This is a genomic window from Pseudoclavibacter sp. CFCC 11306, assembly GCF_008831235.1.
GTDB lineage: Bacteria > Actinomycetota > Actinomycetes > Actinomycetales > Microbacteriaceae > Pseudoclavibacter_A.
In genome coordinates this window covers 57,672-113,752 of the sequence record NZ_WBKF01000002.1, presented here as the reverse complement: position 1 = coordinate 113,752, position 56,081 = coordinate 57,672, and the positions used below count along the sequence as shown (strand labels likewise).

Below are 56,081 nucleotides of genomic sequence, written 5' to 3'. Positions count from 1 at the left end.
CTTGTCACCGCCGGGCACGAACACACGTGCCCAATCCTGCGAACGACTCTTCTGTGCCAGCTGGTCGATGGCCGTCTTGAACTGCGGCTTGGTCGACAGCAGCTGCTGCACCGAATCACTCTGAATGGCCGAGGTGCGCACGGGAATGTATCCGGTGCCTGCCGAGAAGAGCGCGGTGTTGTCCGGCTCCGTGATGAAGCTGAGGAACGTCGCCGCGGCGAGCTGGCGCTCGGGCGTGCTCTTCGCGGGGATGCCGATGCCGGTTCCGCCCGTCGGGCAGCCCCCGCCTTGGGGACCATCAGGCAGGAAGGCCGTGCCGACCTCGAAATTGGCGCTCTTGAGGATGCCGCCCAGCGAGCCCGTCGAGCTCAGGGTGCAGGGGAAGGCTCCCGCACCGAAGTCGGTGTCCTGCTCAGTCGCGATGGCCGCGAACTTCTGCTCGTGAATCAGCTTGCGCAGATACTCGCCAGCGGCCTCGGTCTCTGCGCTGGTGAGCTTGAGATCCCAGTCGTCAGAGTAGCGCCCGCCCTGACCCCACATCATGTTGCAGAACCACCAGGCGGCCCACGACGTCCCCTTGCCCAAGGCAAGCGCCTGGCCGCTCTTCGAGACGGCGTTGAGCTTCGGCGCCCACTCCTCGAATTCGTCCCAGGTGGCGGGCCCGCGATCGGGAAGGCCAGCCTGCTCCCAGGCGCTCTTGTTGTAGTAGAACAGGGGCGTCGAGCGCGCATACGGAAGCGCCCAAAGCTGGTCCTGGTACTTGTAGTCGCCCAAGAGCGTGGCGTTGTAGTCGTCGAGCTCGGTGCCCACCTGAGACAGCACACCGTCGAGCGGCAGCAGCTGGCCGTTGATGAAGTAGCGGAACCACCAGACGTCACTCGCGATCACCAGATCGGGAATGTTGTCGCCTGAGGATGCCGCCTGGAACTTCGCTGCGACCTCGTCGTAGTCTTTGCCGGCCGTCACCAGCTCCACCTGAATCTCGGGGTGCTTCTCGTTGAACTTGGCGATCAGCTGATTCTCGATGTCCTGAGACTTGCCCGGATGGTTGCTCCACCAGGTGATCTTGTCTGCAGGAGTGACTTTCGACCAGTCGGTCGTATCGGCCTGCGTGGTGCCTGCTGCCCCGACGGAGGGCCCGGAGCAGGCGGCCAGGCCGAGGCCTGCAGCACCGAGCAGACCGGCGGCGAGCACGCTGCGCCGACTCACCTGTCGGCTGGCGAAAGATGCGGGAATCGAGGGTTTCATTGGTAACTGCGCTCCTGTTCGAGAAGAGGTGTTGCGGGGGTCACATGGATGCCAGTGTTGGCGGGTCGATGAAGATCGGTAGTGAGAGGGTCAGCGGCGATGGCCGGCGTTCGACGCGCGTGGTCGTCTGTGGACATCGAGCGCCGCGGTCATCCTTTGACCGCGCCGGCAGTCAGCCCTGCGACCAGGCGCTTCTGCATGGCCAGGAAGACCGCCAGCACCGGCAGTGTGACGATCACCGTGGCGGCGAGGATCACACCCCAGTTGTTCGATCCGTCGACGTTCTGCAGCAGGGTGAGCCCGACCGGAAGGGTCATCATGTCGGGCTTGTCGATGATCAGCAGCGGCCAGAGGTACTCGTTCCACTCGGTGACGATCGACACCAGGGTCACTGCGACGATCGTCGGAGCAGACATCGGCACGACGAAGCCCCAGAGTCGACGCCAGTGGCCGGCACCGTCGACCTCAGCCGACTCGAGCACCGACTTGGGCAGCGTCATGAAGTGCTGCCTGAAGAGAAAGGTGCCAAACGCGCTGGCCAGGCCGGGCACGACGATGCCCTGGTAGGTGTTGACCCACCCCAACGAGGCCACCAAGGTGTAGTTCGGGATGATCGTGATCTGCTGCGGAACCATCAGTGCGGCGAGCACGATCACGAAGATCGTGCGCTTGAACGGAAACCGGATGAACACCAGTGCGTACGCGGTGGTCAGGCCCAAGAGCACCTTGAGACCCGATCCGAGAATCGTCACCAGCACGCTGTTCGCGAAGAGTCGCCCGATCGGCAGGGTGTCGGCGACCTCGGCGTAGTTGCCGAACTGCAGGCTGCTGGGCAGCCACTGCAGCGGAATCGTGAAGATCTCGTTCTGCTCTTTGAAGCTCGAGACCACCATCCAGATCAGCGGAAAGACCATGACGGCTGCGGCGACGATCATGACGAGGTACGAGCCAAGATCGAGATGGCCCAGAAGCCCGCCGCGCGGCCTGCCGCCACGCGATTCAGCGGCACGCGACTCGGAGGCACGCATCATGCTGGTCTGCACCGCTTCGGCGTCGAGAAGCTCGGCGCCCGAACGTGGCTCGGTGATCGTGGGAGTGCTCATCAGAAGTTCACCTTTCGCTCCATGACCACAAGCTGGATGATCGTGATCACGAGCAGAATGAAGAAGAGGACGGTTGCGACGGCAGAGGCGAATCCGGCCCGACCGTTCACGAATCCCTCTTGGTAGATCTGGTACATGAGGGTCGTGGTCGAGCCGACCGGCCCACCGCGTGTCATCGCCTGGATCAGATCGAACGACTGCAGCGAGCTGAGCAGCGTGGTGATGCTCAAGAAGAACGTCGTCGAGCCGAGCAGGGGGATCACCACACGCCGCGTCGTCTGCCTCCGAGTGGCGCCGTCGAGAGCGGCAGCTTCGAAGACCTCGTGCGGAATCGCCTGGAGTCCCGCGAGATAGATCAGAGCGACATAGCCGACGTTCTTCCAGATGTAGACGGTCATCAGCATGACCAGGGGCCATGGCGACGAGTTGTACCAGTCTGGCGACGGCATCCCGATGGCGCCCAGCACCGAGGCCAGCACCCCGTACCGGGGGTCGAAGATGAAGAGCCACAGCAGGCCGACGGCCACGCCGCTCAACACGTACGGAGCGAAGCTGACGGTTCGCACGATGGTGTGCCCGCGAAGTTTGCGGTTGAGAACGAGTGCAAGGCCGAGTCCCAGCACCATGCCGCCGACGACGGTCACGAGAGTGAAGACCGTCGTGTTCAGCATGATCTGTCCGGTCGAAGGTGCGGTGAACCAGTTGACGTAGTTCTGCAGCCCGACGAACTGCGCGACCTCCGATCCGACATTCCACTGCAGCAACGAGTAACTGAAGCTCTGCAGCAGGGGACGGTAGACGAAGAGTGCCAGCAGAGCCACGTTCGGCCCGGCCAGCAGCAGAAAGAACCCGATGTCCCTCCACTTGTACCGACGGCGCCCACGCGGGCTCACCGAGCGCTGAACACTGACCGGTCGATCAGACGACTTGCCGGCGACGCGCTCTGAGACAGAGGTCACACTCAATGAAGGCTCCTGGAGTTCGAGGCGCTCTCACCTCGTGCAGAGCGCCGACACCGAGTCAGCTTAGGAAGCCGGACTCGCGCCTCAGCCCACTTTCAGCAGTCGGTCAGACAGAGTTCACTCTCGTTCACCGAGCATTAACGAAGGTTCATCACCGGTTCATCGGCTGCTTGAATGCGGCCACTATCTTCGTGCTCAGCGTGCGCCTTCGTCTTGATGCGCACCCGTCCGCCGCGATTGGAGCCCGATGTCATCCGTGCTGTTCGACCATGTCAGCTGTGTCTACCCAGGTGCAGATGCCCCGTCGGTGAACGATCTGCAGCTGAGCATTCCCGATGGCGAGTTTCTCGTGCTCGTCGGCCCGTCAGGGTGCGGCAAGTCGACGACGCTGCGCATGCTCGCCGGGCTCGAACAGGTGACCGAGGGGCGCGTCTGCATCGACGGGCGCGACGTCACCGATGTCGATCCCAAAGACCGTGACATCGCGATGGTCTTTCAGAACTATGCGCTCTACCCGCACATGACGGTCGCCGAGAACATGGGCTTCGCGCTCAAGCTCGCGAAGGTCAACCGTGTCGACCGTGAGGCCAAGGTTCGCCGCGCGGCCGAGATGCTCGACCTGACCGAGATGCTCGAGCGCAAGCCCAAAGCGCTCTCTGGCGGGCAGCGTCAGCGTGTGGCCATGGGGCGTGCGATCGTCCGCGAGCCAAAAGTCTTTCTCATGGACGAGCCGCTCTCGAACCTCGACGCACGTCTGCGCGTGCAGACTCGGGCCGAGATCTCCGCGCTGACCCGCGAGCTGGGCGTCACCACGGTCTATGTCACGCACGATCAGACCGAGGCCATGACCATGGGCGATCGCGTCGCCGTGCTGCGCGACGGCACCCTGCAGCAGCTGAGCACCCCGGTGGCCCTCTATGACACTCCGGCGAACGCGTTCGTCGCCGGCTTCATCGGCTCGCCTTCGATGAGTCTCTTCGAGGCGCCGGTTCGCGACAGCCGCCCGACCCTGGTCGGCATCCGCCCTGAGGATGTCCGGCTCGTGCCGGCCGATCAGGCTCAGGCCCGCCTGCTGGTGCGTTCGGTCGAGGTGCTGGGTGCCGAGGCCTTTCTGTACGGCGACCTGCTGCGCAGCAGCGATTCCCCACTCAGCTGGGTGGCCGAGGCTCGACCCGCGACCAGCACAGCGCGACCCGGAGTGCTCGGTGCCGCCCATGCGGGATCTCCGCACTCCGCCGAACAGATTCGTCTGGTCGTGCGCGTTGACGGCCGCAGCCACCCGGCCGTCGACGACATCGTGCCGATCGGTTTCGATGAACGCCGACTGCATCTCTTCGAGCCGACGAGCGGCGAGCGGCTCACCCGATCAGCCGCGCCTGTGCTGCAGTCGGCCTGACAGAGTCTGGGTCAGACTCGACACGGTTGCACCAGAGGCCCAGAGACGAAGAGACGAAGAAACCCCCGAAACCGTTGAGGTTCCGGGGGTTTCTCTCATCTCGCTGAGATGAGCCTGTGTGCCCGAGGGGGGACTTGAACCCCCACGACCTTGCGATCACTAGCACCTGAAGCTAGCGCGTCTACCAATTCCGCCACTCGGGCATTGCGCACCTCGACTGGGCCGAACTGCGCGATTGCACTGGAACAGATTAGCATGAAAACGATGCTCCACGGCAACTCGACTCCTCGTCTCACAGCTGAACCGGGTACCATGGCTGCGACAGATCGGTGTGAGGAGACGAGTGGGACTACTCGATAATGTGGAACGCGGCTTGGAGCGTGCTGTCAACGGCGCCTTCGCCAAGACGTTTCGCTCCCGCCTGCAGCCGCTCGAGATCTTCTCTGCGCTGAAGGGAGAGCTCGACTCGAACACGCGCATCCTCTCGCGTGACACGATTCTGGTGCCGAACGCCCTGCGCGTGCGCATCAGCCAGGCCGACTTCGACCGTCTCAAGGCGCAGGGCTCTTCGCTGGCGAACCAGTTCGTCGCCGACCTGCACACCTACGCACATCAGCAGGGGTACCAGTTTCCCGGCCCGCTCACCGTTGCCATCGTGCCTGACGAGAGTCAGAGCGTCGGCATGCTCGACGTGACCAGCTCGACCACCGTCGGCGACGTCACCCTCGTACCGGTGCTCGAGGTGCAGGGGCAGTCCTACCCGTTGCGCCATGGGGTCACGACCATCGGGCGCAGCCATGAGTGCGACGTCACCGTCAACGACTCGGCGGTCTCGAAGCAGCACGCCAGTGTGACCTGGGACGGCACCACCGTCGTGCTGCGCGACCTCGGCTCGACCAACGGCACCAAGGTCGACGGCCAGCGCATCACGACCCTGGAGCTCGCCGGCCCCCTCGACTTCGTGGTCGGTTCGACGCCGATCTCGTACCGTCGTGCACCGAAGGCGGTGGGCTGATGAGCGGCGAGCTGCTCTACCTGCTGATCAGCGCCGTGTTCCTGGTGCTGCTCTGGCTTTTCGTCTTCTCGGTCATCTGGGCCGTGCGCTCCGATCTGTTCGGCCCGAAGGTCAAGCGGATGCGCGGTGCAGCCGCGAGCGCCGGCTCGGCTCCGGCGGCCTCCCCTGCCGCTGCCCCTCACGCACCTGCGGCCTCGGGACGCCGCGCGGCATCCGCCGCCTCGTCGACGGGCACGCCCGCCCACCTCGTGTTCACCGCAGGTCCGGTGCGCGGTCGCCAGCTCACGCTCAGCCAGGACGCCCTGACCTTCGGCCGCAGCGTCGACTCGAGCGTCGTGCTGCGTGACGACTACACCTCGACGCACCATGCCCGTCTGTCGAAACGCGGCGACACCTGGATGGTCGAAGACCTCGGCTCGACGAACGGCACGATGGTCGGCGGTCAGCGCATCTCGCGACCGACGCCGGTCGGCATCGGCGTGCCCATCACCATCGGCACCACCGTCATGGAGCTGCGAGGCTGATCTCATGACCGTGCTGAGAGCAACTGCGCTGAGCCACACCGGCAAGGTGCGGCGCAACAACCAGGATTCGGCCATCGCCGGTCAGTACCTGTTCGCCGTCGCCGACGGCATGGGCGGACACGCCGGAGGCGACATCGCCTCGGCGCTCACCGTACAGTCGCTGGTCGACCTCGACCGGCGCTTCGACACCGTCGACGAGGCCGCGCAGGCGATCGAGCTGGCGCTGCGGCGGGCGAACGCGACGCTCTCCGAGACTGTGGCCGACTACCCGGAGCTCACCGGCATGGGCACCACGTTCTCAGGCTTTCTCGCTGTCGGCGACTCCGCGGTCATCGCGCACATCGGCGACTCGCGCATCTATCGCTGGCGCGACGGCGAGCTCACCCAGCTGACCAAAGACCACACCTTCGTGCAGCGTCTGGTCGACGCCGGTCGCATCACTCCAGAAGAGGCGCTGGTGCACCCCCGACGGTCGGTCATCATGCGCGTGCTCGGCGACATCGAGGCCAACCCCGACATCGACGTCTTCACCGAGCAGATCAACCCCGGCGACCGACTGCTGATCTGCTCCGACGGTCTGAGCGGGCCGGTGGGCGACGAGGCGATCGCCAAGACTCTGGCACGAGGCGACAGCGCCGATATGACCTGCGCGCATCTGCTCGAGCTCGCGCTGCGCAATGGTGCGCCCGACAACTGCACCGTGGTGCTGGTCGAGCCCGATGCCGACCCCGACGCCACTCCGCACGGCACCCCAGGGCATCCGGTCATCGTGGGCGCGGCGGCACGCGAGGTGCGCTTCGACCACCTCGAACGCATCCGCACACAGAAGGCACAGAGCCTGCATGCCCTGCGTGAGGCGGCAAGCCATCTCAAGCCGCGACGACTCGAGCCCACTCAGTTCGAGTCGCAGGCCGACGAATACCTCGACGAGCTGATCGCCGAGACCAGACGCCGCACCGTCCTGCGCCGGGTCGTGGTCAGCGTGCTGAGCGTGCTGATCATCGGCGGCATCACCCTCGGCGCCTGGCTCGGCTGGCGCTGGACGCAGACGCAGTACTACATCGGCGAAGACGCCGGATACGCCGTCATCTACCAGGGTGTGAACCAGCAGGTCGGCCCGTTCAAGCTCAGTCACACCGTCGACGACTCGCGGCTGCCGCAGATTCCGATGTCCGACCTCGACGAGCTCACGCAGCAGCAGGTGCGCGAGACGGTGGCCTTCCCCTCGCTCGACGCGGCCGCCAGCCGCCTCGGCGAGCTGAACAGCGAGCACCGCCGGCGCGACAGCACCGAGCAGCCGCAGTCGACGCCGAGCCCGCAGCCAGACGACGGCACCGGACCGGTCTCGGTCGCCGAGCCCGACGAGACACCCCTGACCGCGCATCCTGACGGCACCTCTGACGCCCAGCGCGGCAGCGCGTCGCCGCGCGCCACGACGAACGGGGCCACCCAGTGAGCCGCCAGCACAATCTGCGTCTGGTCGACCGGAATCTGCGCGGCATCGAGCTGGTGCTGCTCGTTCTCGGCGCCATCGTCTCGGCGCTCGGTCTGGCGGCGGTGCAGCTCGGCGCACTCGGCGCACTCGACATTCCCCCGTTCGTCATCGGCGCCGTCTTCTGGGCCGCCGTGCTCGCCCTGCACATCGTGCTGCGCATGCGGGCGTCGAAGGCCGACCCGATCATCCTGCCCATCGCCGCGACGCTGAACTCGATCGGCATCGTCGCGATCTACCGCATCGACATCGCCCAGGGGTCGACCGGTTCGACTCCCGCGATGCGACAGGCGCTCTGGGCGACGGCAGCCGTCGTCATCGCCGCGGTCGTGCTGTACTTTCTGCGCAACCACCGCGTGCTGCAGCGATACACCTACGTGTTCATGCTGGCGAGCATCGTGCTGCTGGTGCTGCCCATGATTCCGGGCATCGGCACATCGCTGGGCACCAATGCCGAGCTCTGGGTCAAGCTGGGACCGGTCACCTTCCAGCCCAGCGAATACGCGAAGATCACGCTCGCGGTCTTCTTCGCCGGATACCTGGTCGCACGCGGCGAGAGCATCACCGCCGCCGGTCGCCGCTTCGCCGGCATGACCTTCCCGCGCCCCAAAGACTCCGGGCCGATCCTCGTCGTCTGGGCGATGGCGATGACCGTGCTGGTGGTGCAGAAAGACCTCGGCACCTCGCTGCTCTACTTCGGTCTCTTCTTGGTGATGCTCTACGTCGCCACCGGGCTGGCCAGCTGGGTGGTCATCGGGCTGCTCATGTTCGTCGCCGGCGGCCTCGCCGCCTACCGCTTCATCCCGCTCGTGCAGGGTCGCGTCCACGCCTGGCTCGACCCGCTCGACGACACGCTCTACAACCAGCAGTACGGCGGCAGCTACCAGCTCGTGCAGGGGCTCTTCGGTCAGGCGCACGGCGGCATGTTCGGCACCGGCTGGGGGCGTGGCTACCCGCAGCTGACCCCACTTGCCCGCTCCGACTACATCTTCACCAGCATCGGCGAAGAGGTCGGTCTGATCGGCATCTTCGCCATCCTCTGCCTGTTCCTGCTGCTCGTCGGCCGAGGGCTCCGCGTCGGCTTCACGGCGAGCGATGACTTCGGCCGCCTACTGGCCACCGGGTTGTCGTTCGTGCTCTGCCTGCAGGTGTTCATCGTCGTGGGCGGTGTGACGCGGGTGATCCCGCTCACCGGCCTGCCCACGCCGTTCCTCGCAGCCGGTGGCTCGAGCCTGCTGGCGAACTGGGTCATCATGGCGCTGCTGCTGCGCATCACCGACTCGATTCGATCGCAGGCCGACCGATTCGGGGCCCTGCGCAGCACGACGGACGCTGCCCCGGCATCCGCCGTCGGCTCGCCTGCCGAGAAGGAGGCTCACTCATGACCACGCGTCTGCGCCGGGTCGCGATCGTCGTCTTCCTGCTCTTCATCTCGCTCTTCGTGTCGACGAGCCTGATTCAGGGCATCTTCGGCGAGCAGCTCAACAGCGACCCGCGAAACTCGCGCGCCATTCTCGACGGCTTCAAAGTGCAGCGCGGCAGCATCGTGGTCGGCAACCAGGTGATCGCGCAGTCCGACCCGGTCGACAACCAATACCGGTTCACCCGCAGCTACCCCGGCGGCGAGATGTACTCGGCCGTCACGGGCTGGTACTCGCACAGCCTGGCTCCGACCGGCATCGAGGGCGCCGAGAACCTGACGCTCACCGGCACCAGTCGCGGCCAGACCATCGACCAGCTCGTCGACCGCGTCAACGGCACCGAGCCGCGGGGCTCCGACGTGGTGCTGACGATCGACCCGGCCGTGCAGAAGGCCGCCTGGGATGCCCTGGGCGATCGCAAGGGCGCAGCGGTCGCCATGGACCCCTCGACCGGACGCATCCTCGCGATGGTCTCGAAGCCCGGCTTCGACGCCGCCAAGCTCGCCGACAACGACACCGCTCAGGCCAACCAGGTCTTCGATCAGCTCAATGCGGCGGAGGACAAGCCTCTGGTGAACCGCGCGATCGGCGGTGACACGTATCCTCCCGGGTCGACGTTCAAGCTGATCATGTCAGCGGCCGCACTCGAGAACGGCTACACGCCCGAGAGCACCTTCCCCAACCCCGGTTCGCTCACTCTCACTGGCACCAGCACACAGATTTTCAACGTCACCAAGCGTGCCTGCGGCAACGGCGGCGCTGAGACCACGCTGAAGACCGCGCTGCAGTACTCGTGCAACATCCCGTTCGCCGAGCTCGGTGCACAGCTGGGCGAAGACAAAGTCGCCTCGACGGCCAAAGACTTCGGCTTCGGCGAGAATCAGCAGATTCCGCTCGACGTCACCGCGAGCCGCTACCCGACCGGCATGAGCACCGCACAGCTGCAGCTGGCCAGCTTCGGCCAGTACGACGTGCGCGTCACTCCACTGCAGGTCGCCTCGATCTCGGCCACGATCGGCAACAAGGGCGCCCGCATGCAGCCCGGGCTGATCGACGCCGTGCGCGGCCGCGATCTGTCGGTCACGCAGCAGTTCTCTCCGCAGAAGCTCAACCAGGCGATATCTGCAGAGAACGCACAGACTCTGACCTCGATGATGGTGAACAATGTCTCATCGGGCGAGATTTCAGGTGCAAGAATAGACGGGGTTGAGGTCGCCGGAAAGACGGGCACCGCCGAGACCACCAAAGAGAGCCAGTACAATCTCTGGTTCACCGGCTTCGCGCCGGCGAACGATCCCAAGGTCGCAGTCGCGGTCGTGGTCGAAGAGGGCGGCTCTTACGGTGACTCAGAGGGCTCGAACCGAGTGGCGGCTCCCATGGCGCAGAAGATCATGAAGGCGGTGTTAGACAGATGAGACCCACAGAAGGCCTCACGTACGGCGCACGATACAAGCTCACGAGCCGTATCGCGGTCGGCGGAATGGGCGAGGTCTGGAAGGCCTATGACGAGGTCATCGGTCGCGACGTCGCCATCAAGATCCTGAAAGACGAGTACATGGGCGATCCCGGGTTCCTGGAGCGCTTTCGCGCCGAGGCCCGGCATGCCGCACTCGTGAACCATGAGGGTATCGCCAGCGTCTACGACTACGGCGAAGAGAAGGGCAGCGCCTATCTGGTGATGGAGCTCGTGCCCGGCGAACCGCTGTCGAACGTGCTCGAGCACGAACGCGTGCTGCCGGTCGACCAGGTGCTCGACATCGTGGCCCAGACCGCACAGGCTCTCGCCGCCGCGCACAAGGTGGGCCTCGTGCACCGCGACGTGAAACCGGGCAACCTGCTCATCACGCCCGACCACCACGTCAAGATCACCGATTTCGGCATCGCGCGCATCGCCGACCAGGTGCCGCTGACCGCCACCGGGCAGGTCATGGGCACGGTGCAGTATCTCTCGCCCGAGCAGGCCAGCGGTCACCCCGCGTCACCGGCCACCGACATCTACTCACTGGGCATCGTGGCGTACGAGTGCCTGGCCGGTCGTCGACCCTTCACCGGCGAGAGCCAGGTGGCCATCGCGATGGCGCAGATCAACGAGACTCCCCCGCCGCTGCCCACCAGCGTGCCCGCGGCGGTGAACAAGCTCGTGATGAGCTGCATCGCCAAGAACCCGGCCGACCGCCCGCAGTCGGCCACGCATCTGGCGAAGGCCGCCGAGGCGTTGCGCGTCGGCGACATCCGCACCGCCGCCATGGAGGTGCCGCAGGTCACACCGACCGGTCAGCAGACCACGGCGCTCGACGAGACCGCGCTGATCGGCACCACGCAGGATGCCGCCCAGCCGGCCACCGCCATCATCGGCACTCAGAACGGGCAGCCACTGCTCGACGCCAGCGCGACCCAGGTCGACGATGCGAAAAAAAGCAAGCCGAAGAAGAAGCGCAACAAATGGACGTGGCCCCTGGTCGCGCTGATCGTGCTGCTCCTGCTCGTCGCCGGTGGCAGCGTCTGGGCGCTGCTGGCCAATCAGAGCGAGCCCGAGACGCCGTCACCGACCCCGACGGTGACCGAGACGCCCTCAGAGACACCCTCAGAGAAGCCGTCACCGACCCCGACGCGCACCCAGACGCCGACGCCCACGCCCACGCCCACCCAGAGCACGGTGAGCATCGCGGCTGACGAGTTCGTCGGGCAGGACATCGCCGCTGTGCGCGCCCAGCTGAACAGCAAGGGGCTCTCGGTCAATCAGGTCGAACAGCCAGTGAACTCACCTGCGCAAGACGGCAAAGTGCTCAGCCATGAGGCCGGTACCTTCCAGCCCGGTGTGAGTATCAGCGTGACGGTGGGCCAGTACACCGCCCCAACACCGACGCCGACCTCCACCCCAACGAACCCGCAGCCGACTCCGAGTTCCCAGTAAAAGCCCTGAGGCAGGTGCTTTCTCGACAACGTCTGAGGCCGACTACACGGGTTCCCGTGTAAGTTCCGCTAGACTGGCGGACGGAATCTACTGTCTACAGGTGGGTGTATGAGTGAACAGCCGTTGTTGAGCGGCCGATACAGAGTCGGCCGTCTCATCGGGCACGGTGGTATGGGTGACGTCTACCTTGGCACCGATACCCGCCTTGGTCGCACCGTGGCCATCAAACTGCTTCGACCTCAGCTGGCAGATGATCCGATCTTCCAGAAGCGCTTTCGCAACGAGACCACCGCTGCAGCTCGCATGATCAGCCCGTACATCGTGCGCACGTACGATGCCGGGCAGGACATGATCGCCACTGGACCGAATGCACGCCCTCAAGAGGTGCCGTTCCTCGTCATGGAATATGTCGAGGGCCAGACGCTCAAAGAGAAACTCGCGAAGGGCACGATCGACCGCGCCGAGGCGCTGAAGATCACCGACCAAGTGCTGCGTGCGCTCGAGTACTCGCACCGGGCCAACATCATCCACCGCGACATCAAGCCCGGCAACATCATGATCACCTCGAGCGGCGACGCAAAGGTGATGGACTTCGGCGTGGCGCGTGCGCTCAGCGAGAGCGAGGGCACCGTCGCCCAGACCGGTTCGGTCGTCGGCACTGCGCTCTACTTCGCCCCTGAGCAGGCGCGTGGCGACCGTGTCGACGGCCGTTCGGACCTCTACAGCGTCGGCGTCATCCTGTACGAGATGCTCGTCGGTCGTGTGCCGTTCAAGGGCGACAGCCCGGCCTCGATCGCCTATCAGCATGTGAACGCGACCGCGCCGACTCCGAGCAGCCTCAACGACGACCTCGGTGAGAACGATGACCGTGTCATTCTGTCGGCTCTCGCGAAAGACCCGACGCGCCGGTATCAGACGGCCGAAGACTTCCGAGCCGACGTCGACCGTTTGGCGCAGGGCGTGCCTACTCGCGGCCCGAGCTACGATGCGGCGAGCACTCTGATTCTCGAAGACTCCCCCATCGACGACGCGCTCGATCTCGACCCCGAAGACGACGACCCCTCGTCGCGCTTCATCGATCGCGAGCTGCGCAAAGGCGGCATCGGCACCATTTGGGCCATCGTGATCGGCGTGGGCGTCATCGGCGTCATCGCCGTTCTCTGGCTCGCCTTGCTGCAGCCGCGCATCGCCAGCCCCGAGGGCGCTCAGGTCGCTGTTCCGAACCTTGCCGGAGCCACCTACCAGACCGCCGAACAGCAGCTGAAAGACCGCGGGCTGAACCCGGTCAAGGTCGATCAGACCGACGACTCGGTCTCGCCCGGTCGCGTCATCGAGACCGATCCCCCGGCAGGAGCCCTGGCTCTGGCTGGCAGCGACGTCCAGGTGAAGGTCTCCAGCGGTGCCCCCATGGTCACCATCCCCGACGTCTCGAAGCTCACTCAGGACGAGGCCACCAAGAAGCTGACCGATGCAGGTCTGCAGGTCGGTCAGATCACCCAGGTGATCAACGGCGACGTCCCCGCCGGTCAGGTCATCGCCTCTGAGCCCACCGCGCAGAGCCAGGTGCGCTCAGGAACCTCAGTGCGGCTGCAGATCTCTTCCGGCCGTGTCGTCATCCCCGGCGATCTTGTCGGCAAGCCGATCAATGACGCGATCAGCCAGCTGCGCGATCTCGGGCTCTCCGCCCGGCCGCAGCCGGTGCGCCGCTGCCAGGCTTCGTCGTACACGGTGCAGTTCTCTGACCCGAAGCCGGGTACCGAGCTGGCGGCGAACGCCTCGACCGAGGTCATCCTGTACTACTACATGGCTGACAGCTCGAAGTGCGCACCACCACCGACGCCGTCGAGCGAGGCACCGGCGCCTGAGTCGTCGGCGCCGCCGGCTCCGTAGTCAGCTCGGCAAGCAGCACAGCCGAGTCAGAGCACAGCACACCCTGATATCCAGCTCACCCTGATATCAGAGCACGACTGGGGTCTGCTGGGGAGTCTCGCGGCAGCCCCCGCGGCTCACGCCTCGTTGATCAGCGGGCTGAGGTGGGACGCGCGTTCCGCGGCCCCCTTGACACCGGCCAGTTCGAGCCAGTTGCCGAACTGACGGTAGCCGTGCTCGGTCAGCACCGACTCCGGGTGGTACTGCACACCCCACAGAGGCAGCTCACGATGCTGGAGCGCCATAATCACCCCGTCATCAGTACGAGCCGTCACCTGCAGCTCGGACGGCACCGTGGCATCCACCACCGCCAGTGAGTGATATCGCGTGGCCTGAAACCGCTCGGGAACACCCGCAAAGAACGGCACGTCGTCGTGCACGACTGTCGAGAGCCGGCCGTGCATCAGCTGCTCGGCGTTCGACACCGTCGCTCCGTACACCTCGGCCAGGGCCTGATGCCCCAGGCAGACGCCCAGCATGGGCAGGCGATGTGCAGCTGCCCAGCGAATGGCATCGGGGCTGACTCCAGCGTCAGTCGGAGTCCCGGGTCCAGGCGAGACCAGCAGCCCTGCGACGTGGCCCAGAGCCTCGTCGAGATCGCTCGCCTGCAGCTCGTCGTTGCGCACGACCGTCGTCGTCGCACCCAGCTGCTGCAGGTAGCCGTTGATCGTGTAGACGAAGCTGTCGTAGTTGTCGACGACCAGAATGTCGCTCATCAGCCCACCGTCGCTTCGCCGGTGTCGACCAGGGTGTTCACCCAGGGAAAGACGACCCAGTTGAGCAGTGCGAGCACCGCGCCGACCAGAATCAGCGACTGCAGCAGTTTGACCGGCCAAGGCCCCGGCAGAATTCTCCAGATCAGTCCGTACATGGATCAGCCTTTCTGCAGATAGTCCAGTGACGCGGGTGCCCCCGCCGAGCGCGGCTGGAAGCTGTCGAGCACACCGTACGAGATGATCCGCTCGCCGTTCGTGAAGGGATACGGATTGCAGCTCGTGACCGTCAACAGCCGGTCAGTGGCCTGCACGGTGCTCTGCGGCACCGGATTCAGCACGTTCACGTCGACGTCCATGACGTACTCGGTGTTGCGATAGGTGTAGGTGTACCAGCCGTCTTTGGTCTCGACGACCATTTTGTCTCCGACCGTGAGGCTGTCGACGTAGCGCAGGCTCGAGCCCTGACCGCCACGATGTGCGGCGACCGCGAAGTTGCCGACCTGGCCGGGCATATTCGTATCGGGATACCAGCCGAAGCCGATGTGATCGAGCACGGGCTTCTTCTCGACTCCCCGAGCGATCGGTCGCTGCCATTGGTCGCCGAGTCTCTGAATGTAGAGCACTCCGAAGATGTCGTTGCCCTCTGGGTGGATGCTCGGGTCGCCCGGCGTTGCCGTGGCCTGCCCGCCCGTGCCTGGGGTTGCCTCCTGCTGCCAGCCCTGAGAGATGCCGGCTGCGGCTCTTTCCTGAGAGCGGTCGATGCTGGAGTCGTTGACCCACATCTTCCAGCCGATGAAGAGCAGCACGAGCACACCCGCGGTCAGCATCAGCTCGCCGATCACCGTCACGATGACCGACCCCACCGAGCGACGTACGCGGCGCGGCTGCTCGCTGCGGCGGCGCTCTCGGCGCGACATCGGTTCACTCACAAGTCTGCACTCCTTGGGCTACACTGTACTTCCGTGGCGAACAACAAGAAGAAGAACTCCGACCGGCAGGATGCGACCGAGACGGCCGACCGGTCGAAGAGCACGAAACCGAACCCACCGTGGTTCAAGTTCGTCATGTTCGGCCTGATGGCGATCGGCCTGCTCTGGATCATCGTTTTCTATATTAGCTTCAGCGCCCAGTGGCCGATCCCGGCCCTCGGCCAGGGCAACATCCTCGTCGGCTTCGGCATTCTGATGGTTGGCTTCTTGATGACCACACGCTGGCGCTGAACCTCGGCAGCAGTGCCGGTGAACGACCACATCACCGCCTAGCGCTGCCAGAGCATACCCGGAGCGATCGCGAACAGCACCACCATGACCACGCCGAGCACGACGAAGTAGACGATACGCAGGGTGCGGTCTTTGGGCTGACGCGTCTCGGCCAGGATGAGCCCGCTGAGCAGCCCCACGACGAGACCGCCGAGGTGCGCCTGCCAGCTGACCCCGCCGGCGAAGAACCCGTAGAAGAAGTTGATCGCGAGCAGCACGAGCAGCTGCGTCGTCTGACCGCCCAGTCGACGCTGAATCACCAGCAGCGCGCCCATCATCGCGAAGAGCGCCCCAGATGCGCCGATCACACCCGTCTGTGGCGAGAGCAGGTAGACGCCCAGTGCGCCGCCCACGAGGCCGAAGACGTAGAGCGTGATGAAGCGTCCGCGACCGAGCATCGGCTCGAGAATCGTGCCGAAGATCCAGAGCGTGTACATGTTCAGCAGCAGATGCAGCGGCAGCACACCGAACGTGGAGTGCACGAAGCCGTAGGTGATCGCGCGCCAGGGCTCGAAGGGGATCAGGCCGGAGACCCCGGACTCCGGGCCGGCGAGAAAGAACGCGCCGACATATGCACTGTGAAACTGCATCAGCGAGGTGAAGCCGGGCACGACGAGCTGCAGCAGATAGCCCAGCACGCACAGCGCGATGATCACATAGCTGACGACGGGTGCGCCAGGACGTTGGAACGCCCGACGCACCCGCTGAGTCAATGACGGCATGCGTCAGGCCTTGACGACGTCGACACCGGTGATGACCACGTCTTCGACCGGGCGGTCGCCGGGCTGGGTGGCGACGGCGGCGATCTCGTCGACCACCTTGCGTGAGTCGTCGTCAGCGACCTCGCCGAAGATGGTGTGGTGACCGTTCAGCCATGGGGTCGCGTCGACGGTGATGAAGAACTGTGAGCCGTTGGTGCCGTGGCCGCCGCGCTGGCCGGCGTTGGCCATCGCAAGCAGGTAGGGCTTCGTAAACTGCAGCTCCGGGTGAATCTCATCGTCGAAGGCGTAGCCCGGACCGCCGGTGCCGGTGCCGATCGGGTCGCCGCCTTGGATCATGAAGCCGGGGATCACTCGGTGGAAGATCACATCCTGGTACAGGGGAGTGGTCTTGGTCTCGCCGGTGCCCGGGTGCTTCCACTCTTTCTCGCCGGTGGCGAGACCGACGAAGTTCTCGACGGTCTTCGGTGCCTGGAAACCGAAGAGGTTGATGACGATGTCACCGTGGTTCGTGTGCAGAGTCGCAGTATGCGTGTGCTGAGTCATGCGTCGATTCTCGCACAACCGACGATGCTGGCAAGATGCGTTGAGTTTGTCACAGAAGCCTGACGGCCTCTGCCTGAGATGGCACAATGGGCACAGGAGGTCACACCATGGCAGACAAGGCAACTGAGAACGTCGAACAGCTCAAGACGCGCCTCGAGAAGGCGATCCGAGACTTCGAGCACTTCACGAACAACACCGTCAAACCGCTGGCGCAGAAGGGCGCCGAGGTCGCCGGCCAGACCACGCAGGCCGCGAAGGAGCGCTTCTACAGCGATGTGGTGCCCGCAGCGATCACTGCCGTCGGCACGGCGAAGGCCGTGCTCGAGGCGCTGAAAGAGGCTCCGGTCAACGCCGATGTGGCTGAGAGTGTGCGTCGAGGTGCTGCCGATCTCAAGCAGGGCGCCGAGCACACTGCGGCAGAGGTGAAAGAGGCTGCGGTCGAATCAGTGAAACAGACGAAGAAGGCGGCCAAGCGGGCGGCGAAGCAGGCTCAGCAGGCGACGCACGAGGTGACCGAGCAGGTCGCCGATGCGGCCGAGCCAAAGAAGTCGGGCGCCCGCTGGGTGCTGCCGACACTGGGCATCGCGGTCGTGGTCGGCCTCGGCGTGGCGGTCGTTCGTGCTGTCACGCTGGCCGACGAACACTGGATCGGCATCGACGACGAATTCGGCGACGATCTCTGATTCGCTCGTCAGCGCTGACCTGCACCGCTGACCGACAGCCGCGAAGTGTCCCAGAACAAGACACTTCGCGGCTGTTTCTCTGCCGTTCAGAGTTCGTTGTCTCGCTCTCGATACACTTGGGTCGACGGGGGACACCGTCGACCCAACACTGCGACAGCCACCGTGCGCGTGCTGTCGCGTCACGCAAGGGAGACAACCACACCATGAAGGCAGCACGCTATTACGACCGCAGCGACATTCGCATCGAAGACATCGAGCCACAGCAGCTGAAGCCCGGCACGGTACGCATCGATGTCGCGTGGTGCGGCATCTGCGGCACCGACCTGCACGAGTTCCTCGACGGCCCGATCTTCGTGCCGCCGGCAGGGCATCCGCACCCCATCTCGGGAGAATCGGCCCCGGTCACCCTCGGGCACGAGTTCTCGGGCGTCATCAGCGAGGTCGGCGAAGGCGTCGACGATCTCAAAGTCGGCGATCACGTCGTGGTCGAGCCGTACATCATCAGCGATGACGTCTACACCGGCCCCGAGAGCAAGGACTACCACCTCTCGAAAGACATGAACTTCATCGGTCTCGCCGGCCGCGGCGGCGGCCTTGCCGAGAACATCGTGGTGCGCCGCCGCTGGGTGCACAAGATCGATCAGAGTCTGCCTCTCGATCAGGCCGCACTCATCGAGCCCCTCTCGGTGGCCTATCACGCCGTCGAGCGCTCCGGCGTTCAGGCAGGTCAGACCGCCATCATCGGCGGCGCCGGCCCCATCGGTCAGCTGACCGCAGCCGTGCTGCACGCACTGGGTGTGAAGGTCGTCATCTCTGAACTGAGCCCGCTGCGCCGGCAGAAGGCCCTCGACGCCGGCGTCGCCGACTATGCCTTCAATCCCGCCGAGGTCGACGTGGTCGAAGAGACCCGCAAACTCACCGACGGCAAGGGTGCCGACGTCGCGTTCGAGTGCACCAGCGTTCAGGTCGTGCTCGACACCCTGCTCGACGCCGTGCGCCCGACCGGCGTGATCGTCATCGTGTCGATCTGGGGCAAGAAGGCCGAACTCGACATGCACAAGATCGTCATGAAAGAGCTCGACATCCGCGGCACCATCGGCTACGTGAACAGCCACCCGGCGACCATCAAGCTCGTCGAGAGCGGCAAGATCGACCTCAAGCCGTTCATCACCGGCAAGATCGCTCTCGAGCACCTGGTCGACGAGGGCTTCGACACACTGATCCATCGCAACGAGACGGCCGTGAAGATCCTGGTGTCGCCTTCTGGCGAGGGACTCGACGAGAATTAGGCGAGACAGCAGTCAGCGCGCCTGCACTGACCTCTTCGAGAGGCGAGCGTCATATGTCGAAAACGGCATATAACGCTCGCCTCTCAGTCGAGTACGCTGGAGCACGACCCCGCACGAGCACTGACGCTTCCCGAGTCGTGCCTCCGTGCATCGACTGACGAACAGAGGATTCGCGTGAGCGAGCAGCCCGCACCGTACGGCACACCCCCGGCCATTTCTGCCGACGCATCCACCGCATCCGGCCTGCCCGAGCCGGGCACAGCGCCGGCAACGCCGCTTGCACGCGTACGCATCCCGCATCTGCAGCAGATGAAGGATCGCGGCGAGCGCTGGGCGATGCTCACCGCGTACGACATGTACACCGCGCAGGTCTTCGAAGAGGCGGGCATTCCCGTGCTCCTCGTCGGCGACTCGGCCTCGAACAACGTGCTGGGCAATGAGAGCTCGCTGCCGGTCACCGTCGACGAGATGATCATGCTGACGCGTGGGGTCTCACGAGCTGCGAGGCGGGCGCTGATCGTCGTCGACCTGCCTTTCGGGTCATATCAGGCCTCGCCTGAGCAGGCGTTTCTGACTGCAGCACGCTTTCTCAAAGAGGCGGGCGCTCACGCGGTCAAGCTCGAAGGCGGGGTCGAGGTCGTGCCGCAGGTCGAGAAACTCGTGCACAGCGGCGTGCCCGTGATGGCGCACATCGGGTTCACGCCGCAATCTGAGCACCAGCTCGGCGGCTATCGCGTGCAGGGCAGGGGAGACGACGGAGCCCGTCTCATCGCCGACGCCCGAGCGCTCGAGGCAGCCGGTGCATTCGCCGTCGTGCTCGAGATGGTGCCCGCAGCCGTCGCCGCAGAGGTCACCGCTGCGCTGCGCATTCCGACCGTCGGCATCGGCGCCGGCGCGGGATGCGACGCTCAAGTGCTGGTCTGGCAGGACATGGCCGGGCTGCGCGCCGGCCGTATGCCGCGCTTCGTCAAGCAGTATGCAGACGTTCGCGGCGCGCTGGTGGATGCAGCGCGTGCGTATGCCGCCGATGTCGCCTCGGGCGCCTTTCCCGGGCCTGAGCATCAGTTCTGAACGGCTTGATCAGTCGAGCAGGACGACGAGCTTGCCGTGCGCCTGACCGGATTCCATCAGAGCATGCGCTTCTCGAATCTGGTCGAGAGAGAACACCCGGTCGATCGGCACGACCGTGCGGCCGGCCTCGACGTCATCGAGATACTGCTGCAGCACGTCCACTGGCAGATCACCCGCGTCGCCTGAGTAAGCCGTCAGACGCACACCGCGGGGAATGTAGTCGATGGGGTAGAAGTCTTTGACCGTCCATTGGTTCGAGAGCATCCCTGTGAAGCAGACGACCCCGTGCACACGGGTGGCGCGCAGGGTGTCCGGGAGTGTCGGCGTGCCGACCAGCTCGAGTGCCGCGTCGACGCCCTCGGGCAGCACCGAGCGCACCTGGGGTGCGACGGCTCCGTCGTCTATGAGCACGTGATCGACGCCGGCGGCTCTGAGCGCATCGGCTTTGGCCGGGCTGCGTGTGGTCGACAGCACCGTCAGCCCCTGGCGTTTGGCGAGAACGGCTGCCGCGAGCCCCACCGACGACGTGCCCCCGCGCACCAGCAGGCTCTGCGCGGCCTGCACGTCGAGGCCGATGGTGAGTGAGCCGTGTGCCGTCTGCAACATCTCCGGGATCGCGCCGAGCGTGGCCCAGTCGAGAGCCGAGTGAAAGGGGATGACCTGATGAACCGGCACGCAGGTGTACTGCGCGTAGCCGCCGTCGAAAGTGCGCCCCATGCCCCCCATGAGCGTCATGACCTGCTGCCCACGGGCGAAACGACCCGACGGGTCGTCGTCGATGACTCCGGTGGCCTCGATGCCGAGCACCCGGGGATAGGTCACGGCGGGGCCGGCGAACCCGAGGCGTGTATGCAGTTCTGAACGGTTGAGACCGAACGCCTTCACCGTGATGCGCACCCACCCAGGCGCCGGCACTGGGATGGGCAGGTCACGAATGTGCAGATTGGCCACCGGCCCCGGGGCATCGAGAACGACTGCGCGCATGGTGTTCATGTCTGCTCCCGAACTGAGCGTGAGGTGGGCCCGAGCTGGTCACGCAGCCACGTGAGCTCTGCTCTGCGGGCCGCGCGAGCGGTCACGAGGATGCCTTGGCGGTAGGGATCGGTAATCTCGGCTGCACGCAGGGGTCGGTCTGCGTCGAAGAAGAAGCCGACCGGCTGGTCGAGAAAGTCGAGGCGGCGCTGCAGCACGGCGCGACGCTCGAAATCGTCGGGCAGGAGCGACAGGAAGGCCAGCACGATGAAGAACCGTGCGCCGTCGGTGATGTCATGGCCCGAGGCGGCACGCAGCCGCTGCAGCAGCTGCTCATGCCCGCGCTCCGTCAGGTGCAGGGTTCGCCGCGTGGTCGCCCCACGCCCGGTCTCGAGAGTCTGGAGGAGCGCTCCCGACGCGATGAGACGGTTGATCGCCGGATAGATCGTTCCGTCACTGATGGCACGCGCATACCCGTGCAGGCGGTTCATCCGGCGCCTCAGCTCGTACCCGTGCAACGGGCCCTCGGCCAGAAAACCCAGAATCATCAACTCGATCACGTCTCCGACTGTAGCACCACGATTCGAGGCACAACGATCAGAGGTATAAGCTTGAGCTGCGCATCTGCCGAACGATCAGACTGCCGGGCCGAGCGCTGCACAGGGCTTGGGCGTCTGCCGGTTCGAGCTGCGTGAACACGGCGCTCAGCGAGCGGCAGGCCCAGGGAACGGCGGAAGGAATCCGGATGATCGAGTTCACGTCCGTGGCGAAGACGTACCCTGGCGGATCTGTCGCGGTCAGGAACTTCACACTGACCGTACCGTCGCATCGCACGGTGGCGCTGGTCGGCTCATCCGGGTCAGGCAAGACCACGCTGCTGCGCATGGTCAACCGCATGGTCGAGCCCTCGTCCGGCCGAGTGCTCATCGATGGTGAGGATGTACGCGCGCGCGACGCCGTGGCCCTGCGCCGGTCGATCGGCTATGTGCTGCAGGCCGGCGGCCTGCTGCCGCACCGCACTGTGCTCGACAACGTCGCCACGGTGCTGCGTCTCAACGGCACGAGGCGGGCACAGGCCCGCATCCGCGCCACCGAGCTGATGCAACGCGTCGGGCTCGATCCCGCCCTCTCAGAGCGATATCCCGCAGAGCTGAGCGGCGGTCAGCAGCAACGCGTCGGCGTGGCACGCGCCCTGGCGCCTGATCCGAACATCCTGTTGATGGACGAGCCGTTCGGCGCAGTCGACCCGATCGTTCGACGAGAGCTGCAGGATGAGCTGCTGAGGCTGCAGGCCGATCTCGGCAAGACCATCGTGTTCGTCACCCACGACGTCGACGAAGCATTCCGCCTCGGCGACGAGGTGGTCGTGCTGCACGATCACGGCGTGATCGCGCAGCAGGGAAGCCCGGCAGAGATTCTCGCCGCCCCCGCCAACGGTTTCGTCGCAGACTTCATCGGTGCCGATCGTGCCGAGCGCACGCTGCACGAGAAGATCGTCGAGGGCCGTTCGATCGTGCTCGACGGCCACGGCCGCCCGGTAGGAGTGATGGCGCCGTGACCTGGCTGACGCTCAACTGGCCGCAGGTCGTCGACCTGCTTCGCAGTCATGTGATGCTGAGCCTTCCGGCGATCGCACTCAGTGTGCTCATCGCCGTTCCGCTGGGTCGTCTCGCGTTCCGTCGACCTCGTATCGGCACTCCACTGCTGAGTGCCGCGACACTGCTCTATGCGATTCCGGCACTGCCCCTGCTGATCGTCATCCCGGCCATTCTCGGCATTCCTCTGCGGTCTGCGGCGACGATGACCATCGCATTGACCGTTTACGGAGTAGCTTTGCTGGTGCGCACCGCTGCCGACGCCTTCTCCACCGTCGAGCCCCACACCCGCGATGCCGCGATCGCGATCGGCCACTCGCCTCGTGCGGTGTTCTGGCAGGTGGATCTGCCACTCGCAGTGCCCGTGCTGATCTCGGGCGTACGTGTCGTGGCCGTCTCAACGATCGCGCTGGTCACCATAGGTGCTCTGATAGGCGTGCCCAGTCTCGGAACTCTGCTCACTGACGGATTCCAGCGCGGCATCACCGCTGAGGTCGTTACCAGCGTCGTGGCTACGGTGCTGCTGGCCCTGCTGGTCGATGTCCTGCTCTCTGTCCTCGGGCGGGCGCTGACACCTTGGCAGCGCAGTCTGCGACGACGTCGGAGGTCGGCATGAGTCTGCTGATCGATACGGTGGCATGGCTCACCGATCCTTCGAATTGGGCCGGCGCCGGCGGCATTCCCAGGCGAACCCTTGAGCACCTGGCCATCACCGGTGTCTCGATAGCCGCGGCAGGGATCGTCGCCCTGCCAGCCGGGGTGCTGATCGGACACACCCACCGCGGAGCGGCCACCATCGGTGCGATCACCGGTGCTGCTCGCGCGATTCCCACACTGGGACTGCTCACCCTGTTCGGTCTTGCACTCGGCATCGGGGTCCAGGCTCCGACACTCGCCCTCATCATACTGGCGATGCCCTCGCTGCTGGCCGGTGCATACGCCGGCGTGCAGGCGATCGAGCCGGCCGTTCCAAGCGCTTCCCGTGCCATCGGCATGAGCCCCCTCCAAGTCATTCGCCTCGTCGAGGTGCCGCTGGCGCTGCCGGTCATCGTCGGCGGACTGCGCGCGGCCACTCTGCAGGTCGTGGCCACGGCGACTCTCGCTGCGTACACCGCAGACACCGGGTTGGGGCGCTATCTGTTCACTGGGCTCAAATCACGCGACTACGCCCAGATGCTCGGGGGCGCTGTGCTGGTCATCGCGCTGGCCCTGCTGCTCGAGCTCTCCCTTGCCGCGCTGCAGCGTCTCTCAGCTCATCGTGCCAACCCTGCACAGCTGTCTGCTCGACAGCGTTGACCACCATCAAGAAGAAGGAACACAGAACATGTCACATCGGTCCAAGGTCATCACACTCGGCGCACTCGCGCTCACCGGATCCCTCGCGTTGACCGGCTGCGCCGGAAACGATCCCCTCTCATCCGGCAGCGACGAGGGCTCGTCGTCGAAGACAATCGTCATCGGCTCACAGGATTACTACTCGAATGAGATCATCTCCGAAATCTACGCCCAGGCGCTCGAAGGAGACGGATTCACCGTCGACCGTCAGTTCCGCATCGGGCAGCGAGAGGCGTACCTGCCTGAGATCGAGTCGGGCAAGATCGACCTCTTTCCTGAGTACACGGGGAATCTGCTGCAGTACTGGAAGCCAGATACCACTGCACGCCTGGCTGACGACGTCTACGGCGAACTGCAGAACGCGACTCCCGACGGTCTGCGCGTGCTCGACCAGTCGGATGCCAGCGATCAGGATTCCTATACCGTCACCCGGCAGTTCGCCGATCAGTGGAAGCTGAGCACGATCGATGACCTCGCCAACGTCACCGTGCAGATGACGCTCGGGGCCAACTCTGAGGCCGAGACACGCCCCTATGGCCCGAAAGGACTGCTCGACACCTACGGCATCACCATCGGTTTCACCCCGATCGAAGACGCCGGCGGCCCCCTGACCGTCAAAGCGCTCAAAGACGGAGACGTCCAGATCGCGAACATCTACACCGCAGACCCGGCGATCTCAGCCGACGATCTGGTCTCACTGACTGACACGAAAGGCCTCTTCCTCGCCTCGCATGTGGTGCCTCTGGCCAGCGACAACGTTGATGACAAAGCCGCTGCGATCATCAACAAGGTCAGCGCTGCGATGACCACCGACGACCTCATCGCGCTCAATGCACGCAGCGTCAACGAAGGCCTGCCGGCCAGCACCATCGCATCCGACTGGCTGGGACAGCAGGATCTCAACTGATCGTCCGGCGACGAACGAAGACTCCCGCCCGGGCGCAGTCATGCTCAGGAGACTCAGGAGCCGCCTGCACGGCCGAGGAGTCGGCTCTCTGCGACACAGCTTGGGCAACGTGGCCGACGGGGGAGCGAACGATTGAGGCGCCGCACCGATCCGCTGGGCCTGGTCGACGACATCATGGCCAGCAGCCTGATCGTCACGCTCGCTCCTCGACATCACATCGGTGCGATCAGTAGCTGAAGCCCGTTGACGCGACGAGGAGTCCACGCGCAGAAGGAGCCTGCGGAGACTCACCTCGTCCGTAGCACAAGACGGCCCATCTCGACCGCACGAAGCAGACATGAGTCCAGTTTGCCTCCACGGAGGCCGACTGCGAGCCATCGACAGTGTGACCCATAGAGAGCCGCACATCAAGAGAGAAGCTTCTGCACAAGTGGGCTCAACCGCAGCCGCTGGCAGCCGCATACGTCACAATCCGTGGCATAGGCCGCGTATCGCGACGATAGTCGCCGCACAGGAAGGGCGCGGGGAATGGCCACATCACGAGCCAGCAGCAATCGAAGTCATCGAGATGGATCTGCGATTACCAGCGCCCACGAAGAAAGCCCCGACTCTTCGCGAACCGGGGCTTTCTCGACGACTGTTGTGGAGCCTGCGGGAATCGAACCCGCGACCTCCTGCTTGCAAAGCAGGCGCTCTACCAATTGAGCTAAGGCCCCGCGTGCTCGCCTTATGATTCTGCACGAGCCTGAGACTACGGCAAGTCTGCAACCACGACGAGATTCACCAGAGTGCGCATTGGTGGGCCTACCTGGACTTGAACCAGGGACCTCTTCGTTATCAGCGAAGCGCTCTAACCACCTGAGCTATAGGCCCAATGCACAGCACCAGAAAAGCTTAACGTATAACCGGCGCTGCGCACAAGTCGAGATGCACGCGGGCATCCCGACCCGTGAGATCGCTACTTGACGTTGCTGAACGTGAGCTTCACGCCGCCCACGATGCGCGCCACCGCGTTGTAGATCACGGCCATCAGCCCACCGCCAAGCGTGCCGAAGATCACGGTCACGACGCCGGCCAGCAGAGTCAGACCCAGAACGCGACCGAAGCTGAAGATGCGCGCGACGTTCTCAGAACCGTCACTCGTCGTCGTCGAGAGCAGGTCGTTGATCGGCTGGAACATGCCCAGCTGAGCCACGAAGAGCCACAGCACGAACGAGCAGACCAGTTCGACGATCATCAGCGCCAGACTGAGCAGAAACGACACCTTCAGCGCCGACCAGGCGTTGATACCAGAGAGGCGCAGGTGCACCAGACGACGTGAGGCCTTCGCGCCAGAGCCACCCACCGGCGGGGGAGTCATGTTCATATTGTGGGTTCCTCTCACTGCTCTTCAGCCACAGCGGGCTGATCAGTGTCTTCAGTTGACGGCTCGACCGCTGCGGCTGCCTCGGCACCCGCTTCGGCATCAGCCACGGCCTCAGCCTCATCGAGGCTGTGCTCTTCGTTGCGCGCGACCGAGATCACATGGTCTTTTCCGTCGGCGCGCACGAAGACGACACCCATCGTATCGCGTCCCTTGGCCGGCACCTCCGCGACCGACGAGCGAATCACCTTGCCACCCGCGAGCACCACGAGCACTTCGTCGTTCTCGCAGACGATCAGCGCTCCGGCGAGATCGCCGCGGTCATCGTTCAGCTTGGCCACCTTGATGCCCTTGCCGCCTCGACCCTGCACGCGATACTGGTCGACCGCTGTGCGCTTGGCATACCCGCCCTCGGTGACCACGAAGACGAACTGCTCCGCAGCATCCGCATCGGCCGGAATCACCGACGCCGACAGCAGCGAGTCGCCCGCCCGGAAAGTGATGCCCTTCACACCCGAGGTGTCGCGGCCCATCGGGCGCAGCGTGTCGTTGTCTGCGACGAAGCGCAGGCTCAGGCCCTTGCGCGACACAAGCAGGATCTCGTCGTCGTCGTTCACCAGCAGCGCCGAGACGAGCTGGTCGTCGTCACGCAGGTTCACGGCGATGAGGCCAGCCGAACGCGGTGAGTCGTAGGCCTCGAGCCGGGTCTTCTTGACCAGACCGTTGCGCGTCGCGAGCACCAAGTACTGCGCCTGGTCGTAGCCCGAGATGTCAAGCACCTGCGTGACCGTCTCATCGGGGTTCAGGGCGAGCAGGTTCGCGACGTGCTGCCCCTTCGAGTCGCGGCCGGCCTCGGGCACTTCGTACGCCTTCGCGCGGTAGACCCGGCCGGCGTCGGTGAAGAAGAGCAGCCAGTGGTGCGTCGTGGTCACGAACAGGTGGTCGACGATGTCGTCGGCCCGCAGCTGCGCGCCCTTGATGCCCTTGCCGCCGCGGTGCTGCGAACGGTAGTTGTCCGAGCGGGTGCGCTTAATGTACCCGCCGCGAGTCATCGTGACGACGACCTCTTCTTCGGGAATCAGATCCTCCATCGACATGTCGCCGTCGAAGCCGAGCTGGATCGCGGTGCGGCGGTCGTCGCCGTACTTGGCGACGATCTCGCCGAGTTCCTCGCCGACGATCTCGCGCTGGCGCGCCTCGCTGGCCAGAATCGCGTTGTACTCGGCGATCTTGGCCTGCAGCTCGTTGTACTCGTCGGTGATCTTCTGCCGCTCGAGCGCTGCGAGCTGACGCAGCTGCATGTTCAGAATGGCGCGCGCCTGCAGGTCGTCGATGCCCAGCAGCTTCTTCAGGCCTTCGCGGGCGTCTTCGACGGTGGCGGATGCGCGAATCAGGGCGATGACCTCGTCGAGCGCATCGAGGGCCTTGAGGTAGCCCTCCAAGATGTGTGCGCGTTCCTCGGCCTTGCGCAGACGGAACTTGGTGCGCCGAACGATGACCTCGATCTGGTGCGTGATCCACAGGCTGATGAACTGGTCGATCGAGAGGGTGCGCGGCACCCCGTCGACCAGTGCGATCATGTTCGCGCCGAAGTTGTCCTGCAGCTGCGTGTGCTTGTACAGGTTGTTCAGCACGACCTTGGCCACCGCGTCGCGCTTGAGCACGATCACCAGGCGCTGGCCGGTGCGGCCCGAGGTCTCGTCGCGGATGTCGGCGATGCCCGAGACGCGTCCGTCTTTCACAAGCTCGGCGATCTTGATCGCCAGGTTGTCGGGGTTCACCTGGTACGGCAGCTCGGTGATCACGAGACAGGTGCGGTTGTGGATCTCTTCGATGTTCACCACAGCGCGCATCGTGATCGACCCGCGACCGGTTCGGTAGGCCTGCTCGATGCCTTTGCGACCCAGCACCAGCGCGCCGGTGGGGAAGTCCGGGCCCTTGATGCGCTGAATCAGGGCGTCCTGCAGCTCTTGGCGCGACGCATCCGGATGCTCGAGCGACCACTGCACGCCTTCGGCGACCTCACGCAGGTTGTGCGGCGGAATGTTCGTGGCCATGCCGACCGCGATGCCCACCGAGCCGTTGACCAACAGGTTCGGGAACCGGCTGGGCAGCACGACCGGCTCCTGCGTCTTGCCGTCGTAGTTGTCCTGGAAGTCGACCGTGTCTTCGTCGATGTCGCGCACCAGCTCGAGCGCGAGCGGCGCCATCTTCGTCTCGGTGTATCGCGGCGCGGCGGCGGGATCGTTGCCCGGCGAGCCGAAGTTGCCCTGGCCGAGCGCGAGCGGATAGCGCAGGCTCCACGGCTGCACCAGACGTACGAGGGTGTCGTAGATCGCCGAGTCGCCGTGCGGGTGGTACTGGCCCATGACCTCGCCGACCACACGCGAGCACTTCGAGAAGGCCTTGTCAGGTCGGTAGCCGCCGTCGAACATGCCGTAGATGACACGGCGGTGCACCGGCTTCAGACCGTCGCGCACGTCGGGCAGCGCACGCCCCACGATGACGCTCATCGCATAGTCGAGGTATGACTTCTGCATCTCGACGTTGAGGTCGACCTGCGAGATGTGCCCGTGGTTGTGGGTGCTGCCTGCGCTGCCGAACGAGACGCCCGAGTTCGGCGTCACGCCGGTGCTCTGGTCGTCGGTGCCCGGGTTCTCGGGGCCCTGTGTGTCGTCTGCCATGTTCTGCTTGTCTCTTTCGTCTGTGCGATTCGAGTGTGCGATGCGGATGCTGGGGTCACGCGCCTGAGCGCGTCACGGCCGTCAGATGTCCAGGAATCGCACGTCTTTCGCGTTGGTCTGGATGAAGGTGCGTCGTGAGTCGACGTCTTCACCCATCAGCACCGAGAACACCTCGTCGGCCTGGGCCGCGTCTTCGAGCTGCACCTGCAGCAGCGTGCGCGACTCGGGGTTCATGGTGGTCTCCCAGAGCTCTTCGTAGTTCATCTCGCCGAGGCCTTTGTACCGCTGGATGCCGGAGTCTTTCGGCAGACGGTGACCCGCGCCCTTGCCCTCGGCGAGCAGTTCGTCACGCTCTTCGTCGGAGTAGGCGAACTCATGCTCGCGATCGCTCCATTTGAGTCGATACAGCGGAGGCTGGGCGAGAAAGACGTGGCCCTGCTCGATCAGCGGCCGCATATAGCGGAAGAAGAACGTGAGCAGCAGCGTCGCGATGTGTGCACCGTCGACGTCGGCGTCGCTCATCAGCACGATCTTGTGGTAGCGCAGCTTGTCGTAGTTGAACTCCTCGCCGATGCCGGCGCCGAACGCCGTGATCATGGCCTGGATCTCGTTGTTCTGCAGTGCGCGGTCAAGACGCGCCTTCTCGACGTTGAGGATCTTGCCTCGCAGCGGCAGAATCGCCTGAGTCTCGGGGTTTCGGCCCTGCACCGCAGAGCCGCCTGCCGAGTCACCCTCGACGAGGAAGATCTCGCAGATCTCAGCGTTCTTCGACGAGCAGTCTTTGAGCTTGCCGGGCATGCCGCCCGACTCGAGCACGCTCTTGCGCCGGGTGGCCTCACGGGCCTTGCGTGCGGCGAGACGTGCCTGCGAGGCCTGCATGCCTTTGCGCACGATGTCTTTGGCCTGCTGCGGGTTGCGGTCGAACCAGTCGGCGAGCTGCTCTCCGGTGACCTTCTGCACGAACGCCTTGGCCTCGGTGTTGCCGAGCTTGGTCTTGGTCTGACCCTCGAACTGCGGCTCGCCGAGCTTGATCGAGACGACGGCGGTGAGTCCCTCTCGCACGTCGTCGCCCGAGAGGTTCTCGTCTTTGTCTTTGAGGATGCCCTTCTCACGCCCGTACTTGTTGATCAGCGTGGTGAGCGCGGCGCGGAAGCCCTCTTCGTGCGTGCCGCCCTCATAGGTGTTGATCGTGTTGGCGTAGGTGTGCACGCTCTCGGTGTACGCGGTCGTCCACTGCATGGCCACCTCGAGCGACAGACGCTTCTCGGTGTCTTCGGCCTCGAAGTCGATGATCGGGTCGTTGATGACCTCGGCCTTCTTGCTCGAGTTCAGAAACTCGACGTAGTCGACCAGACCGTGTTCGTAGTGGTACTTGACCTCGACCGGCTCTTCGCCGCGCAGGTCGGTGAGGGTGATGGTCAGTCCCTTGTTCAGAAAGGCCATCTGCTGAAAGCGCTGCCGCAGGGTCTCGAAGTCGTAGACCACGGTCTCGAAGATCTCGGGATCGGCCCAGAACGTCTGTGACGTGCCGGTCTCTGTGGTGGCCTCGCCACGCTCAAGTGCGGCGACCGGCTGCCCGCCGTCGCGGAACGACTGACGCCACACGTAGCCGTCGCGTTTGACGACGGTCTCGACTCTGACCGACAGCGCGTTGACGACCGAGATGCCCACGCCGTGCAGACCGCCAGAGACCGCATAGCCGCCGCCGCCGAACTTGCCGCCCGCATGCAGCACCGTCATGACCACTTCGACGGTCGACTTGTGCTCAGTGGGGTGCTCGGCGACCGGAATGCCGCGTCCGTTGTCGACCACCCGCACACCGTTGTCGGGCAGCAGCGTCACCTCGATGTGCGTCGCGAAACCGGCGAGGGCCTCATCGACGCCGTTGTCGACGACTTCGTACACCAGATGGTGCAGCCCGCGCGGGCCGGTCGATCCGATGTACATGCCGGGGCGCTTGCGAACCGCCTCCAGGCCTTCGAGAACGGTGATGTCACTGGCATCGTAGGAATGCGGCTCTTGAGTCATCGCGACGTGGTGCTCCTGGTTCTGTGGTGTGACCGACTCTGACGCAGAATCGTCACAGCTCAACTCACCCATTCTATCAAGAATCCGTCTCAACGGGCCGTATTGCCGCCTCAGAGCGAATGACCAGTCCTCCGCGTACAGACCCACGCCAGATCAAGGGGTTCGCGTTCAGACACCGCTCGTACGATCCGCGGCCGTACCCCACCGCGAACAGGCGGGCAGAGAGTCATCCGTAGGTGTCGCGCGGCCCGCGCCCGTTCACCGAGCGGATGCCTCGCTTCCACGAGGGCGCATCCGGCCCGATGAATCGCATGTCGGTGACCTCGACCTCGGGCAGCAGCTCGGCGATGCGGCCGATCAGACGGCTCTTCATCAGCCGCAGACTGGCCGCCCACGACGTCGACTCGCAGCGCACCTCGACCACGGTTCCGTTCAGCCGCGCGCTGGTGCGCTGCGCGACGTCCTCGCCCACGATGGTGTGCCATTCGCTCGCCAGCCGCGCCTTCTCGAGCGTCGGCTCCCAGCCTCGATCCTGGGCGAGCCGCCCGAGCACCTGGCCGATGCCGCGAAAGTCGCGGCCGGCCGCGAAGGGCTCGTCCGACCCGTCGCCGCGAAGGTTCCGGGTGCCCGGGCGGGCACCGCGGCGGGCGAAGATGCGGCGCATGCGCAGATAGACGAGGGATGCCTCATCGCGAATCTCGGCCATCGTCACCTCGCTCTGCGTTTGGGTGCACGTCGTCCGCAGTCGCGACCTCGACGTTTCCGTAGACGACCCCGTCGCCGGTCAGCTCGCCATGAGCCACGTGCACCGTTCTCGTCTCACGATCGCCGAAGCTCGGCACATCGTCAAGCACCGCGGCGGTGATCAGCACCTGCTCGTAGCCCGCAGCCAGCTCGATGAGTCGGCTGCGGCGGGCGCTGTCGAGCTCGGCGAACACGTCGTCGAGAATGAGCACGGGGTCACCTGCGGGGGAGGCCAGGCGCAGCGCCTCGGCCCCGGCGAGCCGCAGAGCGAGCGCGAGCGACCAGCTCTCGCCGTGACTCGCATACTCGCGGGCAGGCAGATCGTTGATCGACAGCAGCAGGTCGTCGCGGTGCGGCCCGACCGTGGTGACGCCGCGGTCGAGGTCGATGTCGCGAGCGGCACGCAGGCGGTCGGCGAACGCGGAGCGCACATGCTCGAGGTCGCCCGGGCGATCGGCCACCGTGTTCGTGACCAGCTGCGCGGTGGCTCTGGCGTCGGTGTCGGCGATCAGGTCGTAGAGGCGGTTGAGCGGTTCGGCCAGGCGTGCGACCAGGTCGGCACGCTGCACCAGCAGTTGGGCTCCGAGGTCGACGAGCTGCTCGTCCCAGATGTCGAGGGTGTTGAGCCCTGCGGCCGCGGTGCGTGCCGACCGCGCCGATTTCAGCAGGGTGTTGCGCTGTCGCAGCACACGCTCATAGTCGCCGAGCGTCTCGGCGAAACGGGCGCGGGTGCCCACACAGAGCTCGTCGAGAGCACGACGCCGCACCTCGGGGCCGCCTTTGACCAGGGCGAGATCCTCGGGAGCGAAGAGCACCGTCGAGAATTGGCCCTGCGCCTCGCCGACGCGTTTGGGGGCACGGTTGATGCGGATGCGATTGGGGCCGTCGAGATTCAGCTGCGCGTCGATCTGCAGCTGACGGCCTTCGTGCAGCACCGTCGCACGCACCACGGCCTGGCGCTGGCCGGCACGCACCATGGGCGCATTGCTCGAGACGCGATGCGAGCCGAACACCGAAAGATAGCGCACCGCCTCGACGAGATTGGTCTTGCCCTGGCCGTTTCGGCCGGCGAAGACCCAGATCTGCGGCCCCAGAGTGAGCTCGGCGCGCGTGTAGTTGCGAAAGTCGTGCACCTGGAGCGACTGCACGTACACAGCGGCTCGCTAGCGCAGCAGCAGGTTCGGCTGCAGCAGGTACTTGAACGCACCCGGCTGCTCGCCGTCTTTGCTGGTCTGGCCCGTGATCAGCACGGGGCCGGGCTTGTGCGGGTTGTCGGTCTTGGTGAAGGCCATCTTGGCGAACTCGCAGCGAGTGGAGTTCAGCCCGTCGATCAGAAACTGCGGCTTCATCGAGATGACGACCTCGTCACCGGTGAGAAACGCCTCGACACGCTCTCGAGCCTGCGCCTGGTCGTTGCCTGCTGCATCGAGCGTGACGCCGTCGAGGTTGAAGGTGAAGCGCAGCGGGCTCTCGCGATCGAGCACCAGCGAGACGCGGCGCACGGCCTCGATCAGCTCGGCGGTGTTGACCACGGCGTAGTTCTCGACGGTGTCGGGGAACAGTCGGCGAACGGGCGGGTAGTTGCCTTTGATCAGCAGCGACGTGACGGTGCGTCGGTTCGCGCTGAATGCGATGATCTCGCGATCGTCGTTCTTGATCAGAGCGACTTTGACGCTGCCCTGATGCGCGAAGGTCTTGGCGACCTCGTTCAGCGTGCGCGCAGGAACCAGAGCATTGCCCTCAGCCTGTCCGTCGTTGTTCCACTCGATGCCGCGCACGGCGACGCGGTAGCGGTCGGTGGCCAGGAACGTCAGTTCGCTCTCGTCGATCTCGATCTGCACGCCGGTGATGACCGGGGTGACGTCGTCGCGTGATGCGGCGACGGCCACCTGGGCGATCGCGTCGGCGAACTTCTCGGCGTCGACCGTGCCGACCCACTGATCGATCTGCGGCAGGCTCGGGTACTCCTCGAGCGGCATGGTGTAGAGCTCGAAGCGTGCTGCGCTGCTGACGACGAGCAGTTTTCCGTCTTCGAGCGAGAGGGTGACCTCGTCGCCGGGAAGCTTCGACGAGATGTCGGCGAGCAGGCGCCCGCTGACCAGGACGCTGCCCTCTGTCTCGATGTCTGCTGCCACAGCGGTCTGCGATGAGACCTCATAGTCGAAGGTGGCCAGATGCAAATCGCCGCCCTGTGCTTCGAGAAGAATGCCACCGAGGATCGGCAGGGTTGTGCGCTGAGGCAGCAGTTTCACCGCGAAAGAGACGGCCTCTGCGAGCAGGTCACGATTGATCTGGAGTTTCACGGATGCCTCTCTGTCGGAACTGCTGTCTTGGCCAGCGCATACCGCTGCACCCGCGCGACGTCTCGTCACTGAGACGATCGACGGTTCGGCCTGGTGCGCGGCGTGTCGCCGATCGCAGGCACAGAGGTACTGGTATGCGCGTGAGCGCACCCACCATCTTCGCACAATTCTGCGGCGACACAATTCTGGTGTGTCAGTGTGCGGCTCGAGGTGTTCCTCTCCGCTCAGAACCGTTGAGACAGCGACTATGAGATCAGAGCATGCGTCTCTTATTGAGAATCAGCAAGTGAGCGCTGAAACAGACGTGCAGCAGAGCTGCTCTTCTGCAATGTGCTCGACCATCGCTGTGGTGACGATGATCGTCGCTCTTCATGAGTACATCTTTCCCAGGCTTGCCGAGTGGGGGAAGAGAAGGTTCGTAGAGAGTTCGCTGTTGAAAGATGTAACTCTGCAAGGTTAACAACGCTTGTGGATTCCGTGCATGACCTGCTGTCGGCCAGAGAAAACCTGGGAACGACATCGATGTAGTTTGTGCACAGCTTGTGGAGAGCGCTGTGGAGAAAAGAGCGTGGTTCTGGTCAGAAGCGGCGTCTATGCACAAAAAACGTCGATTTCTCCCCAGTTCGGCCCAGTTATCCACAGATCTGTGGAGAGATATGTGGATAAAGTCGCGTATTTGGTGGTTTTCTTGGTTATCCACAGGGTGTGGACAAACCCGTGGATAGTTGCGGTCGCCCAAAACTACATCGGTGTAACTTGTGGAATTCACCTGTGGATTGTGGATAACTCGATCATCCGCCAGCAACCTGTCGTTCACCTTCGTGGCCGTGTCTACAGGGCGATTGAGAGACTCTCTGTGCCGGCGGAATGTGTCCCCCTGCGGCTCGAACTGTGCGCAGGGGGTGTGCAAGTGAGCAGGGGCGGGTGCATATGAGAGGCGCGGATCGGTGTTCTGGAGCGAGGGCGCACCGGAGGAGCTGTGCGTCCAGTGCGACGATGGCACCGGCACACTGTGGGTCGACGGCGGCCGCTTTCTCTGACGCCGGCGGGATGACCCCTCAGAAGGGGGCTGGCGAACCGCCAGCCGGGACAGCCCGCGGTCTAGCGGTGCGCCTGCTTCACAGCGGTCGAGATGTCGGTGACCTGGGTATAGATGTTGCGCTTCTCCTGCATCAGGCGCGAGATCTTGTTGTTGGCGTACATCACGGTCGTGTGATCGCGATTGCCGAAGATCTGCCCGATCTTGGGCAGCGAGAGGCTGGTGAGCTCACGGCAGATGTACATCGCGATCTGGCGAGCCAGCGCGATCTGCTGTGAGCGTGAGGTGCCTACGATGTCATTGACGCTCAATGAGAAATAGGTCGCCGTGGTCTGAATGATCGTGTCGGGGTCGACCAGGTTGTCGTCGGCCAGCGTGATCATGTCTTTCAGCGCCGTCTGCGCCAGGGGAAAGTCGATCGGCTTCTGCTCGATGCTCGCATAGGCGATCACTCGCAGCAGCGTGCCCTCGAGCTCGCGGATGTTCGAAGACACCTTGCTGGCGATCAGCTCCAGGATGTCTCCGGGCACTTCCATCTGTTCGCTCTCGGCCTTGCGGCGCAGAATCGCGATGCGCGTCTCGAGATCGGGTGCCTGCACATCGGTTGTGAGGCCCCACTCGAATCTCGAGGTCATGCGCTCCTGAAAGCCGGTCAGCTGTTTGGGCGGCAGATCGCTGGTGATCACCAACTGCTTGTTGTGATCGTGCAGATTGTTGAAGGTGTGGAAGAAGGCCTCCTGAGTGGAGTCCTTTCCCTGCAGAAACTGGATGTCGTCGATGAGCAGCACGTCGATGTCGCGATAGCGCGACTGGAACTCGGCCGCCTCGTTGCGCTGAATCGAGTTGATGAAGTCGTTGGTGAACTCTTCAGAGCTCACATAGAGCACTCGGATGTCGGGAAACAGGCTGATCGCGTAGTGGCCGATCGCATGCAGCAGATGGGTCTTGCCCAGTCCGGACTCGCCATAGATGAAGAGTGGGTTGTAGGCCTTGGCCGGGGTCTCGGCGACGGCGAAGGCAGCCGCGTGTGCGAAGCGGTTCGAAGCGCCGATCACGAAGCTGTCGAAGGTGTACTTGGGGTTGAGTCGATTGCCGTTGCCGCCGGCCGTCGGTTTGGGGGCGGTCGCCTGCACCGTCGGCACGCTCGGTCGAATCGGCGCTGCCGGCGACGTGGTCGCCGAGGGCTGTGTGGCGGATGTGCCGCTCGCCTCCGCCTCAGGGGTGTCGGCCGTGATGAGGCCGGTGACGCTTGCGGTCGCAGCTCCGGGCTGGGCCGCAGCGGCGGCATCCGTCGTCGACGTCGGGGCGGGAGCATGCGGATCGATGTCGAGCGCATGCAGACTCGGCTGCCGGGTCGAGGGCTTCTGCGGCGTCTGCTTGCTGACCATCTCGCGCAGCGACGAGTTGACGACCACGGCGAAGCTGGTGATGGCGGGGCCATCGGGCTGAACGGTGGAGAGCGCACGCATCACGGCGTTGCGTGCCCGATGCTCGATCATCTCTCGGGCGAGTTCGTCTGGCACTTCGAGAAGAATGGTGTCGCCGATGGCGCCTTTGGGATGGATCAGCCCGATGAAGCCGGAGAGCTGTCCGGTGATGTCGGGGTCGGACTGCAGGGCCTCGGCCATCTGCTGCCAGAAGCCCTCCGGGTCTGCTGTCGCATCGATCTGCGGCATGATGCACTCCCGGCCCTTTGTCACGATTCCACAGGGTTATGCACAGGATTACCCACATGTGTATAACTGTGGAAAGCCACTCCTATTGAGCCGCTCCGGATACGCTAGCGCGCTCGGATGCTCTTCGCAAATCTTCCTGCGCGGATTTCGGCGTGTCAGAGCCGGGTTCGGCTCGCTCTGTGTGCATGATTGTGGATTGTCATGTTTGTCGGCTTGACCTGTACCAGGTTGATCGGTAGGTTTAACCGCTAGTTGCCCGAGTATATCGGCATGCCCTTTTACCATCTTTCGGAGAGATCATGAGCAAGAGAACGTTTCAGCCCAACAACCGTCGTCGCGCCAAGAAGCACGGCTTCCGCGCTCGTATGAGCACCCGCGCCGGCCGCTCGATTCTGTCGGCACGTCGTCGCAAGGGGCGCACAGAGCTCGCTGCGTAATACGCATGCTCGACCGACCGCATCGACTGAGAACATCCGCTGATTTCTCCAAAGTGAGTCGTCGCGGTCGTCGTCGTGGCACCAGGCACCTGTTAGTGCACCTGCTGGCCACCGACGACGATACGACCACGAGAATCGGGTTTGTCACCAGCCGGGCGGTCGGCAATGCCGTCCAACGCAATCTCGTGAAACGCAGACTCCGTGAGATCGCTCACGAACTGCTCGAGACGGCTCCCAGAGGATGGCTGATCGTGGTACGAGCGAAGCCCAATGCGGCGCGGGCCACTTATGGCGAGCTTTGTCACGAGGTTCGCGATGCCGTGCTCGGTCGTACCGAAACGAAGAGGGCGTCATGACGGTCAGTCCTGTTCCCTGTTCCACACTGCTGTGCGAGGTCGGGGTCTTCGTCTGGATGCTGCCGCGTCGTCTTGCCGTCTTGGTGCTGCGTGGCTACCGCCGATTCATCTCTCCGCTCTACGGAGACGTCTGCCGCTACTATCCGACCTGCTCGGCCTACGCCCTCGAAGCCTTCGAACGTCGAGGGTTCGTAATCGGCGCGGGGCTCACGGTCTGGCGGCTGCTGCGCTGTCAGCCGTTCTCAGCGGGAGGCGTCGATCCTGTGCCGTCAGGTCGTCATGAGCTCCAGCAAACGCATCACGCGCATGACGATGGCCTTCACCATCGGCGGTGACCTCACTGAGCCGTGGCATTGAGTGCCCGACATCACTAAAGACCAGCTGACCGCTTCAGACGAAAGAAGAACACGTGGATCTCATCGGTAGCATCCTGTGGCCCATCAAGTGGCTCATCGAGCTCGTGCTCGTGAGCTGGCATTGGGTCTGGGTCAACATCTTCGGCTTGGGAGCCTCTTCTGGCTGGGCGTGGACGCTCTCGATCATCGGTCTTGTGCTCATCGTCCGTGCGGCGATGATCCCGCTCTTCGTCAAGCAGATCAAGTCTTCTCGGGCATCGATGGAGCTCGCCCCGAAGGTGCGCGCGCTGCAGCAGAAGTACAAGGGCAAGAAAGACCAGCTGTCACGCCAGGCCATGGCTCAGGAGCAGATGGCCCTGTACAAAGACGCCGGCACGAACCCGATGGCGGGCTGTCTGCCCATGCTGGTGCAGATGCCGGTGTTCTTCGGCCTCTACACCGTTCTGCATGAGGCCGCGCAGGGGCACAGCGGCATCGGAGTGCTGAACGGCGACCTGGCCAATGACTTTCAGCATGGCTCGATCTTCGGCGCACAGCTGTCGACCACGTTGATGAACTCTATCAACGCCGATCCGATTCAGTGGCAGGTCGTGCTGCTCGCCGTCGTGCTGGTGATCTTCATGGTCTCGTCGCAGCTGTACACGAGTATTCAGATCATGGGCAAGAACATCTCGGAAGAGACGAAGGCGTCTCCGATGTTCCGGCAGCAGAAGATGCTCATGTACGGCATGCCGTTCCTGATGATCTTCTCAGGTGTGGCCTTTCCGATCGGTCTGCTGATCTACTGGTTCACGTCGAACCTCTGGACCATGGTGCAGCAGGCCATTGTGATTCGCAGCATGCCCACGCCGGGCAGCGTCGCGTACTTCGCTCGGCAGAGCCGTCTCGAGGCCAAGGGCAAGCTGACCGATCGTCAGCGCGAAGAGCTCGCCAAGCATGAGGGGCGTGGGCAGGGGCAGCGCCAGCAGCCGGTGGGCAAGAGCCGTGCCAAGAAGCAGGGCGGGCAGCTGACCGATCAGCAGCGTGACGGCGCGGCCGATGCGAAGTCGGCCGAGAGCGACCATTCGGGCGCAGCTTCGGCATCCGCAGCCGGCTCGAAGCCGGGCAGCCCGCAGGGCGCTCAGTCGGGTGAGAACACGAGCCAACAGGGTGACCGAGGCCAGCAGAGTGCCGGCCAGGGCAAGGGCAAAGGCTCCAAGTCGAGCCGGAGCAAGAGAAAGGGCAAGCGATGAGCGACGAGCAGAGCAGCGAGACGCGCAGCGCACTCGAGATCGAGGGCGATATCGCGGCTGACTACATCGAGGAGTTTCTCGACATCGCCGATTTCGACGGTGACATCGACATCGAGGTGCGCAGTGGGCGGGCGTATATCGGGGTGAACTCGGACGATGAAGACTCGAACCTTTCGACGCTGGCATCGCCGCGCGTGGTGTCGGCTCTGCAGGAGCTGACGCGTCTTGCTGTGCAGCAGAAGACGGGTGAGTTCAGCCGCCTGGTGCTTGACGTGCAGGGCTCGCGTGAGCAGCGTGAGCACGAACTCGAAGAGCTCGTCCAGGATGCAGCCGAGCGGCTGCAGGCGGGTGACGATCGTGTGGCGCTGCCCGGCATGTCTTCGTACGAGCGAAAGCTTGTGCACGACTTCGCACGGGCAGAGGGCCTCGAGAGCGATTCAGAGGGCGAGGGCCGTCGTCGCCACGTCGTGCTGACACTCGGCGGCGATGAGGCGACCTCTGAGCACGAGTCAGACGGGCAGGGGTCGTCGGCAGACGAGGCATCGAACTGATGTCGAGCGATCAGCAGCAGATCGGCGAGCTCGAAGACGAGCCCGACGTCGTCGCAGAGCGCTTTCCTACCGCACGTGTGCAGCTCGTACAGCTCGCCAACGATCTCTATGAGCAGGGCGAACGTCTCGGTCTGCTGGGGCCGCGCGAGTACGGTCGGCTGTGGAGTCGCCATCTGCTGAACTGCGCAGCGGTCGAAGAGCGCATTCCCGAGGGTGCCCGTGTCGCCGATGTCGGCAGCGGAGCGGGGCTGCCGGGCTTGGTGCTGGCGATCATCCGCCCAGACGCCGAGTTCACCCTGATCGATCCCATGGAGCGGCGCTGCACATGGCTCGAAGACGAGAGTGCGCGGCTGGGTCTCACGAACGTGCGGGTGATTCGCGCGCGTTCGCAGGAGGTCACCGACGAGGTCATGGTCGATGTGGTGACGGCTCGAGCGGTCAGCGCGCTGAAGACGCTGATCGGCTGGACGGCTCCGCTGCTGCGGCCCGGAGGTTCGCTGGTGCTGATGAAAGGCCGCTCGGCTGCGGCCGAGATCGAGGCCGCGAGCAAGCCGATTCGCAAGTTCGCGCTGCAGGACGTGCATGTCGAACATCTCGGTGCCGACTATCTGAGCGAGCCGACGACGGTGGTCTGCGCGACGCTGCCGACCATCGAAGACGAATAGAGCGCGGTCGCATCGTGAGAGCGGTCACCAACCCGGATGGAGAATGTGATGAGTGACGAGAGCACGCAGCTCCCAGAGATCCCGGCTGATGTGGCGAAGGGTCTCGGGTATCCGGTCGGCTCGCCAGACGGCCCCCGAGGTCTGGGCTGGCCTCGAGAGTACCCGGTCGGCGAGACTCCTGATCTCGAAGACGCAGGGGGCATGCCTGCGCCAGGCGTGCACGAAGAGTCGTGACCGCCGCCTGAGTGATGTTTCACGTGAAACGTCGCTCGGAGTGTGCGGCTTTCTCGATACGTCGTCGGTGAGGACGTTTCACGTGAAACACCGGCGTCGTGTCATTGTCGGCGCCGGGCACTAAACTGAACACGTCCAATGATGACCCGGTGGGCATCTGCATCGGGCATGATCTAGATCTCGAGCGAGGGTGAAACACGCGTGGAATTCGATGACTCGACACCGCTGGCCAAAGAGCTGGCCAGTCTGTCGAGACGCCGCAAGGCCGTGGCCGAACTCGACTTCAAAAAGCCCAGTCGTACGCGCGTCTTCAGCGTGACGAACCAGAAGGGCGGAGTCGGCAAGACGACGTCGACGGTCAATCTGGCTGCCGCTCTTGCGCTGAACGGCATGCGCGTGCTGGTGATCGACCTGGACCCTCAAGGCAACGCCTCAAGCGCGCTGGGCGTGAACATCCGTGAGGGTGGTGTGGGCATCTATGACGTGCTGATCGGTGATGCCCGGCTCGGCGAGGTGATCGTTCCCAGTGCAGAGAACGATCAGCTGTACTGTGCGCCGTCGAGTATCGACCTGGCCGGCGCTGAGATCGAACTGGTGTCACTGCCGTCGCGCGAGTATCGACTGTGGCAGGCCATCGACAGCCTGAGCCAAGACCGTGAGACGCACTTCGACTTCATCTTCATCGACTGCCCGCCCAGTCTCGGACTGCTCACGGTGAATGCGTTCGTGGCGGCGCACGAAGTGCTCATTCCGATTCAATGCGAGTACTACGCGCTCGAAGGGCTGAGCCAGCTGCTGAAGAACATTCTGCTGATCAACGACCAGTTGAATCCGGATCTGTGCCTCAGTGCGATTCTGCTCACGATGTATGACGGTCGCACGCGGCTCTCTGAAGAGGTCGCCGACGAGGTGCGATCACACTTCACCGAAGAGACGCTGCAGGCGGTGATTCCACGTACCGTTCGCATCGCCGAGGCACCCAGCTATGGGCAGAGCGTCATCGCGTATGATCCGGGGTCAAAGGGAGCGATCTCATACATCGAAGCGGCTGCAGAGCTCAGCCAGCGAGAGGAGCATCATGGCCGGTAGAAAAGGTGGTCTCGGTCGCGGCATCAGCTCGCTGATCCCCACACACACGGAGCAGCGTCGTGGCGGTCGGCCTGAGACGTCTTCCGACGCCCGCAAGCGCCCCGTCGACGTCTTCTTCGACGGCGCACCCGCAGGAGGGCAGGCGCACTCCGACGTCGAGGCCGCAGAGGCTGCAGAACGCGGTTTCGAGGCGTCTCGTCGTGGCAGCAGTCGGCGTGAGCGCGCTGATGCGTCTGCTGCAGGCAGTTCTGACAGTGCGAATGCAGGCAAGAAGACTCGCCGACAGAAGTCAGCGAAGGCCGTGCCTGCATCCGGCTCTGCTGAGGTCGCTGAGAACGATGTGCGCATCGAAGTCGTCGAGCAGGAGCGAAACACGGCCGCATCGGCGGTGCTGCGTGCCGCAGACGAGGCGGCTGCGGCAGAGGGTGTATCCGTCGACGCGGCGGAGCCGGCATCGGCAGAGACAGATCTTGCTGCGGTGCCCGGCCTCACCCTGATCGAGGTCTCGCCTCACGATGTGGTGCCGAACCCGGTGCAGCCTCGCAAGGAGTTCGACGAAGAGGCGCTCGATGAGCTGGTGCACTCCGTCCGCGAGTTCGGGGTGCTGCAGCCGATCGTGGTTCGCCATCGTGAAGAAGGCGGGTACGAACTCATCATGGGCGAGCGCCGGCTGCGCGCTTCCAAGGCAGCCGGTCTCGAGGCGATTCCGGCCATCGTGCGCGAGACTGCCGACGAAGACATGCTGCGCGACGCTCTGCTCGAGAACCTGCATCGCTCGAATCTGAATCCACTCGAAGAGGCGAGCGCCTATCAGCAGCTGATGCAGGACTTCGGCATCACACAGGAGCAGCTTGCCCAGCGCATCGGGCGGTCACGCCCTCAGGTGAGCAACACCCTGCGCCTGCTGAAGCTGCCGACGGGAGTGCAGTCGAAGGTCGCTGCTGGAGTGCTCTCTGCAGGCCATGCCCGTGCGCTGCTGTCTCTGGCCGAGACTCATGACATCGACAAGGTGGCAGACAAGGTCATTCACGAGGGTCTGAGCGTGCGTGAGACTGAGCAGCTCGGTGAACGCACGCCACGACGTCAGGCCAAAGCCAAGGCACGTGCCGGCGGAATCCAGGATCAGCTGCACGAAGTCGCAGAGCGTCTCGAAGACCAGCTGGACACGCGTGTGCGCGTCTCGCTGTCGAAGAAGAAGGGGCAGATCGTCATCGACTTCGCGACGGTGGGAGATCTGAACCGCATCGTGGGCGCGCTCGGCGTGAAGGGCTTCGGCGAGCACTGATCGAGAGATGACGGCCGCGTCTCGCGAGATGTTTCACGTGAAACATCTCGCGACGGCCGGCTCGCCGGCTCAGGCGTGTGCGCGCGAGATGGCAGCGCGGGCGATGTCGAGATAGACCTCGCCCTCAGTGCGGCCCGCACCACGAATCGCGAGCGGTGCCAGCGAGGTCTCGGTCGCCCCAGGCGTCACGTTGGCATCGATGAACCAGGGCGTTCCCGCTGCGTCGACGATCAGGTCGATGCGGCTGAAATCGGCGAGTCCGAGTGCGGTGTGCACGGCGACGGCGTCGGCGGCCACGCGATCGGCGACCTCTTCGGTGAGACGGGCGGGCACGTAGAAATCGGTGTCGCCGGCGGTGTAGCGCGCCTCGTAGGTGTATCGACCCTTCACCGGGCTGATCTCGACGATGGGCAGGGCCTCTGGGCCGTCACCGGTGTCGATGATGCTGACGGCGACCTCGGTGCCGCTGACATGGCGTTCGACGAGCAGACCGTCTGAGTAGCTGTACGCGTCGACCAGTGCGCGAGGCAGTTCGTCGGCGTGCTCGACGACTGAGACGCCCTGTGCCGACCCGCCCTTGACCGGCTTCAGCACCAGGGGATACCCGAAGCGGTCGGCCACGGCCGAGAGCACGCTGTGCGCGTCGAGCTCGCTGAACGTCTCACGTGGGAATACGGCGCACTCCGGGGTCTGCACGCCGGCACGGCGGGCGATCTCTTTTGCGGTGGGTTTGTCCCACGCCAGGCGTGCTGCTGCCGGGCCGCTGCCGACATAGGGAATTCCAGTCAGCCGAAGCACGTCACGCAGTGCGCCATCCTCGCCGCTTGCGCCGTGCAGCACCGACCAGATCACGTCGGGTGCCGCCGCGGTGATCTCATCGAGCAGGCGAGCGTTCGGCTCGAGCACGCGGGTCTGTGCGCCGGCACGTCGAATGGCCTCGGCCACCCGATTGCCGCCGCGCACTGAGACCTCGCGCTCATGGGAGATTCCGCCGGCGAGCACCAGAACATTCAGTGCGTCGGCCTCGCTCTCACTGACGTCACTCGCGGTGGCGTTCTCGCTGCTGACGTTCTCTGCGGTCATCGGTCTGCCTCTCTCAGTCTCATCACGATCGCATCGTGGGATGCGATGGTCGGTCCGTGCTCTCGGCTCGCGTCCGGGTGGGGTGTCCTGCACTCAGACGGTGTCTGGCGGGGGAGTGCTCACTCCGTGCTGCGCGTCGGTGCGAGGGCGTGACGTGCCGAAGGTGGCGAGCAGATCCTGCTCACGGTGCACCACACGGCTGAGTCGTTCGATGCCGGTGCGAATCTCTGCCGGTGTCGGGTAGCAGAACGACAGCCGGATTTTGTCCTGGCCGGTGCCGTCGGCATAGAAGGCCGTGCCCGGGGTGTAGGCGACGAGCTCGTGCACGGCCAGCGGCAGCATCTCTTTGGAGTCGAAGCCTTCGGGCAGCGACAGCCAGATGTAGAAGCCGCCGTTGGGATGCGTCTTGTCAAGGGTCGGCAGGAACTCGTCCAGGGCCGAGATCATCGCATCGCGCCGGTCGCGGTACAGGCCGCGGAAGGTGTCGATCTGCCCGCGCCAGTCGTTGTGCTCGAGGTACTCGGAGACCATGACTTGGCCGAAGGTCGTCGGCGACAGCACGGCGGATTCGTTGGCGAGCACGAGCTTTTCGCGCACCGCATGGGGCGCGAGCACATATCCCAGGCGAAAGCCCGGGGCGAAGATCTTCGAGAACGACCCCAGATACACGACGCCGTCGCTGTCGAGCGAGCGGATGGCCTCGGGTGGCACACGATCGAACCAGAGGAGCCCGTACGGGTTGTCTTCGAGCACGAGGATGCCGTGCTGATGACAGATGTCGAGCACCTCGCGTCGACGCTCCATCGTCAGCGTCACACCCGCAGGGTTGTGGAAGTTGGGGATCGTGTACAGGAACTTGATGCGCCTGCCGGCCGATTCCAGCCGCGCGATCGTCTCGCGCAGTGCCTGAGGCTGCAGGCCGTCGTCGTCGATCGGCACGTGCACGGTCTCGGCCTGATACGAGCGGAAGATGCCGAGCGAGCCGACATAGCTCGGGCCTTCGGCGATGACGACGTCGCCGGGGTCGAGGAAGATGCGCGACATGAGGTCGACCGCATGCTGCGAGCCGGTGGTCACGACCACGTCGTCGGGGTGAGCATGGATGCCCTCCAGACTCATGATGTCGCAGATCTGCTCGCGAAAGTGCGGAATGCCCTGCCCCGAGCCGTACTGCAGAGCCTCGCCGCGACGCGTGGTGGTCGCGATGCGAGCGGCGTCGCCGAGGTACTCCTGCGGCAGCGCCGAGACGAAGGGCATGCCACCGGCCAGCGACACCACCTCAGGGCGTGAGGCGACGGCGAACAGGGCGCGGACTTCGGAGGCACTGAGCCCGGAGGCTCGCTCTGCATACTGATCGAGCCAAGGGTCGAGACGGATTGAGCTCTGCGACGAGTTCGTGGACGGAATTGCATTATCGGACACCGTTGTACCTCCAGATTGCACCAGCATATCCTCCCCATGTGTCGCGCATGTCACAGAGCGCCCGCATGGCGAGCGTGTCGCTTGTTCTGAAGGCGGGGTGACGACACAGAGCTCCCCGCCGCGTGAGTCTCTGAGAGTGGAGACCTGCGCGGCGGGGAGCAGGGAGAGGTGTCAGCGGGATGCGCTCAGGCCACGTGCCCGGCGAGATCCTTCTCGAGCTGTGCCTTGGGGCGTGCGCCGATGACCTCGGTGGCGACCTCGCCCTTCGAGAACAGCTTGAGCGCGGGAATCGACGTGATGCGGTACTGGCCGGCGAGGTTCGGGTTCTCGTCGACGTTCAGTTTGGCGATCACGACCTTGCCCTCGTGGTCGTTCGCGTACTCCTCGAGCACCGGCGCCATGGCACGGCACGGGCCGCACCATTCTGCCCAGAAGTCGACGAGCACAGGCACGTCGGCGTCGAGCACCTGCTGCTTGAAGTTGGATTCGTTCACATTGATGACGGTCATGTCAGCTCCTTTTGAGTTCAGTGGTGGTCTGAGGCCTCGGGTCAGACTGCTGCGGTTTCGGCGGATGCCATGGGCACCCCGGCCTCATCGGCCTGGTCGTCCAGGTCGGCGAGGTAGTGCTCGCAGTCGATTGCCGCGACACAGCCCGAGCCGGCGGCGGTGATCGCCTGGCGGTAGGTGGCGTCGAGCACGTCGCCGGCCGCGAAGACGCCGGGCACGCTTGTGCGCGAGCTGCGCCCTTCGACGGCGATGGTTCCCTCGGTGGTCAGGTCGACCTGGTCGGCGAAGAGATCGGTGCGCGGGTCGTTGCCGATCGCGATGAAGAGCCCTTCGATGTCGAGCGTGCTGCGTTCGCCGGTCACGGTGTTCTGCAGCTCGACCGAGCGCAGCTCATCCTCGCCTTCGATCGCGACGACCTGAGAGTTCCAGATCGGCTCGATCTTCTCGTTGGCCAGAGCGCGCTGCTGCATGATCTTCGATGCGCGCAGCTCGTCGCGCCGGTGAATCAGGTAGACCTTCGAGGCGAAACGGGTGAGGAACGTGGCCTCTTCGAGCGCCGAGTCGCCACCGCCGACGACGGCGATGACCTTGTCGCGAAAGAAGAAGCCGTCGCAGGTCGCGCACCACGAGACGCCGTGCCCGGAGAGACGGTCTTCGTTCGGCAGATCGAGTCGGCGGTAGGCCGAACCGGTCGAGATGATGACAGAACGGGCCTCGTAGGTGTCGCCGAGGCTTGTGGTGAGCACCTTCGTGTCACCGAGCAGCTTGACGTCGGTCACGTCGTCGTAGACGACTTCGGTGCCGAAGCGCTCGGCCTGCTGCTGCATCTGGGTCATGAGGTCGGGGCCCTGCACGCCGTCGGGAAAGCCCGGGAAGTTCTCGACCGCAGTGGTCTTCATGAGCTCGCCGCCGGTCTCGACCGAACTGGCGATCACCACAGGGTTCAGACCGGCACGGGCGGTGTAGATGGCTGCGGTCCAGCCGGCGGGGCCGGAACCGATGATGACGACGTCATGCACGCTCATGTGGAATGTCTCCTGTGCTCTCGTGATGTGACCGCGGCCGCACGCTGAGCGTCGGCTGCGGGGCCTGAATCGCAGGCCGACCTCCAGCCTACGGCTGTGTCGATCGGCGCTCGACCCACATCTCAGATCAACCCCGGGTCGGGGGCGCCTATTCCCGCCGTGAGGTCACCCGCGGCTGCGAAGGCGACCCAAGACCTTGCCGACCGGGCGCAGCAGCGTGCCCAGCTCATCCACACGAAGCAGACGCAGCATGACGATGTACACGACGCCCATGACGACTGCGAGCAGCACGCAGCTCACGACCGCCGTGACCTTTGAGGCGAGGGCGAAGCCACCGGGGGCGAACGCGCCGAGCATCACCATCAGACCGAGGCCGACCGCCGCAGAGACCACGGCGCCGAGCAGCAGCCGTACGTGCACGCGCACGATATGGCGGCCGTCGATGCCGCCGAGACGACGGCGCAGCAGCCAGAAGAGCACCATGGTGTCGAAGGCGATGGCGCAGCCGGCGATCAGCGCCTCGAAGAACACCACCGAGTGCGGGTCTCCTCGGGTGATCAGCCAGTAGCAGGGCAGCACCAAGACCATGCGCACCAGAGCGACGAAGAACGGAGTTCTGGTGTCGTCAAGGGCGTAGAAGGCGCGGATGGCGAAGAGGTCGGCGCTCACCACGATCAAGAAGGGCATCAGTACGAGCAGCACGCGGGCGAAGGCCTGGTTCTGGGCGAAGTCGCCGGTGGTGAAGATGCGGGCCATCGGCATGACGGCGACGGTCATGGCGGCGGCGGCGAACACTGTGAGCACCCCGGTATGGCGCAGGCTGGCCGAGAGATCGCGGGTGAAGGCGACGTGATCGTGCGACGCCGCGTGCTCGCTGAACCTTGTGAAGTAGACGGTGGCGATCGATACGGCGATGATGCCGTGCGGCACCAACTGCAGCAGGCTGGCCGTCTCAAAGCTGGTGAGGCCCATGAGCGTGGTGTCGCCCGGGGTGCGATACGGCTCGGTCGAGTTGGCCACGACGGTCTTCACGAAGGAGTGCACCCAGTCGAGTGCGACCATGCCCAGAATCCACACGGCGGCCACGAACGTGGGCTTGAGCCCGGTGTGACGCCACTGAAAGTCGGGCCGAAAGCTCAGGCCAGCCCTGCGCCACCAGGCGAACATGATCGCGGCCTGCAGCGCGACACCGAGCGTCGCCGAGAGGCCCAGCGTCGAGATCATGCCGGGCGTCCAGTCGCTGACCGGGGTGTTGCCCTGGGGATCGGCGCTGAAGAGCCAGATGAAGACGAGGAAGCCGGCGATCGAGACGACGTTGTTCAGCACTGGAGCCCAGGTGTAGGGGCCGAAGACCCGACGGGCGTTGTAGATGCCGCTGAGCAGCGCATAGAGGCCGTAGAAGAAGACCTGGGGCATGCACCAGTATGTGAACGCGGTGGCGAGGGCGAGGTTGTCTCCCGACCAGCCCCCGGTGAACGCCTTGGTGATCATGGGCGAGAACAGTGTGAGCAGCAGCGTGACCACGAGCAGCGTCGAGAGCACGAGCGTCATGATCTTGTTGATATAGCCGCGGCCGCCGTCCGCACCGCGGGTCGCCTGCACGATCTGAGGCACGAGCACGGCGGTGAGCACGCCGCCTGCGGTGAGTTGGTACAGCAGCGACGGAATCTGATTGCCCGTCATGAAGGCGTTGGACGCCGTGGTGCTGACGCCGAGCGCCGCCACGATGAGGAACGTGCGCACGAAGCCGAGCAGTCGTGAGACGGCGGTGCCGAGGGCGAGCACGAGCGAGCTGCGCCCCACAGAGGCGGGTTTGGCGGTCATCGGGTCGGGGTCTCCGTCGTGTGGTCGGGATGCTGAGCGGTCGGCTCGCCGTCGGCCGACAGGCGATGTCGGCGCCGGATCAGGCTGCGCACGAGCCCGAAGCCGAAGAGCAGGGTGACGGCGGCGCCGGCGATGCCGAGACCGATGCCCTCCCACTGCGCCTGGACGTCCATCGGCCGCGACACCGTCTCGCCGATCGGGTCGCCGTGATCGTTGGTGATCCCGATGTTCAGCACGACGCTGCCGTTGGCGATCGCCCGCACCGGAACCTGTGCGGTGGCGGCGCTGTGCGGATCGATGGTGAGGCTCACGGGAGACTTCGTCGTGATGCGGCCGGTGCTGGGAGAGATGTGCACCTGGACGGTCACCGGCTGTCCGGTGTCGTTGCGCACGGCCACGGGAATCTGCGAGCTGCCCGAGACCAGGGTCAGGTTGGTCGTCGAGGTGATCGCGACGGCATCGAGCTGCGCGGCGCTCTCGGCAGCCTGTGCGGTGACCGCCTGGCGCCAGGCGTCGTTGCGGCTCCAGCCCGCGCCGCACAGCGAGGCGGTCTGCTGCAGGAACGTGCTGTGCACGCTCTGGGGATCGGCCGAGATGGAGGCGAGACGGTCGACCGACGAGGCAGCCTGGGTCAGCTCGCCCAGCGGGCTGAGGTCGTCCTGCTCGGCGGTCTGCGACGAGGTGTCGAGGTCGGTCTGCGGGGCGTCGTGCCCGTCGCTCTGATCGCCGGTGTCGCCGCCGTTCTGTGCGTCGTGGTGCGGGGTGATCTGAACCCCCGGCTGGAACCGTACGCCGGAGCCTGCGACCGACCTGAGTGCGTCGCCGGCCTGCTTGGCCTGCTGGCTCCAGCCGCGCGGCAGCACGGTGGTGACCGTCGAGAAATCCTGTGTGGCCAGCCCGAGCGTCGTCGCCATCGCCGTGATGCGGTCGAGGTCGCGTTGCTGTTGGGCGCCGTCACTCTCGAGACTGTCGTGCAGCGCATCGATGAGGTTGTGGTTGGCCCCGATCACCGGTGTGCCCTGCAGTCGGCGCAGGCTCACATCGGCCGAGGTGTCCTGGAGTCGATCGGTGCTGATGATGAGCGGCCGCTGGCCGCTGACCACGCTGAGTCCTGAGCCGGAGAGGTCGCCGGGCGCCTGTGCGAGCACGAGCGGCTGGTCGGTGCTGCCTGCCACACCGCCGCCGAGCAGGTCGTCGCCGATCTGAGACACGCCTGCCGCAGAGAGCGCCTGCACGTCGGCGTCGCTCCAGATGAGCGGCATGATGTCGGGGAAGGCATCGAGCCGCTGCTTCCACGCCAGCGCATCCGCCGGCGCACTCGTGCCCAGCGTCGCGATGCTGGCGAGGATCTTGGGATCGACGGCCAGCTGTACGTTCAGCGAGTCGAGTGCGTCGATCTGCGTGGTGAGCTCGCCGTCGGCATCTGTGAGCTGGGCGAGCTGTTCGGCCGTGTAGAAACGACCGGCCGCCGCGGGCGCGGTGATCGGGACGATGACGTTGAGCGGCCGCACATCGCTCTGCGCGACGTTCCAGGCGAGCGTGCTCTGCTGCCAGACGCTGTCACTGCTGTTCGAGGTGAGACGCACCGCGTAGCCGAGCACTCCCTTGTCGTCGGCGAACTGCCAGGTGGGCAGTCGATCGGCGTCGCCGTCGAAGGTCACGGTCGCACTGGCGCCGGGCTCGATGGTCTGCATGGGCCGACCCCCGACTTTCGTCGCACGGTTGCTCGGCCCGGTGGCGCTCGCGGTGTCATACCAGTCGCGCACCTGCGTGGTGGTGGTCATCAGGCGGTTGCCCAGATAGAACTCGACCATCGCAGACACCAACGGCTCGTCGCCGTTGTTCGTCACCGTCGCCGTAATGCTCAAGGGGCTGTGCTCATCGAGCGCACGTGGGGGATGGTCGATGCTCAGCTGCACGTCGCTGGCTGAGACCCGAGTGGGCTGGGCCGCGGCTTTGTCACGGCCGGCAGGTGTGACGGCGGATGCCGTGGTGACGCCTGCTGAAGCGCTCGCTGCCGGTGAGGTGGCTGTGGCATGCGCTGTCGGAGCCGTGGTGGCGAAGAGCAGGGCGCCTGACAGCAGGACGCCGCCGATCGCCCTCCACCGCCGGGCAGGTGATGCCGTCGGCACGGGCCGAGGGAGCGCAGAGGACTGACCAGCCGAGCGGCCGTGACGTTCTGCGTGCATGAGTACCCTTCGAATTGTGCGTGTCTACTCTACCGGCGCGAGCTCCGGGCCGATTCCGTGCAGGCTGTGGGAAGATTGTCAGGATATGAACGAGAACGAGCAGGCCGAGTCGCAGCAGCAGCCGAAGAGCATCGTCGAGGCGATGGGGTCGATGCATCGGGTGCTTGACTCTCCGACGCTGCTGAAGCTCGGACGCGCCTTCGACAAGGCGGGCTTCGAGCTCTCCCTGGTCGGCGGCTCTGTGCGCGACGCGCTGCTCGGTCATCATGGGGTCGATCTCGACTTCACCACGAGTGCGAGCCCGGATGAGGCGCTCGCCGTACTGAAGCCGCTTGCCACGGCGCACTGGGACATCGGCCGGGCCTTCGGCACGGTGGGGGCGCGCATCGACGGTCAGCAGGTCGAAGTCACCACGTATCGGGCTGACTCCTACGACCACCAGACCCGCAAACCGACGGTGGAGTTCGGCGACAATCTCGAAGACGATCTGAAACGACGCGATTTCACCGTCAACGCGATCGCGGTGCGACTGCCCGCACGAGCCGTGGTCGACCCCTTCGGCGGTGTGAGCGACCTGCTCGCCGGCGTGCTGCGCACGCCCGGTCCAGCCGCGGTCTCGTTCGCAGACGATCCGCTGCGCATCATGCGCCTGGCTCGCTTCGTGGCTCAGCTGGGGTTCACCGTCGACCCTGAGACCTATGACGCCGCAGCCGAGCGCTCTGCCACGATCACGATGATCTCTGCCGAGCGCGTGCGCGACGAGCTGGTCAAGATGATGCTCTCGGACGATCCCATCAGCGGTCTGCGTCTGCTGGTCGACACCGGGGTCGCAGATCACGTGCTGCCTGAGCTGCCCGCCCTGCGCCTCGAGACAGACGAACACCATCACCACAAAGACGTCTACGAGCACTCGCTCACCGTGCTGAGGCAGGCCATGGATCTCGAAGGCGATCGGCCGGATCTGGTGCTGCGCATCGCAGCGCTGCTGCACGACATCGGCAAGCCGGCGACGCGTCGTCTTGAGCCCGGCGGTGTGGTGACCTTCCACAACCACGACCTGGTGGGCGCTCGTCTGGCGACCAAGCGGCTCAAGGCGCTGCGTTTCGAGAAAGACGTGATCAAGCCCGTCGCTCGACTCATCGAGCTGCACATGCGCTTCTTCGGCTACGGCGAGCAGGAATGGTCGGATGCCGCAGTGCGGCGCTATGTGCGCGACGCCGGCCCGTTGCTGCAGCGTCTGCACTGCCTGACGCGAGCCGACATGACCACGCGCAACCAGCGTAAGGCGGCTCGGCTGCGTGCCGCCTACGACGAGCTGGAGTGGCGCATCGAGTATCTGAACGAGCAGGAGGAGCTCGCGGCCGTGCGCCCTGAGCTCGACGGGCAGCAGATCATGAGCGTCTTGGGCGTCGAGCCGGGGCCTGTCGTGGGCAAGGCCTACAAGTACCTGCTCGACCTGCGCCTCGACGAGGGGCCACTGGGTCTCGAAGAGGCGACGAAACGGCTGCAGGCCTGGTGGGCCGAGCAGCAGAGCTGAGCCTCAGAACCGTCTCGGGGGCACACGAAAAGACCCTGCGGTCGTCGCCGCACCGTTTCTCGCGGTGGGGCAGCGGCAGCAGGGCCTCTTCTTCTGTGGCAGCGGTTTCTCAGTCGCCGATGACCTCGGTGAGGTGCTGAATGGCGGCCTCGAGCAGGCGCAGGGCCTCTTCTGAGGCGGCGACCGACGTCTTGATCTCGTCGGCGTCGAGCTCGGCGCCGCGTGCGATCTGCTCGGCGTTGATCGCAGCGGCAGCGGTCAGCTGCGCGCGCAGTGTGGCGGGGTGGATGTTCGTCACGCGCATGATCGTCTCGATCGCGGTGCGCGAGATCGTCGAAGTCAGCGTCGAGACCGACAGGCGGCGCCACTGCGCGGGCTCGGTGCCGGTCTCGGCGGCGAGCAGTGCGGCGTCGGCGGCCTTCTGCAGGGCGTCGCTGACATCCTGCAGCTTCTGCACGCTGATGCCCGAGAACTCCTCGGGAAGTTCGATGCTGGACAGGTCAGCCTTCTTGGCGGCCATATGAGCTCCTTTGCGTCAATATCTTGTGGCTCAGACGGACCGACGTCGGCGAGGCGGTCCACTGACGATCTTACGTCGCCCGTTGGGGCAGCACGAATTGACCGCACGAGGCGGGGCGACCATGGCATCCGCCGCAGAGCGAGACCGCTACGCGGCACCCAGCCGCTCACGCACCAGCGCGAGCGAGGGGTTCGTCGCCGCACTGCCGTCTGCGAAGAGCAGCGTCGGCACGGTCTGGTCGCCGCCGTTCACTTTGCTGACGATCTCGGCAGCGTCCGGGTGCTGCTCGATGTCGACCTCTTCGAACGGCACCTCGGCACGCTGCATTTGCGCCTTGAGGTTGCGGCAGTACCCGCACCAGGGAGTGGTGAACATCGTGACGTGCCCGGGCTCGGGCTGGTAGCTGGTCATATCGTCGATTCTGTCACTTTCCATGGTGCCTGCGGTGCGGTCACGCTCCGTGGTGCGGGTCTCGCTGCGTCGGGCGACGGATGCGTCAGTCGCGCTTCGTCGACGAGTCGGGCCGCTCAGCGGGCACGTCGTTGTTCGTGCCGGGCACCGGCTCGGTGCGAGGTGTGATGTCGACGCCCACCTCGGCCAGGTCGGTCTTGTTGCTGCTGATGCGGTGCCGCATGAAGAAGTAGACGACCCCCAGCAGAACGAACCAGACGGGCGTGACGATGAGTGCCTGGAGGGTGTCCTGCTCCTGTGTCAGAGCCCAGATCAGGAACGCGAAGAAGACCAACACGACGATCACGCTGACGATGCCGCCGGGCAGCCTGTAGGTCGACTTCTCATGCAGCTCGGGGCGTTTGCGTCGATAGGCGAGGTAGCTGCAGAGGATGATCGTCCAGACGAAGATGAAGAGCACCGACGAGATGGTCGTGATCACAGTGAATGCGCCGATGACCGAGTCGCCGGCGTAGAGCAGCACGATGCCTGCGAGCAGGAAGGTGCATGAGAAGAACAATGCGTTCTTCGGCACACGACGCTTGCTCAGGGCGCTGAGCCAGAAGGGCGCGTGGCCCTGGGTGGCGAGGCCGTAGACCATGCGCGAGGTCGAGTAGATGCCGCTGTTCGCCGACGATGCGGCTGAGGTGAGCACGACCAGGTTGACGACGTGTGCGGCGATGCCGATGCCGGCCATCGCGAACATATTGACGAAGGGCGACTGGGTCGGGTCGATCTTGTTCCACGGGTTCACTGTCAGAATCACGAAGAGCGAGCCCAGGTAGAACAGCACGATGCGCCAGGGAATCGAGTTGATCGCCTTCGGCAGCGTCGTCTGAGGGTTCTGCGTCTCGGCGGCCGCGGTGCCGACGAGTTCGATGCCCACGAAGGCGAAGACGGCGATCTGGAATCCGGCGACAAAGCCCCAGAAACCGGTCGGGAAGAAGCCTCCCTCGTCCCAGAGGTGTGTGATCGAGGCAGTGTCGCCTGACGGCGTCTGAAAGTGCGTCGCGAGCATGATGACGCCCACGACGACGAGTGCGGCGATGGCGATGATCTTGATGAGTGCGAACCAGAATTCGATCTCACCGAAGTTGCGCACGGTGGGCAGGTTGAGAGCCAGCAGCAGGGCGATCAGCAGGATCGCGGGCACCCAGAGCGGGATGTTCGGAAACCAGAAGCGTGTGTAGCCGGTGATCGCGATGACGTCGGCGACGCCGGTGACGACCCAGCACAGCCAGTATGTCCAGCCGGTGAAGAAGGTCGCCCATGGCCCCAAGAGGTCACCGGCGAAGTCGGCGAACGACCGATAGCTCAGATTCGAGAGCAGCAGCTCGCCGAGTGCGCGCATCACGAAGAACAGCATCGTTCCGATGATCGCGTAGACGAGCAGGATGCTGGGGCCGGCCAGCGAGATGGTCTTTCCGCTGCCCATGAACAGGCCCGTGCCGATGGCGCCGCCGATGGCGATGAGCTGCAGGTGCCTGTTCTGTAGGTTGCGTTCGAGTGTTGGTGTGGTCATGGAGCGCGAGTCTAGTCCACACGCGCTACAGACGTTTCACGTGAAACGCTTTGACGTGCTCACACCTGCTCTCGAATGTTTCACGTGAAACACTGTCGATCTGGTCTCTCGAGTGGTCACTCCGGCGAGGTTCGGGCATGCTCGTTCGTGCCGTCTCGAACGACGACGCCTTCTCAGATGGGGCTGTGCGGGCGGTTGCCACACATGATTCAGGTCGTAACCGTTCGCTCATGCGACCGAAACACACCTGCTTTTGAATGATGATCATGACCACATGTCCCTGATCTCCTTAAAGGAGTCGCCTCATGCAACTCATCACCGGCGTTATCCAGCCACATCGTCTGCAGGTCGTCAAAGAGGCGCTGAAAAGCGTCAACGTCCACGGACTCACCGTCACTGAAGCCACCGGATATGGAACTCAGGGTGGCCACTCCGAGGTATATCGAGGTGCTGAGGTGCGCATCGATTTCGTCGCGAAGAAGCGAATCGAGGTGCTCGTCGCGGACGAACACGTCGAATCGGTCATCGAGATGATCGTCACAGCTGCCCGCACCGGCAGTATCGGAGACGGCAAAATCTGGACCGTTCCCGTGCACAACGTCGTTCGCGTTCGCACCGGAGAGCGCGGGCCAGACGCCATCTAGCTCCCGACCGCGTTCGCCGGCCACAGCCCAAGTCGGCCAATCCCTCTGGTGCGGTCGGTTATGGGCCCACCGGCATCTGAACTGTGCTGACGCCCCACTCACCGCACTCCGCTGGTCAGTGGAATCACGGCTTGGCAGTCATGCTGCAGCCGCAGACCAGGCGCAGCGCCTTTCGAACACCTGCTTCCCGAATTATTGAGGAGACCCCTTTATGGAAA

The 56,081-nt window shown here is 64.9% G+C and carries 54 protein-coding genes and 3 tRNA genes (2 of these 57 cut by a window edge); 28 read left to right on the top strand and 29 right to left on the bottom strand.

The features are described from left to right. The 3 genes from F8O09_RS07355 to F8O09_RS07345 form a co-directional block, all read right to left on the bottom strand. A protein-coding gene (locus F8O09_RS07355; RefSeq protein ID WP_158030395.1) for an ABC transporter substrate-binding protein crosses the window boundary here: on the bottom strand, nt 1-1,248 show its 5' portion. It extends 126 nt beyond the left edge of the window; the window shows 1,248 of its 1,374 coding nt (coding positions 1-1,248); it begins with the start codon at nt 1,246-1,248; its stop codon lies beyond the left edge, outside the window. Nucleotides 1,249-1,397: 149 nt separating this feature from the next. After that, the gene (locus F8O09_RS07350) at nt 1,398-2,351 is read right to left on the bottom strand and encodes a carbohydrate ABC transporter permease (protein WP_412973583.1); all 954 of its coding nucleotides are present in this window, start codon (nt 2,349-2,351) and stop codon (nt 1,398-1,400) included. Continuing rightward, nucleotides 2,351-3,310, bottom strand: coding sequence for a carbohydrate ABC transporter permease (locus tag F8O09_RS07345; RefSeq protein ID WP_192497637.1), 960 nt, complete (start codon nt 3,308-3,310; stop codon nt 2,351-2,353). The genes F8O09_RS07350 and F8O09_RS07345 overlap by 1 nt, the downstream gene beginning before the upstream one ends. A 250-nt stretch (nt 3,311-3,560) precedes the next feature. Between F8O09_RS07345 and F8O09_RS07340 the strand changes: the two genes are divergently transcribed. Next, complete coding sequence (locus F8O09_RS07340; RefSeq protein ID WP_158054631.1) at nt 3,561-4,709, top strand: ABC transporter ATP-binding protein; 1,149 nt, start codon at nt 3,561-3,563, stop codon at nt 4,707-4,709. A 119-nt stretch (nt 4,710-4,828) separates the two neighbouring features. Here F8O09_RS07340 and F8O09_RS07335 read toward each other — a convergent pair. Then, nucleotides 4,829-4,912: transfer RNA gene (locus F8O09_RS07335), tRNA-Leu, on the bottom strand. 140 nt (nt 4,913-5,052) lie between these two features. Here F8O09_RS07335 and F8O09_RS07330 point away from each other — a divergent pair. From F8O09_RS07330 to pknB, 7 genes are all read left to right on the top strand, one after another. Further along, entirely contained in the window at nt 5,053-5,724 is a 672-nt protein-coding gene (locus tag F8O09_RS07330; RefSeq protein WP_158030400.1) for an FhaA domain-containing protein, read from the top strand. Beyond that, a complete protein-coding gene (locus F8O09_RS07325) occupies nt 5,724-6,248 on the top strand; it encodes an FHA domain-containing protein (protein WP_158054629.1) in 525 nt (174 codons plus the stop codon). The genes F8O09_RS07330 and F8O09_RS07325 overlap by 1 nt, the downstream gene beginning before the upstream one ends. A 4-nt stretch (nt 6,249-6,252) precedes the next feature. Further along, on the top strand, nt 6,253-7,704 hold the full coding sequence (locus F8O09_RS07320; RefSeq protein WP_158054627.1) for a PP2C family protein-serine/threonine phosphatase: 1,452 nt from the start codon (nt 6,253-6,255) through the stop codon (nt 7,702-7,704). Continuing rightward, entirely contained in the window at nt 7,701-9,125 is a 1,425-nt protein-coding gene (locus F8O09_RS07315) for an FtsW/RodA/SpoVE family cell cycle protein (RefSeq protein WP_158054626.1), read from the top strand. The genes F8O09_RS07320 and F8O09_RS07315 overlap by 4 nt, the downstream gene beginning before the upstream one ends. Continuing rightward, nucleotides 9,122-10,576 carry a peptidoglycan D,D-transpeptidase FtsI family protein gene (locus tag F8O09_RS07310; protein WP_158054624.1) on the top strand — a complete coding sequence of 485 codons (1,455 nt, stop codon included), beginning with the start codon at nt 9,122-9,124 and terminating at the stop codon, nt 10,574-10,576. Before F8O09_RS07315 ends, F8O09_RS07310 begins: the two co-directional genes overlap by 4 nt. Further along, entirely contained in the window at nt 10,573-12,075 is a 1,503-nt protein-coding gene (locus F8O09_RS07305; RefSeq protein ID WP_158054622.1) for a serine/threonine-protein kinase, read from the top strand. The genes F8O09_RS07310 and F8O09_RS07305 overlap by 4 nt, the downstream gene beginning before the upstream one ends. A 108-nt stretch (nt 12,076-12,183) precedes the next feature. Continuing rightward, complete coding sequence (pknB, locus tag F8O09_RS07300; RefSeq protein ID WP_158054620.1) at nt 12,184-13,965, top strand: Stk1 family PASTA domain-containing Ser/Thr kinase; 1,782 nt, start codon at nt 12,184-12,186, stop codon at nt 13,963-13,965. Nucleotides 13,966-14,081: 116 nt separating this feature from the next. On the opposite strand, the gene F8O09_RS07295 is transcribed toward pknB, so the two are convergent. Genes F8O09_RS07295 through F8O09_RS07290 form a run of 3 tightly spaced genes read right to left on the bottom strand, consistent with a single transcriptional unit; the run spans nt 14,082 to nt 15,649 of the window. Continuing rightward, nucleotides 14,082-14,720 (bottom strand): anthranilate synthase component II, encoded by a 639-nt coding sequence (locus F8O09_RS07295; RefSeq protein ID WP_158054618.1) that lies wholly within the window; start codon nt 14,718-14,720, stop codon nt 14,082-14,084. Beyond that, nucleotides 14,720-14,875 carry a hypothetical protein gene (locus tag F8O09_RS10430; protein ID WP_192496582.1) on the bottom strand — a complete coding sequence of 52 codons (156 nt, stop codon included), beginning with the start codon at nt 14,873-14,875 and terminating at the stop codon, nt 14,720-14,722. The genes F8O09_RS07295 and F8O09_RS10430 overlap by 1 nt, the downstream gene beginning before the upstream one ends. A 3-nt stretch (nt 14,876-14,878) precedes the next feature. Further along, nucleotides 14,879-15,649 (bottom strand): class E sortase, encoded by a 771-nt coding sequence (locus F8O09_RS07290; protein WP_158030408.1) that lies wholly within the window; start codon nt 15,647-15,649, stop codon nt 14,879-14,881. A 33-nt stretch (nt 15,650-15,682) separates the two neighbouring features. Here F8O09_RS07290 and F8O09_RS07285 point away from each other — a divergent pair, with 33 nt between their 5' ends. Continuing rightward, on the top strand, nt 15,683-15,940 hold the full coding sequence (locus F8O09_RS07285; protein WP_158030409.1) for a cell division protein CrgA: 258 nt from the start codon (nt 15,683-15,685) through the stop codon (nt 15,938-15,940). 38 nt (nt 15,941-15,978) lie between these two features. On the opposite strand, the gene F8O09_RS07280 is transcribed toward F8O09_RS07285, so the two are convergent. Further along, a complete protein-coding gene (locus F8O09_RS07280) occupies nt 15,979-16,701 on the bottom strand; it encodes a rhomboid family intramembrane serine protease (RefSeq protein WP_158054616.1) in 723 nt (240 codons plus the stop codon). A 3-nt stretch (nt 16,702-16,704) separates the two neighbouring features. Beyond that, nucleotides 16,705-17,244, bottom strand: coding sequence for a peptidylprolyl isomerase (locus tag F8O09_RS07275; protein ID WP_158054614.1), 540 nt, complete (start codon nt 17,242-17,244; stop codon nt 16,705-16,707). 107 nt (nt 17,245-17,351) lie between these two features. Here F8O09_RS07275 and F8O09_RS07270 point away from each other — a divergent pair, with 107 nt between their 5' ends. From F8O09_RS07270 to panB, 3 genes are all read left to right on the top strand, one after another. Further along, on the top strand, nt 17,352-17,927 hold the full coding sequence (locus F8O09_RS07270; RefSeq protein WP_158054612.1) for a hypothetical protein: 576 nt from the start codon (nt 17,352-17,354) through the stop codon (nt 17,925-17,927). Nucleotides 17,928-18,130: 203 nt separating this feature from the next. Then, complete coding sequence (locus F8O09_RS07265) at nt 18,131-19,216, top strand: 2,3-butanediol dehydrogenase (protein WP_158054610.1); 1,086 nt, start codon at nt 18,131-18,133, stop codon at nt 19,214-19,216. Between the two features lie 174 nt (nt 19,217-19,390). Beyond that, a complete protein-coding gene (gene panB / locus F8O09_RS07260; RefSeq protein ID WP_158030414.1) occupies nt 19,391-20,287 on the top strand; it encodes a 3-methyl-2-oxobutanoate hydroxymethyltransferase in 897 nt (298 codons plus the stop codon). Between the two features lie 9 nt (nt 20,288-20,296). On the opposite strand, the gene F8O09_RS07255 is transcribed toward panB, so the two are convergent. After that, nucleotides 20,297-21,280: a zinc-binding alcohol dehydrogenase family protein gene (locus F8O09_RS07255; protein ID WP_192497610.1), complete on the bottom strand. Its 984-nt coding sequence runs from the start codon at nt 21,278-21,280 to the stop codon at nt 20,297-20,299. Further along, nucleotides 21,277-21,819: a PadR family transcriptional regulator gene (locus tag F8O09_RS07250; RefSeq protein ID WP_158030416.1), complete on the bottom strand. Its 543-nt coding sequence runs from the start codon at nt 21,817-21,819 to the stop codon at nt 21,277-21,279. The genes F8O09_RS07255 and F8O09_RS07250 overlap by 4 nt, the downstream gene beginning before the upstream one ends. A gap of 185 nt (nt 21,820-22,004) precedes the next feature. On the opposite strand from F8O09_RS07250, the gene F8O09_RS07245 reads away from it, so the two are divergent. Genes F8O09_RS07245 through F8O09_RS07230 form a run of 4 tightly spaced genes read left to right on the top strand, consistent with a single transcriptional unit; the run spans nt 22,005 to nt 25,096 of the window. Next, the gene (locus F8O09_RS07245) at nt 22,005-22,817 is read left to right on the top strand and encodes an ABC transporter ATP-binding protein (RefSeq protein ID WP_158054608.1); all 813 of its coding nucleotides are present in this window, start codon (nt 22,005-22,007) and stop codon (nt 22,815-22,817) included. Next, nucleotides 22,814-23,470, top strand: coding sequence for an ABC transporter permease (locus F8O09_RS07240; RefSeq protein ID WP_158054606.1), 657 nt, complete (start codon nt 22,814-22,816; stop codon nt 23,468-23,470). Before F8O09_RS07245 ends, F8O09_RS07240 begins: the two co-directional genes overlap by 4 nt. Beyond that, the gene (locus F8O09_RS07235) at nt 23,467-24,150 is read left to right on the top strand and encodes an ABC transporter permease (protein ID WP_158054605.1); all 684 of its coding nucleotides are present in this window, start codon (nt 23,467-23,469) and stop codon (nt 24,148-24,150) included. Before F8O09_RS07240 ends, F8O09_RS07235 begins: the two co-directional genes overlap by 4 nt. A gap of 28 nt (nt 24,151-24,178) precedes the next feature. After that, nucleotides 24,179-25,096, top strand: a complete 918-nt coding sequence (locus tag F8O09_RS07230; RefSeq protein ID WP_158054603.1) for an ABC transporter substrate-binding protein — start codon at nt 24,179-24,181, stop codon at nt 25,094-25,096. A gap of 643 nt (nt 25,097-25,739) precedes the next feature. Here the strand turns inward: F8O09_RS07230 and F8O09_RS07225 are convergent. The 9 genes from F8O09_RS07225 to dnaA all read right to left on the bottom strand — a co-directional run bounded on the left by F8O09_RS07225 (nt 25,740) and on the right by dnaA (nt 36,885). Further along, nucleotides 25,740-25,812, bottom strand: a tRNA-Ala gene (locus F8O09_RS07225). 80 nt (nt 25,813-25,892) lie between these two features. Then, nucleotides 25,893-25,969, bottom strand: a tRNA-Ile gene (locus tag F8O09_RS07220). An 85-nt stretch (nt 25,970-26,054) separates the two neighbouring features. After that, a complete protein-coding gene (locus tag F8O09_RS07215; RefSeq protein ID WP_192497609.1) occupies nt 26,055-26,456 on the bottom strand; it encodes a DUF3566 domain-containing protein in 402 nt (133 codons plus the stop codon). Between the two features lie 20 nt (nt 26,457-26,476). Then, complete coding sequence (gene gyrA / locus F8O09_RS07210; RefSeq protein ID WP_158036964.1) at nt 26,477-29,143, bottom strand: DNA gyrase subunit A; 2,667 nt, start codon at nt 29,141-29,143, stop codon at nt 26,477-26,479. An 81-nt stretch (nt 29,144-29,224) separates the two neighbouring features. Beyond that, entirely contained in the window at nt 29,225-31,171 is a 1,947-nt protein-coding gene (gene gyrB / locus F8O09_RS07205; protein WP_225732938.1) for a DNA topoisomerase (ATP-hydrolyzing) subunit B, read from the bottom strand. Nucleotides 31,172-31,397: 226 nt separating this feature from the next. Further along, nucleotides 31,398-31,877 (bottom strand): DUF721 domain-containing protein, encoded by a 480-nt coding sequence (locus tag F8O09_RS07200; protein ID WP_158054599.1) that lies wholly within the window; start codon nt 31,875-31,877, stop codon nt 31,398-31,400. Further along, a complete protein-coding gene (recF, locus tag F8O09_RS07195) occupies nt 31,858-33,069 on the bottom strand; it encodes a DNA replication/repair protein RecF (protein WP_158054597.1) in 1,212 nt (403 codons plus the stop codon). Before recF ends, F8O09_RS07200 begins: the two co-directional genes overlap by 20 nt. Before the next feature lie 9 nt (nt 33,070-33,078). Then, nucleotides 33,079-34,218, bottom strand: coding sequence for a DNA polymerase III subunit beta (gene dnaN, locus F8O09_RS07190; RefSeq protein WP_158054595.1), 1,140 nt, complete (start codon nt 34,216-34,218; stop codon nt 33,079-33,081). Nucleotides 34,219-35,319: 1,101 nt separating this feature from the next. Next, nucleotides 35,320-36,885 carry a chromosomal replication initiator protein DnaA gene (gene dnaA, locus F8O09_RS07185; RefSeq protein ID WP_225732966.1) on the bottom strand — a complete coding sequence of 522 codons (1,566 nt, stop codon included), beginning with the start codon at nt 36,883-36,885 and terminating at the stop codon, nt 35,320-35,322. Between the two features lie 347 nt (nt 36,886-37,232). On the opposite strand from dnaA, the gene rpmH reads away from it, so the two are divergent. The 9 genes from rpmH to F8O09_RS07140 all read left to right on the top strand — a co-directional run bounded on the left by rpmH (nt 37,233) and on the right by F8O09_RS07140 (nt 43,138). Continuing rightward, nucleotides 37,233-37,370, top strand: a complete 138-nt coding sequence (gene rpmH, locus F8O09_RS07180) for a 50S ribosomal protein L34 (RefSeq protein WP_158030428.1) — start codon at nt 37,233-37,235, stop codon at nt 37,368-37,370. Between the two features lie 5 nt (nt 37,371-37,375). Next, the gene (rnpA, locus tag F8O09_RS07175; RefSeq protein ID WP_158054592.1) at nt 37,376-37,726 is read left to right on the top strand and encodes a ribonuclease P protein component; all 351 of its coding nucleotides are present in this window, start codon (nt 37,376-37,378) and stop codon (nt 37,724-37,726) included. Beyond that, nucleotides 37,723-38,061, top strand: coding sequence for a membrane protein insertion efficiency factor YidD (yidD, locus tag F8O09_RS07170; protein WP_158054590.1), 339 nt, complete (start codon nt 37,723-37,725; stop codon nt 38,059-38,061). Before rnpA ends, yidD begins: the two co-directional genes overlap by 4 nt. A 74-nt stretch (nt 38,062-38,135) precedes the next feature. Continuing rightward, complete coding sequence (yidC, locus tag F8O09_RS07165; protein WP_158054588.1) at nt 38,136-39,314, top strand: membrane protein insertase YidC; 1,179 nt, start codon at nt 38,136-38,138, stop codon at nt 39,312-39,314. Continuing rightward, the gene (locus F8O09_RS07160) at nt 39,311-39,865 is read left to right on the top strand and encodes a protein jag (protein WP_158030432.1); all 555 of its coding nucleotides are present in this window, start codon (nt 39,311-39,313) and stop codon (nt 39,863-39,865) included. Before yidC ends, F8O09_RS07160 begins: the two co-directional genes overlap by 4 nt. Beyond that, nucleotides 39,865-40,530, top strand: coding sequence for a 16S rRNA (guanine(527)-N(7))-methyltransferase RsmG (rsmG, locus tag F8O09_RS07155; RefSeq protein WP_158054587.1), 666 nt, complete (start codon nt 39,865-39,867; stop codon nt 40,528-40,530). Before F8O09_RS07160 ends, rsmG begins: the two co-directional genes overlap by 1 nt. A gap of 48 nt (nt 40,531-40,578) precedes the next feature. Continuing rightward, complete coding sequence (locus F8O09_RS07150; protein ID WP_158054585.1) at nt 40,579-40,764, top strand: hypothetical protein; 186 nt, start codon at nt 40,579-40,581, stop codon at nt 40,762-40,764. A 201-nt stretch (nt 40,765-40,965) separates the two neighbouring features. Next, complete coding sequence (locus F8O09_RS07145) at nt 40,966-41,853, top strand: ParA family protein (protein WP_225732937.1); 888 nt, start codon at nt 40,966-40,968, stop codon at nt 41,851-41,853. Nucleotides 41,854-42,199: 346 nt separating this feature from the next. Beyond that, complete coding sequence (locus F8O09_RS07140; protein ID WP_412973589.1) at nt 42,200-43,138, top strand: ParB/RepB/Spo0J family partition protein; 939 nt, start codon at nt 42,200-42,202, stop codon at nt 43,136-43,138. A 69-nt stretch (nt 43,139-43,207) separates the two neighbouring features. Here F8O09_RS07140 and F8O09_RS07135 read toward each other — a convergent pair whose 3' ends face one another. From F8O09_RS07135 to F8O09_RS07110, 6 genes are all read right to left on the bottom strand, one after another. Continuing rightward, the gene (locus tag F8O09_RS07135) at nt 43,208-44,221 is read right to left on the bottom strand and encodes a D-alanine--D-alanine ligase (RefSeq protein WP_158030437.1); all 1,014 of its coding nucleotides are present in this window, start codon (nt 44,219-44,221) and stop codon (nt 43,208-43,210) included. A gap of 93 nt (nt 44,222-44,314) precedes the next feature. Then, complete coding sequence (locus tag F8O09_RS07130; protein WP_158030438.1) at nt 44,315-45,670, bottom strand: PLP-dependent aminotransferase family protein; 1,356 nt, start codon at nt 45,668-45,670, stop codon at nt 44,315-44,317. Nucleotides 45,671-45,828: 158 nt separating this feature from the next. Then, the gene (trxA, locus tag F8O09_RS07125; RefSeq protein WP_158030439.1) at nt 45,829-46,152 is read right to left on the bottom strand and encodes a thioredoxin; all 324 of its coding nucleotides are present in this window, start codon (nt 46,150-46,152) and stop codon (nt 45,829-45,831) included. 41 nt (nt 46,153-46,193) lie between these two features. Continuing rightward, nucleotides 46,194-47,171: a thioredoxin-disulfide reductase gene (gene trxB, locus F8O09_RS07120; protein ID WP_158054994.1), complete on the bottom strand. Its 978-nt coding sequence runs from the start codon at nt 47,169-47,171 to the stop codon at nt 46,194-46,196. 171 nt (nt 47,172-47,342) lie between these two features. Beyond that, entirely contained in the window at nt 47,343-49,001 is a 1,659-nt protein-coding gene (murJ, locus tag F8O09_RS07115; protein ID WP_158054579.1) for a murein biosynthesis integral membrane protein MurJ, read from the bottom strand. Next, on the bottom strand, nt 48,998-51,190 hold the full coding sequence (locus F8O09_RS07110) for a DUF6049 family protein (RefSeq protein WP_158054577.1): 2,193 nt from the start codon (nt 51,188-51,190) through the stop codon (nt 48,998-49,000). Before F8O09_RS07110 ends, murJ begins: the two co-directional genes overlap by 4 nt. An 85-nt stretch (nt 51,191-51,275) precedes the next feature. Between F8O09_RS07110 and F8O09_RS07105 the strand changes: the two genes are divergently transcribed. Continuing rightward, entirely contained in the window at nt 51,276-52,727 is a 1,452-nt protein-coding gene (locus tag F8O09_RS07105; protein ID WP_158054575.1) for a CCA tRNA nucleotidyltransferase, read from the top strand. A gap of 109 nt (nt 52,728-52,836) precedes the next feature. Here F8O09_RS07105 and F8O09_RS07100 read toward each other — a convergent pair whose 3' ends face one another. The 3 genes from F8O09_RS07100 to F8O09_RS07090 all read right to left on the bottom strand — a co-directional run bounded on the left by F8O09_RS07100 (nt 52,837) and on the right by F8O09_RS07090 (nt 55,219). Continuing rightward, entirely contained in the window at nt 52,837-53,247 is a 411-nt protein-coding gene (locus tag F8O09_RS07100) for a hypothetical protein (protein WP_158030443.1), read from the bottom strand. A gap of 147 nt (nt 53,248-53,394) precedes the next feature. Then, nucleotides 53,395-53,658: a mycoredoxin gene (locus F8O09_RS07095; RefSeq protein WP_158030444.1), complete on the bottom strand. Its 264-nt coding sequence runs from the start codon at nt 53,656-53,658 to the stop codon at nt 53,395-53,397. Between the two features lie 85 nt (nt 53,659-53,743). After that, nucleotides 53,744-55,219 carry an amino acid permease gene (locus F8O09_RS07090; RefSeq protein WP_158054573.1) on the bottom strand — a complete coding sequence of 492 codons (1,476 nt, stop codon included), beginning with the start codon at nt 55,217-55,219 and terminating at the stop codon, nt 53,744-53,746. Nucleotides 55,220-55,524: 305 nt separating this feature from the next. On the opposite strand from F8O09_RS07090, the gene F8O09_RS07085 reads away from it, so the two are divergent. Continuing rightward, nucleotides 55,525-55,863 carry a P-II family nitrogen regulator gene (locus F8O09_RS07085; RefSeq protein ID WP_158030446.1) on the top strand — a complete coding sequence of 113 codons (339 nt, stop codon included), beginning with the start codon at nt 55,525-55,527 and terminating at the stop codon, nt 55,861-55,863. A 211-nt stretch (nt 55,864-56,074) separates the two neighbouring features. After that, nucleotides 56,075-56,081, top strand: the start of a protein-coding gene (locus tag F8O09_RS07080) for an ammonium transporter (RefSeq protein WP_158030447.1). The gene runs 1,241 nt beyond the window's last position; 7 of the gene's 1,248 nt are visible here — the first part of the coding sequence; the start codon lies at nt 56,075-56,077; its stop codon lies off the right edge, out of view.

What these genes read in the sequence shown, in the direction of transcription:
- F8O09_RS07350 (WP_412973583.1), bottom strand. Translation starts at nt 2,351, where the DNA reads ATGAGCACTCCCACGATCACCGAGCCACGTTCGGGCGCCGAGCTTCTC.
- F8O09_RS07340 (WP_158054631.1), top strand. Translation starts at nt 3,561, where the DNA reads ATGTCATCCGTGCTGTTCGACCATGTCAGCTGTGTCTACCCAGGTGCA.
- F8O09_RS07325 (WP_158054629.1), top strand. Translation starts at nt 5,724, where the DNA reads ATGAGCGGCGAGCTGCTCTACCTGCTGATCAGCGCCGTGTTCCTGGTG.
- F8O09_RS07320 (WP_158054627.1), top strand. Translation starts at nt 6,253, where the DNA reads ATGACCGTGCTGAGAGCAACTGCGCTGAGCCACACCGGCAAGGTGCGG.
- F8O09_RS07310 (WP_158054624.1), top strand. Translation starts at nt 9,122, where the DNA reads ATGACCACGCGTCTGCGCCGGGTCGCGATCGTCGTCTTCCTGCTCTTC.
- F8O09_RS07305 (WP_158054622.1), top strand. Translation starts at nt 10,573, where the DNA reads ATGAGACCCACAGAAGGCCTCACGTACGGCGCACGATACAAGCTCACG.
- pknB (WP_158054620.1), top strand. Translation starts at nt 12,184, where the DNA reads ATGAGTGAACAGCCGTTGTTGAGCGGCCGATACAGAGTCGGCCGTCTC.
- F8O09_RS07295 (WP_158054618.1), bottom strand. Translation starts at nt 14,720, where the DNA reads ATGAGCGACATTCTGGTCGTCGACAACTACGACAGCTTCGTCTACACG.
- F8O09_RS10430 (WP_192496582.1), bottom strand. Translation starts at nt 14,875, where the DNA reads ATGTACGGACTGATCTGGAGAATTCTGCCGGGGCCTTGGCCGGTCAAA.
- F8O09_RS07280 (WP_158054616.1), bottom strand. Translation starts at nt 16,701, where the DNA reads ATGCCGTCATTGACTCAGCGGGTGCGTCGGGCGTTCCAACGTCCTGGC.
- F8O09_RS07275 (WP_158054614.1), bottom strand. Translation starts at nt 17,244, where the DNA reads ATGACTCAGCACACGCATACTGCGACTCTGCACACGAACCACGGTGAC.
- F8O09_RS07270 (WP_158054612.1), top strand. Translation starts at nt 17,352, where the DNA reads ATGGCAGACAAGGCAACTGAGAACGTCGAACAGCTCAAGACGCGCCTC.
- F8O09_RS07265 (WP_158054610.1), top strand. Translation starts at nt 18,131, where the DNA reads ATGAAGGCAGCACGCTATTACGACCGCAGCGACATTCGCATCGAAGAC.
- F8O09_RS07255 (WP_192497610.1), bottom strand. Translation starts at nt 21,280, where the DNA reads ATGAACACCATGCGCGCAGTCGTTCTCGATGCCCCGGGGCCGGTGGCC.
- F8O09_RS07245 (WP_158054608.1), top strand. Translation starts at nt 22,005, where the DNA reads ATGATCGAGTTCACGTCCGTGGCGAAGACGTACCCTGGCGGATCTGTC.
- F8O09_RS07235 (WP_158054605.1), top strand. Translation starts at nt 23,467, where the DNA reads ATGAGTCTGCTGATCGATACGGTGGCATGGCTCACCGATCCTTCGAAT.
- F8O09_RS07230 (WP_158054603.1), top strand. Translation starts at nt 24,179, where the DNA reads ATGTCACATCGGTCCAAGGTCATCACACTCGGCGCACTCGCGCTCACC.
- F8O09_RS07215 (WP_192497609.1), bottom strand. Translation starts at nt 26,456, where the DNA reads ATGACTCCCCCGCCGGTGGGTGGCTCTGGCGCGAAGGCCTCACGTCGT.
- gyrA (WP_158036964.1), bottom strand. Translation starts at nt 29,143, where the DNA reads ATGGCAGACGACACACAGGGCCCCGAGAACCCGGGCACCGACGACCAG.
- gyrB (WP_225732938.1), bottom strand. Translation starts at nt 31,171, where the DNA reads ATGACTCAAGAGCCGCATTCCTACGATGCCAGTGACATCACCGTTCTC.
- F8O09_RS07200 (WP_158054599.1), bottom strand. Translation starts at nt 31,877, where the DNA reads ATGGCCGAGATTCGCGATGAGGCATCCCTCGTCTATCTGCGCATGCGC.
- dnaA (WP_225732966.1), bottom strand. Translation starts at nt 36,885, where the DNA reads ATGGCCGAGGCCCTGCAGTCCGACCCCGACATCACCGGACAGCTCTCC.
- rpmH (WP_158030428.1), top strand. Translation starts at nt 37,233, where the DNA reads ATGAGCAAGAGAACGTTTCAGCCCAACAACCGTCGTCGCGCCAAGAAG.
- rnpA (WP_158054592.1), top strand. Translation starts at nt 37,376, where the DNA reads ATGCTCGACCGACCGCATCGACTGAGAACATCCGCTGATTTCTCCAAA.
- yidD (WP_158054590.1), top strand. Translation starts at nt 37,723, where the DNA reads ATGACGGTCAGTCCTGTTCCCTGTTCCACACTGCTGTGCGAGGTCGGG.
- F8O09_RS07160 (WP_158030432.1), top strand. Translation starts at nt 39,311, where the DNA reads ATGAGCGACGAGCAGAGCAGCGAGACGCGCAGCGCACTCGAGATCGAG.
- rsmG (WP_158054587.1), top strand. Translation starts at nt 39,865, where the DNA reads ATGTCGAGCGATCAGCAGCAGATCGGCGAGCTCGAAGACGAGCCCGAC.
- F8O09_RS07150 (WP_158054585.1), top strand. Translation starts at nt 40,579, where the DNA reads ATGAGTGACGAGAGCACGCAGCTCCCAGAGATCCCGGCTGATGTGGCG.
- F8O09_RS07135 (WP_158030437.1), bottom strand. Translation starts at nt 44,221, where the DNA reads ATGACCGCAGAGAACGTCAGCAGCGAGAACGCCACCGCGAGTGACGTC.
- F8O09_RS07130 (WP_158030438.1), bottom strand. Translation starts at nt 45,670, where the DNA reads ATGCTGGTGCAATCTGGAGGTACAACGGTGTCCGATAATGCAATTCCG.
- trxA (WP_158030439.1), bottom strand. Translation starts at nt 46,152, where the DNA reads ATGACCGTCATCAATGTGAACGAATCCAACTTCAAGCAGCAGGTGCTC.
- murJ (WP_158054579.1), bottom strand. Translation starts at nt 49,001, where the DNA reads ATGACCGCCAAACCCGCCTCTGTGGGGCGCAGCTCGCTCGTGCTCGCC.
- F8O09_RS07110 (WP_158054577.1), bottom strand. Translation starts at nt 51,190, where the DNA reads ATGCACGCAGAACGTCACGGCCGCTCGGCTGGTCAGTCCTCTGCGCTC.
- F8O09_RS07105 (WP_158054575.1), top strand. Translation starts at nt 51,276, where the DNA reads ATGAACGAGAACGAGCAGGCCGAGTCGCAGCAGCAGCCGAAGAGCATC.
- F8O09_RS07100 (WP_158030443.1), bottom strand. Translation starts at nt 53,247, where the DNA reads ATGGCCGCCAAGAAGGCTGACCTGTCCAGCATCGAACTTCCCGAGGAG.
- F8O09_RS07095 (WP_158030444.1), bottom strand. Translation starts at nt 53,658, where the DNA reads ATGACCAGCTACCAGCCCGAGCCCGGGCACGTCACGATGTTCACCACT.
- F8O09_RS07090 (WP_158054573.1), bottom strand. Translation starts at nt 55,219, where the DNA reads ATGACCACACCAACACTCGAACGCAACCTACAGAACAGGCACCTGCAG.
- F8O09_RS07085 (WP_158030446.1), top strand. Translation starts at nt 55,525, where the DNA reads ATGCAACTCATCACCGGCGTTATCCAGCCACATCGTCTGCAGGTCGTC.